Consider the following 57,671-nt stretch of genomic DNA (forward strand, 5'->3'; position numbering starts at 1 on the left):
ATGGTGCCGGCACACGGATTCGAACTGTGGACCTACTGATTACAAGTCAGTTGCTCTACCAACTGAGCTATGCCGGCTCTTCTTAGTGTTTCGTACGTTTCGTATCGGAACGGTGTGCAGTTTAGCAAAACTTCCAAACGATGCAAGCGGTTTTTTAAAAAAAACCGCTAAAAACTCATAAAATCAATCCGTTTGATGATAATTCAACCGCTTTGATCACTGCGCGAGCTTTTATTTGCGTTTCATTCCATTCAGATTCAGGATTTGAGTCTGCAACTAGGCCTGCTCCAGCCTGTACATAGACCTTTTTATCTCGAATAACACAAGTACGGATTGCAATCGACATATCCATTTCGCCGTGCCATCCCAAATATCCTACTGCCCCGCCAAACACGCCTCTTTTCACAGGCTCAACTTCATCAATAATTTCCATTGCACGAATTTTTGGTGCACCCGATAAAGTACCGGCTGGGAAAGTTGCTTTAAATACATCTAGCGCATCGATATCGTCACGAACTTCGCCTTGTACATTTGAGACAATGTGCATGACATGTGAATAGCGTTCAATCACCATTTGATCCGTTACTTGAACCTTTCCTATTTTTGATACGCGCCCCACATCATTTCGACCAAGGTCAATCAGCATTAAATGCTCAGCGATTTCTTTTTCATCAGAAAGTAAGTCTCTTTCTAAAGCAAGATCTTCTTCTTTAGTTTTTCCACGTGGTCTGGTACCTGCAAGAGGACGCACTGTCGCAATACCATTTTCTAAACGAGAAAGAATTTCTGGCGATGACCCTACAATATGGAATGGCTTTTTATCTGTAATCGTTTGCCCTTGTACCAGAAATAAATAAGGCGATGGGTTCAAATGACGTAAAGCACGATAAACTTGTAAAGCCTCTCCATCGAAATCAGAAACCATACGCTGCCCCGGAACAACCTGCATCACATCACCAGCACGTATATATTCTTTAACTTTTTCGACTGTTTCTAAGAATTTCGCTTTACCAGTAATTGATTCAAAATGTGGAGGTGTATGTGGCTTAGCTTGCAGACTTACTGGTATAGCTAACAATTGCTCTAATTGATCTAATTTTTGCTGAGCGTCTTCATAAGCATTACTCTGCTCTGTATCCGCATGAACAATTAAAAATAAAGTATCTTTAAGGTTGTCAAAAACAATGACTGTCTTTGAGAGCATCAACCACAAATCCGGCAATGTAATTGGGTCAGCTGCCGGAACATTTTTTAAACGTGGTTCTATGTAACGAACAGCATCATAGCCCAAATAACCCACTAATCCGCCCGTAAAACTCGGTAAGTTTGGCAAAAGCTCAGCAGATGGCACTTTAAATTGCTTCTGAAATTCACGAATATATTGAAATGGGTCTTGGCAATCTTGTTGTGTAATTGAGCCATCAGCATGTTGTATAGATAGAACACCTGCATTACACGAGAAAACCGTCGACTCTCCTAAACCAATCATAGAGTAGCGTGCCCAATTTTCACCACCTTCGACTGACTCAAATAAATAAGCTTGCGTGTGGTCTTTAAAACGAGCAAAAACAGATAAAGGTGTTTCTGTGTCTGCTAAGCGTTGGCGATAGACTGGAATTGTGTTGTAACCAGCAGCCTTAAGTTGCTCGAATTGCGCTAATGTTGTCATGAATTTTCTCTAATATGGTTTCGATTTAAAAGTGTGTTTTTCTAGATTCGGTTTAGACACGCCATCGAAAAACCATACGCTTATTCATTCTGATCTCCATTTCATTCATTAAATAATTAACTCAGCAAGACTATCAACAACTTGCTGAGGTTGGCAATCATAGATATTTTCTCCATGATTATAGCCATAGCTAACCACAATACAATCAATTCCAGCACGACGCGCAGCCTCAATATCATTACTTGAATCGCCAATCATTAATGATTGTGAAGCAGATATTTTTAGGCTTTGCATGCAATGCAATAATGGCAATGGATGAGGCTTTCTCTCAGGTAAGCTGTCCCCACCAAGTACGACTTGAAAATATGGAGAGAGCTGTAAAGCATCAAGCAATCCCTGGGCAAGTTGTACAGGCTTATTGGTAACGCATGCCATTTGTATGTTCAAAGTTTTACAATGTTTTAAAAACTCGGTTACACCAGGATAAATTTGAGTATTTACACAGAGTTCTACACTATATATATCAATAAATTTTTCTAATAAGACTTTATGTTGTTCAGGATCTAATTTTCCAAAAATATGGAGTAGAACACTTTCACAGAGTTTTGAAGCTCCCTTACCCACCCATTCTCGTATTTGGACTTCTGTTACCAATGGCCAACTTAGCGCCTCTAAACTTAAATTCATAGACCGATACAAATCAGCAGCAGAATCAACCAACGTCCCATCTAGATCAAATAAAATTAAATCGCGCTTACTTAGTTGTGCAACAGACATCTTTTTTCTACTCAAAATTGAAAAGGCATGCGTTTAGCATGCCTTGATTGTAAAAGCAGCAAAGGATTATTTAAAGAATAACCATGCCAATACCGCTAAAATTACTAAAATAATAATAGTGATTAAACCAACTGAGGCATTCTTCTGTTGCTCTCTTTCTTCAGCAACACGAGAAACTGGCTCATCAAAAGCGATAGGTGTTTGCTGTTGTGCATTAATATCTACACCCTCTGGAATAGGTGCAGGTTTTGGAATAGAAATATTCTGCGGCATACCATCGCGACGAACTTCCACTTCTGCAGCACGCTCTGCAAGGCTCGGCATTCCTTGATCGCTTAAATCTGGAGATGATGTTGTATTTACAGGCTCGGCTTCAATTTCAGGTAATTCCGTGATTTTCTGTGCAGGTGCCAATACAGAAAATTTAAAACTAGCAAACTGAACAATATCACCATCATGTAGCTGCTTTTCTTGCTCAATACGAATATCGTTTACAAATGTGCCATTCGATGAATTAAGGTCTTGCACCCATAGCACTTGATCTTTTAGAAGCAATGCAGCATGGCGACGTGAAATTTCAGCAGCTTGTAACAACACATCAGCATCTTGATGACGCCCTACCAACATATCGCGATCAACATTAATTTCTTGGCCAGTAATTTCACCAGTAATTGCTTGTAGTTTCCAAGTCATGCGTATGTCCTATTCATTTTTTATCAATCATAACATGCTACTACTGTGCTGTGCTTGGGCGCAGTGTCGTTGTTGTTACTGTATTTTTAGTACGATTAACTTCAGGATCAGGTAACTGTAAGGTTTGCTTTTGCACTGCCGGCTCTACCGCTACAGGTGTAGTTACCGTCGAGGTTTTTCCACCTGATGGAACCTGTTGATAATTCTTTGGCTGAGAGGCAATACTAGGTGGTGTCATCTTTTGATTATAGACATCATCAACTTGCTCAGGCAGTTTTGCAAAGTTGCCATTTTTATCCATAGCCAATTGCAAGCTATAAAGCTGGCTATAGCGCTGCTGAGACAAACGGCGCACATCATTTGCATCACCCACAATTGTTGGGTGGATAAAAACCAGAAGGTTACGTTTTACATTGCTTCTATTATCTGATCGGAATAAACGCCCAACATAGGGAATACTACTTAACCCAGGTATACCTTGTCTTGAAAGTGACGTGTCATCCGACACCAAACCACCAAGCACTACTGTCTGTCCATGTTCAGCCAAAACAGCAGTTTTAATGGCACGTTTACTTGTCACTAAGTCAGCTGCTTGTCCACGACTGTCTTGAACAGCAGAGACTTCTTGTTCTACTTCCAGACGAACTGTACCACCTTCACCGATATGTGGAACGACTTTTAATGTCACACCGACATCTTTACGCTCAACCGTAGTGTATGGGTTGATACCCGTACTGTTTGTAGTGACCGATCCTGTTACAAAGGGAACATTTTGACCGACAACAATATAAGCCTCTTCATTATCCATCGTCACAATGGATGGTGTCGAAAGCAAATTTGATTTGGTATTAGTTTTAAGCGCTTGAATTAATGCACCATAAGCCTTACGGGAATTCTCAAAATTACCCAGAGCCAAGGTTGCCCCATTACCTTTATTAGCACCACTAGCGATAGCTGATGCAGCCCCAGCCGAACCACCCGATAAATAACCAGCAGCAATAGAAGATAAACTAGCACCTACATTACTAAAGCTAAGCAAACCAATCCCACTAGATAAGTCACCAAGCGCCCATTGAATACCAAGTTGATCTGCATCATCTCCTGACACTTCGATAATTGCAGCTTCAATCAGAACTTGCTGACGGCGAACATCAAGCTGCTGAATAGCAGATTCAATTTCGCGCATTAATTGAGGATCTGCCTTAACCACTAACGAGTTTTGGGTATTATCCGCAATAATGCTCACACCATTTTGGCTAAAGCTAGAGATATTGTTCTGATTATTATTGTTCGAATTACCGTTTAAATTAATAGATGGTGTAGAAATTGAGCTACCATTTGAACCAGAGGTATTTGAACTAGAATTCTGGTTATTACCCATCAAATTATTGATCGGATTCGATGAATTAGAAGAACTGTTATTACTATTTGACGAAGAAACAGCTTGTCCTGTTACGAGGCCTTGCAAAATCTCAGATAAATTTTTTGCACTTGCATATTTCAATCGAAAAACTTTTAAACCACCTAAACGGTCGGCCGAAGGCACATCTAGCATTTCAATCATGTGTCGAATGCGCTTACGCGTTTCAGGATCGCCCTTAACTAAAATACGATTGGTTCGGTTGTCTGCAATAATACGGATACGTGCACCGTTAAAATCTTTAGATGCTCCCGTAGCACTCATCGCCTCAAGTTGAGTAATGATTTCTTCCGCTTGGCTCGATTGGAGGCCTATTGCCTCAATATCATTCTGGCCAGTACCATCTAGATTACGAATAATATTTTCAAGCTGGTAAATATTTGCTGCACGGTCCGAAACAATCAGTGCATTAGTCCCTGCAATCGCAGCCATATGCGCAAATTGTGGCATTAAAGGACGAAGTGCTGGAATTAAATCATTAGGATTGGTGTTTTCAAGCCAAATTACTCGGGTAACAATCTGATCACCACGCAATTTATTTCGCGAATCGTAAGGGATTCCCGAATTTTTGACATTACTATCTGGTACCAGTTTAATGGTGTTACCCGAAGGAATTGCCACCACTCCATTTACGTTTAAGACTCCAAGAAACAGGTCGTAAACTTCATTCTTATTCAGAGGCTTATTCGATATAACTGTGACGTTACCACGTACTCGTGGATCTACTGCAAAGTTTTTACCCGTAATATCTGCCACTTCATTAATAAATGCAGTTAAGTCAGCATCACGTAAATTGATCTTCCATGTTTGGGCATAGACACTGCTGCTCACTGTCGCAATCAATGGGGCTGCTGCAAGTAATGCCCAAAGTGGACGTTGATGATTCAATAAAGCCATAACTTGCGATAATTCCTAACTCTTATGGTGACGTGTTATCACTAAAAATTTTGTTGTATGGTCATCACTTGATCACCACGTTTTATTTCTATTTTCACTTGCCCAGCTCGTCGAGCCTGTTCAAGTAACTGCACATCCGTTTGTCCCTGCCCAACCGTTTGACCGTTTAATGAAACAATCCGATCACCCGGCCTTAAACCTAACTTATTTCGAAGCGCAGTGGGTGTACGTTCTGTAACTTCAAAACCCTCAGTGGCGTTCCCACTAACACCCATGTCACGCAGATATTGTTCACGGTTGCCTTGCATTTGCTGAATAGCCTGCCCTAACGCTTCTTGAGCAGTATTAACAGGTGCTGACGACTGAGGTGCAGTAGCAGTTGGTTGTGATGCATCTGGCGTCATAGGTTGATATAAACCGTTTGGCAAACCTTTAAATTGGAGTTCACGAGTACTTCCATTACCTTGACGTAATATCACGTGATCCCAATAAACTTCTGCCAACTGATAAGAGGTAGAACCTATTGTTTCTCCTACCCGATATCGGTCGGCAGTATTATCTAGCTTAATAACAGCTGAGGAAAAACGATTCGGATAACCCAGCATTACGCCTTGTAATTCTAGGTTGACATTTTCCTGTGCTGCATTGGCTGAAGGTTCATTAAAAAGTGAAAAAGTACTAATGTTAGGAATTTGTGGCTGCTGTGATCCTAACTCAACTCGATCAAATTGCATCATTTGAGGAGGCGCAATTACCCACCAAAATAATGAAGCTAATTTCCAACACAACCATAAAATTAAAAAGGCAAATACAACTACACTTAACCGATCTAATTTTTGCCACTGTAATTGCTGTAATTTCTCAATCCATACTTTCATTAGTTACCCCCTTGTATTAAGGGTTGACGAGAACTAATGACAAACGTATCCAAACCAGCTTTTCCATCATAAGATGGAATATTAAGTAATAATCTTTGGGTGAGCTGCACATCAAGCATCATGTTGGCATCTAATAAGAGATTCGCCATTTTTTGACTGCGTTGATCACGTATATCAACTTGTAATTGTCCATTTTGATCCGTTAATTGGCCATTTAAAGAAGGCATATTCATACGGTCTTGACGATCACCAATATTATAAATTAAAGCACCGCCACCCCAATGTAATTGACCATCAACTGCTGCGAAACCCTGCTCTTTCTTATAATTAAACTCAATATCTTTCAGTTGAATGCTGTTCGTAGGCCATTGCCAATTCACAATTTGTTTTAATGTTTCAGGCGCAATTTGACCATTCATAGCCTTTACAATTACTTTTTTCCCCACACCATAGCCCATTACCCCAGCCAATTGGGTATTACCACTATGGATATCTACATCAGCAGCGAACCTTAATAAAAACAGGTCAAGAGGTCTAGTTTTCCAATGAATCGAACCTCTCAAAGTACCACGCCGCCAATCTGCTTGGCCTTGCCAGATATTTCCACTTACATTGTGTAGAGTTTGATTATTCTTTGAAAATTTAGAAATAAGCCAAGTCGCTGGGATCTGTAAAATAATAAAAATTAAAAATGCAATGAGGGCAAAAAACCACCACTTCCATTGCTTAGACTTTTTCTTCATTCAGCCTTACCAACATGCAAATTATCGTCCTTATTTTGAGAGTAGCTCCCTAGTCTGACATTATGCATACTTTTTCAACATCGCCAATTCACTTCATATAAAAAAACCAAGCAATTGGGCTTGGCTTCGGTATTAAGACTATAAGTTGAACGTATGACAAAATCATGAAAACTTGGCACTCAATGAAGTAAATGCACATTTGATCTCAACAATTCATTTAAAGAGCAATTTAAACACTCAATTTTTTAAATAATATTTATAGCAAAATTTTGAGATATTTTTATCAATAAAAAAGCCAAGCAAATTTACTTGGCTTTTAAAAAAGACAATTTGATTAGATTAAGAAATCTTCAAGTTTTGCGCCTTTTTCAATTTCAGCAACTAACCAGCGTGGTTGTTTACCACGACCAGTCCAAGTCTCTTCAGCATTGTTTTTGTTGCGGTAACGAGGTTCAACAGATTTACGTGTTGTTTTCTTACGTTTTTGAGCACCAAACTCGAGAAGTTGTTCAACACTGAAACCAACATTTTCAGCAATCTCGATAATTTGATTATAAGCATCTTCGATTGCTTGATCTTTTTTACTTGCAATTAAAGCTTCTGCTTCTTCTTGTAAGCGTTTTAACTCTTCAACAGATAATTCACTGATATCCGGTTTCATTAATAAATACTCCAGTCTTACAGACAATTCAAAATAATACAGACAAAATTTAAAAACATAAAATCAAGACCAATATTATTTATAATCTATTCAATAAGCAATAGTTTGAAAGCCGTATTCATCAGAATAACCAAAAAAATTACCTTTTAATTACATTACCAATTATAAATGAAATATATTTTATTAATATTTATTTAAGATAAATGTATTAAGTTATGCCCAACTGATTTTTCTAGCTCAATAATTTTTTGTTTTATTTCCTGCGGTATTTCACATTTTCGTTCTGTTAATTTATCTACGCATACCATAACAGCTTCACCAGTAGCCACAATTTGCTGTTGGGTTTCACTCCACAATATATAAGCCATACGGAATGCACTATTACGAAGCTCTTCCACACGAACTCCTACTTTCAATACATCTGGATAAAAAACAGGCTTTAAATACTTACACTGACTCGAAGCTACAACGGTATATAAATGTGGGGTTAATATATTGATTGCTTCCATATATAAAATACGTGAGCTTTCAATATATCGATAATATTGTACATTATTGACATGGCCAAAAGCGTCCATATCTCCCCACGCTACTTTCTGTTCATATATTACTGGGTAGACAGACAGTTCTTTCATTTTTACCTCATATTTTAAACTTTAAAAAATTTGCATCATTTTCAAAGATTAGATTTAACTGCTTGATTAACACGTCATCTTCTTTAAGCGTGGACTTAATACGTAAATAGCTCATTAAAATATTATCTGGATATAATGATAATAATGTTTCAGCTTCTATTTGACGTCCAGTTGCCATATAGACATGCCATTTTGCAAAGGTTAAAACTGGCAAATTCATATATTGATTTTCAAATTGAATAATTTTTTCTTCAACATCGGCATAGTCTGGAACTTGTTTAAGCAACTGTTGCTGAAACCATAAATAGAATACTTCTGGGTCAAACTGCTCGTTTAACAAGTGTAGCGTTAAGGCCGCATGCTGCATGCTCATATCTGGCATACGTGCTAATAGTTTTAGCCATAACAACTTACTGCTATAAGGTCGAGTTTGAATCTCAGACTCTAAATCCAAATAACGTTGCTGTAAGGCATGTAAGTCATCAATAGAGGCTTGGTCAAATTGCTGAAGAAGTTGTTGCAACCATAAATCACGGTGCTCAGCATCTAGCAAACCATATTTCATGGAACGTAAATACACCCATGGATGTTGCAGCGCTAATTGCCCCCATAACGCAGTTAATTTTTGCTGGTAAGCAGTTTCTATTTCTTGTAACCAAGGCGATAACTGATGCTGGTATAAAAATTCAAGATGAGTTAATGCACGGTCGGCTTCATTTTCGGCCAAAAATATTTCAATTCGCTGTAACTCTGCCAATTCAAATGCCATAGGTGGTGATTGATCGAGAGCAGCCAATGCTTTTGGATAATCCCCACTTAAAACCAGAAATCTGGCATCAATAATATTTTTTAAAAGCCCTGATTGAGTAAAAACACGTTCAATAAATACACGTTGATCTTCGGCCGCTTCTAATAACCAAACAATACCTAATTGTTCATAAGGATGAAGGTTTTTAAACTGGAAGATGTTTTCACTTTTCCTTTGTTCACGAGAGGAATAACGTTTAATCCACAGCCATACGAGTTGAGCAATAAAACTCATCACTACAAAACTAAGAGTTAATCCCCAGACATTTGTTTGCAGTTGTAATTGCCGCCAGTAAATATAAACATATCCCATTCCATAGCCATAACTAAATAAAGCTAAGGCTGCAAAGAGTATTAAGCTGATGACGACATAAACCCACAGGAGGTGCTTCATATATCCTCCTTATGAGCCAATTAGCCCAAGTGTAGAGAGTTTAGGAACTGGCACGACTGATAAATGTGCCACTTTAGCAATACGTTTTTTTAACTGCTGACTTGTTGCATCAGGCATTTCATCTAACTTTTGCATCACAGATTGCAACTCATTTTGATACTCAGTCATTTTCCCTTGATTGAGTGCTTGTTCGGCAATTAACAATCTTAATTGCACTTCTTTAAGCACGACACTTCGACTCATTAAATTAATAGACGGCGTTTCTACTTTTTCTATTCGGAACCACTTTTTCCACCAAGACACAGTCTCGGATTGATCCATTTCAAGTTTAGGCTGGGCTAAGACTTGTTGAATATTCTTATCAATGGTCTGTAATAAATCATCGATTAGTTGATGGCGTTGATTTTGAGCCAAAGTAAACTGTTGAACTGCCTGTTTATCTTGCTCGAGCGATTGATTCAAGCTATGTTGCAATGCTGGAGCAATTTCATAGTGCACAAGCGATTGCTGTAACTGGTTTAATTGATCAACTGCATAAATCAACTGCTGCTGATCGATTGCAAATTGAATTAAATCTAATTTTTGTTTAATTAGAACTGTAGGAGTAATACCTGTCGGCGGTGCATCTTGTTGAGTGACTGAACTGGTTTTACTCCCTGTATTCACAGGTTGATTCTGCAACTGGCGCTGTAAAGCAACCAATTGATCATTTAAATTGGCGTAGTGCTGTTCGGATTGCAGCAGGCTTTGTTTAAGCTCGGGAACAGTACGAGAAATTTGCCACATATCGTAGCTGAGCTTAGCCAACCAAGCTATGCCCAGCAAAATGATGATAGAAACAAGTTTTCTCATATGAATCCTTATAATGCCTGAATGTGATGAATCATCCCCGAAGGCGATAAATTTTCAAGTTGAATAATGTGAAAATGAGCCTGTTGCTGATCGCGATACTCTTTAACAATTTGAAAAAGACGAGGTCCCAAAACCAGATATACACCATCAGGTTGTACATTATTTTTTAAGCAAAGCTCTAACCAATACTTCCAGCTCGCTTCACTGGTAATTAAGACGAGCCATTTATTTAAATTATAATTCGAATTCTGTGTCAGATGTTTGAATGTAGAATATGAAGCTTCTGGGCACTGCCGATGATATAGAACAAAATTTAAAATTTGAATTCCTTGTTGTTGCAAGGTCTCCATCATAAATTGACGTCCACCTTCTCCCCGCCAAAAAGCGACGCTACCAGCTTGCTTCATATTATGGAGAATAGGGAGATTTAACATCCCTTCAGAGGTTTCAACATCTGGAATATGTGCTTCTATTCCATATTCATTTAGACAATTGGCCGTTGACTGCCCAACAGCAATCCACTGAATATGTTTTAAATCACGGAGCTTTAAACCGCTTTGCAGTAAATACTTCATCCCCACATCAACAGCGGTTGGGCTCACTACAACGATAGCTTGTGCCTTAACTAATTGTTGGTAAAGCTGAAGTAAATGTTCGGAAAAGGGTTTAGCAACGAGTTCTAAAAGAGGTAAAGACTCAACCTGATAACCTTCATTTTGCAAAACTTCTGTTAATTCTGCAGCCCGAGAATCAGGTCGAGTATTAATAAACAACATGGTTTAGTAAAGAGCCTTTAATAGCTCACCAGCGCCTTGATCAAGTAAGTTTCGAGCAAGGTTTTCACCCAATTGCTGAGCATTATTGGCTTCATCGGTCAATTCAGCACGTAATAATGTTTGACCATCTGGGCTTCCAACACGACCTTCGATATGGATTTGACCATTTTGTAGTGTGGCATAACCTGCAATTGGGACCTGACAACCACCTTCAAGGTAGGCATTAAATGCACGTTCAGCACGTACACAAACATCTGTTTCTGCGTGTAATAAAGGTTGAATTAAAGCCAATACATCTTGGTCAGCTGCGCGGCACTCTAAACCCAATGCACCTTGTCCGACAGCAGGCAAACTAATATCTGGTGTTAAACAATGACGAATACGTTCTGACAAACCTAAACGCTTCAAACCGGCACTAGCTAGAATAATTGCATCGTATTGACCTTCATCTAGCTTCGCTAACCGTGTACCAACATTTCCACGCAAGTCAATAATTTGTAAATCAGGACGTTGTTTTAATATTTGAGATTTACGACGTAAGCTTGATGTACCAACTTTTGCGCTTTGTGGTAAATCAGCGAATGTTTCAAACCGATTTGAAACGAAAGCATCTAACGGATCTTCACGCTCACAAATGACTGCTAAAGTTAAACCTTCTGGCAAAGCCATTGGAACATCTTTCATTGAATGTACAGCTAAGTCTGCACGCCCATCTAAAAGTGCTGCTTCTAATTCTTTAACAAACAGCCCTTTGCCCCCAATTTTTGCTAAAGGCGTATCTAAAATTTTATCGCCCTGCGTGACAAATTTAACCAGTTCCACCGTTAAATCAGGGTGAAGCTCCTCTAAACGGGCACGAATATGTTCTGCCTGCCAAAGAGCAAGTGGGCTTTGTCGTGTAGCAATTTTCAAGGTTTTCATAAATTCAAGCATGGGCTGGTCAAACAATACACCCTAAACTTAACTTGATCCCTTAAAATTGCAAGTAAAATCTCGCAAGTCCCAGATAACTCTTTTAAATTTAAAGCTGATGAATTCGCTCTCTAAGCGTAGATAAATGCCGACGGCTCACCGAAAGTCTTTCATCAAGACCACGTAATCTAACCTGATATTGCCCCGAACTGACTAGCTCCAATCCATCTAGATATGCAACCGAAACCAACGCATTTCGATGAATACGAATAAACTGATCTGCGAATTCGGTTTCAAGCTCTTTTAATGTTTCATCTATTAATACACTGCCATTTTTATGTCTCACAGTGACATATTTCTGATCTGCTAAAAAGTAATAGATATTTTCAACAGGAATCAGTTCAACCCCGCGATAGGTTTTTGCGGCAATTTGATGACGCTGTGTTTTTAAATCTTGTAAAAGCTCAGAATTCGGTAATGCATTGAGCTGTGCTTTAGTAAGTTGAGTTAGCTGACTTAAAGCTTGCTCAAGTTCAACTGCATCAATCGGTTTAAGAAGATATGCTTGAGCCTGAGCTTTAAAAGCTTCCAATGCATGCTGATCGTAGGCGGTACAAAACACAATCGCAGGTCGGGGATTGAGTTGACTTAACTGTTCTGCACAGACAAGCCCATTCATACCTGGCATTTGAATATCAAGTAAGATTACATCCGGTTGATGAAGCCGTGCCTGTTCCAAGGCCTCCTGTCCATGATGAGCCGTTGATACAACCTCATGTCCCATCTTTGAAACTAAACGTGATAAACGCTCCACTGCAAGTGGTTCATCATCACAAATTAGCACCTTCATTCATCCTCCTTGTCACCGTTAACTTGGTCCATTTTTTTATGGTTAACTCTGACTGACTTATTATTTTGTTTGATATTGATAGCTCATAATAGTGGTATATAAAGCTTCACCTTTATAAACCTGAAATCTAACGGTGTTCCCATAATACGCTTTCAGGCGCTGCTTAACATTTTCAAGAGCGATTCCATGCCCTTTCCGTGAATTTATTGTATCGTCTGTATATGGGTTGGTAATGACTATACTGACCTGATTTTGCAATATTTCAACCAATACCCCTATGGTTGCTTTGCCCATCATTGGTTCTACCCCATGAAAAATACTATTCTCTAACAAAGGTTGTAATGTCAATAAAGGAATAGTGATCTGTTTTAATTGCACAGGTGAAAGCTCGATCTTCCAATCAACTTTTAAACGCTCACCTAGACGGACCTGCTCAATCATTAAATATTGTTTACTCAGCTCGATTTCTTCATGCAGACTCACCAATTTTAATTCTTGGAAACTCGCTCGAAATAAACGCGACAAACTAATGAGCATGCTTTCTGCTTTATCTGGATCTATCGCAATTAAACTCACCACATTATTTAAACTATTAAATAAGAAGTGAGGGTGAATTCGTGCTTGCATGGCCTGAATACGTGCATTTAATTCGGCATATTGCTGATGCAACCATTGTTCCCTGACATATAAATAACGTAAGCAGAAGGCCCCGAGTAATATTCCATAGCTTAGATATAAAGGTACATTGGTAAAATAAACACCCCAGCCCTGCGTTAATGACGCATGTTTATTTAAAAGACCAAACTGAAAAAAATTACTCATTAAAGTGGTCAAAACAACAATACTTTGCAGCATGACAAAACCAATAACCAAAGCAAATTCTTGACGTAAGCTGCTAAAAAAACCTTGAAAGCGTTCAACCAATGCAAAAAAGGACAATATTACCCAATTAATAAAAACGATGTATTGAAAAAGCCTTTCCCCGCTTAAGGCTTGCCAAGACTGCGCTTCAGCCAATGCCAGAACCAATGCCAAAACATTACTTGCGATAATTAATTCGAATAAGTGTTGCCAACGCCCACTTTTCGTAAAAAAATAGGAGGAATTTTGATTTCGGTATGCTGTAGAAAACAACTTTGTTTGTTGAGCTTCGGCAAGTGATATACTCTTTTTTATTTTACTGAGCCACCATGACCACATCTTCAAATCCCCCTAATTCAGTAACCCCAGACCAAACCTCAGGTATGTGGGGTGGTCGTTTTTCTGAAGCGACGGACGCTTTTGTAGCCGAATTTACCGCCTCTGTTCAGTTTGACCAACGTTTTTATAAGCAAGACATCGCTGGTTCGATTGCGCATGCTACCATGCTTGCGAAAGTTGGCGTACTCACAGAAGCAGAACGCGATGACATTATTGAAGGTTTAAGCACCATTCGCTCAGAAATTGAGGCTGGAAACTTTGAGTGGCGCATCGATCTTGAAGATGTTCACATGAACATTGAATCACGTTTGACTCAACGTATTGGCATTACAGGCAAAAAATTACATACAGGTCGTAGCCGTAACGATCAGGTTGCAACTGATATTCGTCTTTACCTACGCGACGAAATTGATGATATTTTAAAATTATTAGAACGTTTACAAAAAGGCTTGTTAGGCTTGGCTGCCAAAAATGTAAATACGATTATGCCAGGCTTTACACACCTACAAACCGCTCAACCAGTAACTTTTGGTCATCACTTGTTAGCGTGGTTTGAAATGTTGGTACGTGACACTGAACGTCTCCAAGACTGCCGTAAACGTGTTAACCGTATGCCGCTTGGATCTGCTGCTCTTGCGGGTACAACTTATCCAATTGACCGCGCATATACAGCAGAGCTTTTAGGGTTTGAAGCTGTATCTGAAAACTCTCTTGATGCTGTATCTGACCGTGACTTTGCCATCGAATTTAATGCAGCTGCTGCACTTATCATGATGCATTTATCACGTATGTCAGAAGAGCTCATTCTTTGGACTTCTGCACAGTTCAAATTTGTGAATATTCCTGATCGCTTCTGTACCGGTTCTTCAATCATGCCACAGAAGAAAAATCCGGATGTTCCAGAACTTATTCGCGGTAAATCTGGCCGTGTATTTGGTGACTTAATTAGCTTACTTACGCTCATGAAAGGTCAACCATTGGCATATAACAAAGATAACCAAGAAGATAAAGAACCTTTATTTGATGCAATCGATACAGTTCGTGGTTCACTCATGGCATTTGCAGACATGATTCCTGCATTGGTTCCAAATATTGAAATCATGCGTGAAGCTGCTCTTCGTGGATTCTCAACTGCAACTGATCTTGCCGACTACTTAGTGAAAAAAGGCGTAGCGTTCCGTGATGCGCATGAAATTGTAGGTAAAGCAGTAGCATTAGGTGTTGCGGAAGAAAAAGATTTATCTGAGCTCACACTTGAGCAGTTACAGCAATTCTCTGACTTAATTACAGCAGATGTATTTGATAAAGCCTTAACTCTAGAAGCTTCTGTAAATGCACGTGATCATATTGGCGGAACTTCACCAAAACAAGTAGAAGCTGCGATTGCTCGTGCCCATACACGTTTAGAACAGTTATACGCTTAAGGATAAATCATGAGTCGACAAGTATTTTGCCGTAAATATCAAAAGGAAATGGAAGGTTTAGACTTCGCTCCTTTCCCAGGTGCTAAAGGCCAAGATTTTTTTGAAAATGTTTCTAAGCAAGCATGGCAAGAATGGTTACAACACCAAACTACGCTAATTAATGAAAAGCGTTTAAACGTGTTTGAACCAGAAGCTAAAAAGTTTCTGGAAGAACAACGTGAGAAGTTCTTTAACAATGATGAAAGTGTAGAAAAAGCTGAAGGCTGGAAACCAGAATAATCGGTTTGTTTTAGCTTAATCATCATTAAAAAGGCGGGTCTATATACATAGATCCGCCTTTTTTTACGTGAAACTTACACAAACATAAAAAGCCTTACATAGAGCGCACAGGACTCTACATGACATCAAAAAGCGAAGAACTTAATATCACTCTATAGCAAGAAGAACACGATCCCTGTCGTGTTTATGCACTTGATTTTCTGTCCTGAACTTCCCCCCAAAGTTCGGGACATTTTTTTATCTATTATTTTTAAAAATAAAAAGGCCTTGCTTCAAACAAGGCCTTTAAATATTTCAGCTCAAGATTACTTTTGGTGGACTTTGGCTTCAATTTCTTCAATTTTGGTATGACGAGCATCAAAGCCTTTGGCCATATAAATCACTTGCTCAGCAATGTTACGAGCATGATCGCCAATACGCTCTAATGAACGTAAAACCCACATGACATTAATTACACGAGCAATATGACGCGGGTCTTCAATCATATAAGTCATTAATGTACGTGTTGCTGATTGATATTCACGGTCAATGTCAGCATCAGCTAAAAGTACACGCAAAGCTTGATCTGCATCTAAACGTGCAAAAGCATCAAGTGCATCATGAATCATGACACGAACTTGATTACCAATATGACGTGTTTCCATGTAGCCACGTGGTGATCCACCTTCTTCACACAGATTTTGTGCAATACGGGCAATTTTCGCTGCTTCATCACCAATGCGTTCAAGGTCAGTATTGGCTTTGCTCATGGCAATCACCATACGTAAGTCAATCGCTGCCGGATGACGACGCGCCAAAATCAACGTCAAGCCTTCATCAATATCACGTTCATATTGATTGACTGCATTATCTTTAAATTGAACATCAATCGCTAAATTTGCGTCGGTATCAAGTAAAGAATGAATTGCATTTGCTACCTGCTGTTCGACCAAGCCACCCATGGTCATAAACTTTGTGTTTACATCTTGCAAATCTTCATTAAATTGAGAAGAAATATGATGGCTTAACACCGGATTACTCGGACTCAAGGGAAGCCTCCAACATGATGGCGCGGGAATAAAATGATTGAGCATTAAAACACAGCAATCATTAAGTTTTTATGACAAAATTAAATTTCAGATAAAAGCATTTAATCACTGATAAGTTAACCAGCTATTAAGCTCGACTAGATCTTTTTCGCCTAACTGGCCTACCGCAGCTTTTAAACGAAGCACATTCAATAAATAGTCATACTGAGCATTAAGATAATCCTGTTTTGCAGAAAAAGCATTACGCTGCGCCAATAAAACATCAACCATACTTTTCAAGCCTTCGTTATAACTCGCTTTTGAAGCTTGAGAAACCAAAGAAGAGGAATCCATTGCAGCCTTTCTTGCTTCAAGTTTGGCTTGATCTGTGTCGACCTGCATAAACGCACTTTTCACATCGACATTGGCACGGCGAATGGCTGCATCAAGTTGTGCCTGCGCTTTACTGGCTTCTACAGTGGCTTTTTTAATTGATGTTCGGGTCCGTCCACCATTAAATAAATTCCAGTTCATTTCTACACCGACCTGATCAAATTTTCCGTCAGTCGAAATGAGTGTCTCTGGTGTTTGTTTAGTATAGCCATAGCTCGCCACAGCATCTATTTGAGGATAAAGTGCTGCCTTTTCGACACGGCGCTGGTCTTCACTATATTTTTGCTGTAAACGGGCTTGCTGGATCTTTAAGTTTTTTTGCTGTGCCAAAGAAAGCCAGTCATTAAGCTCTGCTGGATAAGGCTTTTGAAAATTAAAATCACTTCGCAGTACAGCGAGTTTATCTTGATAAGAACCGATATATTCAGAAAGCTGCTCTTGGGCTAAAAGTAATTGAACATTGGTTGAAATACGATTGGCTCTAGCATTTTGATATTGAGCATTTGCTTCACTCACATCACTACGTGCCACTAAACCTTCTTTGAGTTTGGCATTCATCATATTGAGTTGTTCAAGCAAAGCCTTTTCTTCTTGTAAGTATGCAACACTCAGAGCCTGCTGACGCAACACATTAAAATAGGCTTCTGCCACATTTAAAACATGATCTTGTTTTTGCAGCCTTAAAGTGATTTCACTAAGTGCAACCGAAGTTTTAACTTGTTTATAACCTTCCCAAGCATCCATTCGAAATAATGGCTGACGTGCAGTGAGAGTCGCTTGTCGAGTCGTTGACGTACTACTTACCAAAGCATCTGACAGGCCCTCTTGATCAACACCCGGAAAGTTTGAACGTTTTACAGTTTGTCGATTACGGGTAATGTTTCCAGACAATGTGACAGTAGGTAATAACGCCCCCGTTGCTAAGCCTAAGTTCAGTTGATCTGCCTCATATTGTTGTTGATTGGCTTGCCACGTTGGGTCATTTTGTTTTGCGCGCTCATAAGCTTCAACCAAATCTAGAGCAAAACTCGAAGATGCAAAACTCCAAAGGCCAACAGCGACCATTAATTTTATTTTCATTGTTCAAATCAACGATAAAACTTGCCTTTAAGACTAAGAAAAATTCAAATCAAACTCAAGCCATTAAAAGTTTTAGTTTTTTAAGCGTTCTTAGTTTTTGACAAGATTAAAATACAAATAAAAATCAGCAACATGCCTATCCAACCCAGCCATGAAACATGCTCACCCACCAAAACGATGGCAAAAATCGCAGCCACTAAAGGTTCAAATAAAGTTAAGGTCGTCGCTTTGCTGGCATTTACTGTTTTTAATCCAAAACCGAAAAGTAAATAACCCAAAAACATAGGAATCAGCATCATATAACCAGCCACAAGTAAATTGGTTGAGCTATGCAATAACCCTCCACCTGTAACCAACAAAGTAGGAAGCAAAATAACTGCCCCACCACCCATAATCATGCCCATTGCAGCTTTAGAGGCAACACCCCGATCTATTAATCTTTTTGCGGCCCATGAATAAAGTGAATAAGTTGTAGCTGCGACAAGCCCAAGAAAAATACCGAAGAATTTATTCCATTGATTTGTACTCTCTTGGATCGCATGACTTTCCCCCATCGATAACATACTTACACCAAGCACACCGCACACAAAACTTAGAAACCATATAGCCGATAAAGCTTTGCGGTCAAAAAATCGCTCTAAAATTGCTGCTATTAATGGAGCGGTACCAATTGAAACAACGGTGCCAATCGTAATGCCCGCATAATGCATTGAGGAATAAAAAGCCAAAGGATAAACACCAACCGCCGCTACCCCTAAAAGCAGTATTGAAAGATTTTCCCTTATAAACTGACGGTTTTCGCGTATTGCTCGTGATGCAACCAAAGCTTGTAAAAGTCCTCCACCGCCCATCGCTACGGCACCAATAGCGAGTGGGCCAAGTGTCGGTGCAAATGCTGCCGCCGTACCTGTTGTTCCCCACAAAACAGAAGCAACCAAAATCGCAATTGTGCCCCCATAGCTACTATTTTTAATGAGGCTAATCATGTAGGCATTCTCTATTTAAAATATCTTCTGCCATTTGTTTTGCTAATAGAAGTTGACGACTGTTTCCTTCTAAGCCTGCTCGTGCCATAGAACCCTCTAAAAGAAAAGAAAGCTGCGTAGCTACATAGTTAACGCGCTGTGAGTCTGGTATTAATTTTTTTAAATGCTCAGCAACAATACCTTCCACTTCTTCTTTATGCTGCCTTACAGAACTACGCCCTGCACTATTCGCTGGAAACTCTGCGGCAGCATTCAATAACCCACAGCCTCGAAACCCTTTTTCGTAGGCAAATTCTGCATGGTCCTGATAGGCATCAAACACAGCCAAAATGGCTTCTTTAGCTGTGTTTGTTTTTGCTAAACGCTTTTGATAGAGATCGAGCCACTCTTGATGGCGTGCAGCAATATAGGCATCAACAAGATCGCCTTTTGAAGAAAAATTATTATAAAGCGACATCTTAGCGACATCGGCTTTAGCCGTAACTGAATTGATTCCTGTTGCAGTAATGCCATCGTTATAAAACAAGGTTGCTGCTGCATCGAGAATTTTCTGTCTTGCTGTTTTATCATTCATAGCTTTAATTTAAGTAGACCGACCTACCTAATAATAAAGATTTCTAACAATGATGCAATCTTTTTCCGAGTTATAATTTGAGCAATATTCACTTTGATAAAAAAACAATGATGAAAAAAGTTCTAATGATGAGTGTATGCAGCGCACTACTTTTAGCTGGATGTAATAAAACATCAGAGCAAGATCAGGCTGTATCTAAAGAGCAAAAACCAACTGAACAAAAGGCTACTCAAAAACAAGACAGCAGTTGCTTACAAATTATGGCTGCTACGCAGAAAATCAACCAAAACAGCAAAATAGAAGATTTAAATCAAATTAATGAAAAGCTTAAAAGCTGTGTTCCCTCTTTAAAAAATGATGAGCAGCTTAAGCTTATTGATGCTTCAACTGCGATGTATCAACGTTTTCTTAAACAAGACTACACTGAAAAAACAGGGAGAGCTTTTGAAGCATTTGGCTATGCCGTTTTAGAACAGAAACAAGACCTTAAAAAGGTCATCCAAACCCAGAAAAAACTCTTCGACCAACTTAGCCCGCGTGATCAATATTTACTTCAACATGAAGGCCAAGCCTACATTGAACTTCTCTATCAAGGTGAGGGTATGTTTACCTATCGACGTCAGCCAAACTATTTAGTTGAGGTTTTTTCTACGTCCTTACCAGCAGACCAAAAAGAGTTCTTAACTCGTATGGCCAAAGATAATCAGGATATTTTCTATAACGATGGTGCGTTGGCTGTTTCATGGAAAGAACTTACTGAACGAGCACTTTTTTGGGAAAAATTTATTCAGAAATATCCAAAAAGCCACTTTATTAGTGATGCAAAACGACTATTTAATGAATATCGCTATTTTATTTTCTTTGGTTTAGATAACACGCCAGTGTCAGATGAATATGCACCGAATACGTGGTTTGATAAAGATGCTCTTCAACAAATTCGGTTTTTGTCTACACAAAATCAGTCGAGTTTAGCGAAATCCGCTCAACTGTTTCTTAAGTTTATTGCCACTCCTGTAGAGGAGCGTAATAAGCAATTTAAAATAGATTTAACTGATAAAAATGGTGATAAAAAATCAAATTATCAGATTACTCATGAACAGCTTGAGCAGCTATTAAAATTTGATTCGCCATGGAACACGGAAGTCTATCGTGACTGCCATATGGATGCAGTTTGTATAGATACAAATTGACAATGCCAGCCAACCTAAAACATGTTAGTCTGTAAATCGCTTGACGGAGCGCGAGTAATAGCTCGCTGAGATTGTGTAAATTCTGTGTTATCGCGACACAAGTTTGATCACAAGTACCGTTGAACCTGATCAGGTTAAGACCTGCGTAGGAATCAAGCCATCTGAAAACTTAAAGCCTTAAATTTATCTAATAAAGATAAATCCGCCATCGTTTTTGGTCGTGCTTGATTCGTTGATGTTATTCATAAGGATCATGTGATGAACCAGTTAACGAATCTTTCTTCTGCTGAAATTTCAGCACAACATGAACAAGATGCAAAAGATTTAACTCGCATCTTACCCGCTTCTAAAAAAGTTTATATTGAAGGCTCTCGCCCTGACATTCAGGTTCCAATGCGGGAAATTTCTTTAACCGACACCCCAACTGGCCTTGGTGGTGAACATAACCCTCCTGTTATGGTATATGACACTTCAGGTGTTTATACCGACCCAAATGTTCAAATTGATTTAGACAAAGGTTTACCTTCAGTTCGCCAAAACTGGATTGAAGAGCGTAACGATACTGACGTACTTTCTGGTTTAACTTCAAAGTTTGGTCAAGAACGTTTAAAAGACATTCGTACCGCTGATATTCGTTTTGCGCACATTCAAAATCCGCGCCGTGCCAAAGCAGGCAAAAATGTCACTCAAATGCACTATGCCAAGCAAGGTATTATCACACCTGAAATGGAATATATTGCAATTCGTGAAAATCAACGCCAGCGTGAAGGTGTTGATATGCGTCAACATGCTGGACAAAATTTCGGTGCAAAAAACTTAAAAGAAATTACACCTGAATTTGTTCGCCAAGAAGTTGCTGAAGGTCGTGCGATCATTCCTGCAAACATTAATCACCCAGAACTTGAACCAATGATTATTGGTCGTAACTTCTTGGTTAAAATTAATGCCAACATTGGTAACTCAGCGCTTGGCTCTTCAATTGATGAAGAAGTTGCGAAAATGACTTGGGCAACGCGTTGGGGTGCCGACACCATTATGGATTTGTCGACAGGTAAAAACATTCATGAAACACGTGAATGGATTATTCGTAACTCACCTGTTCCAATCGGTACCGTGCCAATCTATCAAGCACTTGAAAAAGTTGATGGCGTCGCAGAGGACTTAACTTGGGAAATCTTCAAAGACACACTAATTGAACAAGCCGAGCAAGGTGTTGACTACTTCACAATTCACGCTGGTGTATTACTTCGCTATGTACCACTTACAGCAAACCGTTTAACAGGTATTGTATCTCGTGGTGGTTCAATCATGGCGCAGTGGTGTCTAGCACATCATGAAGAAAACTTCCTATACACACATTTCGATGAAATCTGTGAAATCATGAAGGCTTATGACGTTTCATTTAGCTTAGGTGATGGCTTACGTCCTGGCTGTATCCAAGATGCAAATGACGAAGCACAGTTCAGCGAACTCAAAACATTAGGTGAACTGACTCACCGTGCATGGGAACACGATGTTCAAGTCATGATTGAAGGCCCTGGTCATGTACCAATGCACATGATTAAAGAAAACATGGACCTTCAGTTAGAAGTGTGTAAAGAAGCACCATTCTATACGCTTGGACCATTAACAACAGATATCGCTCCGGGTTATGACCACATTACTTCTGCAATTGGTGCAGCCATGATTGGTTGGTACGGCACAGCGATGCTTTGTTATGTGACACCAAAAGAACACTTAGGTTTACCAAACAAAAAAGATGTTAAAGACGGAATTATTACCTACAAGCTTGCAGCACATGCTGCCGATCTTGCGAAAGGGCATCCGGGTGCTCAAGTTCGCGATAATGCCTTATCAAAAGCTCGTTTTGAATTCCGTTGGGATGATCAGTTCAACCTAAGTCTAGACCCTGATACAGCACGTAGTATGCACGATGAAACCTTACCAAAAGAGGCTCATAAATCTGCACACTTCTGCTCAATGTGTGGTCCAAAATTCTGTTCAATGAAAATCACTCAGAATGTACGCGACTATGCCAACAACCTCACCAATAACGATTCAGAGGTTGAAGAAGGCCTCAAAGCGATGAAAGAGGTTTATCAGGAGCAAGGTCAAAAACTGTATCATAAAGTGTAAATATTCAAAAAAAACACTTGCCTAGCCCTGATTCTCGGTTAGGATGAAATAAATAGATTTCGTCCTGATCGAATCATGAGTATTGTTGAACGTCCAAGTTATACATCTAAAGATGTCGAAGTAACATCACGTGAATCTCTATTCCGTGGTTTTATTCAAGTTGAAAAAGTCAGCCTTCGACATCGTCTATTTAATCAATCTGAATATACTCATGTATTGCAGCGTGAACTCGTTCATCGGCCTGAAGCAGCTGGCGTACTACTCTACAACGATCAAAAACAACAGTTTGCTCTGATTGAACAGTTCCGTGTTGGGGCTTTAGATGATGCTCAATCACCGTGGCAGTTAGAAATAATTGCAGGCGTGCTAGATGGTGATGAATCACCAGAAAGTTGTATTCGACGAGAGAGCCTTGAAGAATCAGGTTGCGAAGTTCAAAATTTAGAGCATCTATTTAGCTTTTACCCGTCAGCTGGTGCTTGCTCAGAGTTATTTCATCTCTATGTTGCCGAAACTGAATTACCCGCTGAAGGGGGTGTTTTTGGCGTAGATGATGAGGGGGAAAATATTCAATTGCACTTATTTAATTATAGTGAAATCCAGACTCTACTCGACAGCGGACGTTTAAGAAATGCTCCTGTCATTATGGCATTACAATGGCTGGCCCAACACAGCAAAACGATAATAAACCCGAAGAGGTAGGACGGTGACTTTTCAAGTCTCAACACTTTCACAAAAAGACCATGTCATTATACAAATTACCGATACCCACCTATTGGAGTATCCGCATTTAGAATTTGTGGGTATGAATCCTGAAGAAAGCTTTCACGCCATTATTCAACAGATACTTAATAAACATCCTGAAACTGATGCAATTATCCATACCGGGGACCTAGCTCAGGCACCAACGCCTATTACCTACAAACGTTATATTCAATATATGCAAACGCTTGGTCTGCCCTTTTTTCAGACCTTAGGTAATCATGACAATGTTGACCATTTTCCATTGCATAAAGAGAATCATCAGGAACCTGTGGTCATTTGCTTAGGGAACTGGCGGATTATTCTATTAAATAGTGCGGTAAAAGGTCATATTGATGGACATCTATCAGCAGAACAGCTAGAGAACTTAACGGCTTTACTTGAAGAGTATGCAGATAACCCGATTTTGCTGGCTTGTCATCACCACCCTTTTGCCATGAAGTCAAAATGGATTGATCATCACAAGTTACAAAATTCTAATGCTTTACTTACAGCATTAACGCCGTTTAAAAATGTAAAAGCTTTGGTCTGCGGGCATGTTCATCAAGACTCAATCAACATTTGGCAAGGGGTCGAATTTTTCTCTACACCTTCGACAAGTGTTCAGTTTAAACCCTTTAGTAATGATTTTGCACTCGATCAAAATGCTCCCGGCTACCGTTACATTCGTCTAAAAAACGATGGTAGTTTTGAAACAGAAGTCTTCCGTCTTGAAAATTTTCATGGCCATATAAACACTGATATTTCAGGCTATTAGCCCTATTTCTTATATGCTTATATATAATTATGACTGGGGCAAACACGTTTTGAAAATATTTACGGGGCGGAATGACTATCATCTTGCAGGAAAAATCTATATGATGACGACCCGATGGGAAAATCCCATCGATGGTTTTCTATAAAAACACTTGCATATCACCATATTTTTTGCGTATAGATAATACGTGTATGATGAGGAATGCCCTATTATGGCGAATGACAACCACAACCAAGTTTTGGATGAACATACAGAAGTTGTAGTGGAAGGTGACAAAGCTTCTGCAAAACGTGCACGTAAAGTGAAACCTAAAACTTCTGACATAGGCACAACTGCAAGTTTATTTGGTATTGCACCTTATCAACCTAAGAAAAATGAAGAGTACATGTCTGAAGGACAGCTCGAGCATTTCCGACAAATTCTGCAAGCATGGAAAGCTGAATTAATGTCTGAAGTTGATCGTACTTTAAATACGATGCAAGACGAATCAACTGCACTGCCAGATGTAAACGACCGTGCGACCCAAGAAGAAGAATTTGCAATTGAATTACGTACACGTGACCGTGAACGTAAGTTAATTCGTAAAATCGAACAATCTATGGAAGCTATTAAGAATGAAGACTACGGTTTCTGTGAAACTTGTGGTATTGAAATCGGCTTACGTCGTTTAGAAGCGCGTCCAACTGCAACGTTATGTATTGACTGCAAAACTTTGGCAGAAATTAAAGAGAAGCAAAATAACGGTTAATATGACCGCTGTAGCTACTCAAGAAAAGCCTAGCTTTTCATACTCAGGTCGGTTTGCGCCATCGCCAACCGGCCCTTTGCATTTTGGATCACTCATTACTGCTGTTGCCAGCTATTGCGATGCAAAAGCCCATCAAGGCAAATGGCTCGTTCGTGTCGAAGATACAGATATTCCTCGTATTTATCCCGGCAGCGAAGAGCATATTCTCACATCACTTGAAGCCTTCCAGTTCGAACCCGATACAGACATCATCTTTCAAAAAAATCGTTTAGACATTTATGAAAGCGTATTAGACCAACTCAAAAAAGAAGGTCTTATCTATGCATGTCAATGTACCCGCAAAATGCTTGGTTCAAATGCAATCTATGCAGGTACTTGCCGCGATCTCAATCTTGATTTTCAAGGTCAAGCGATTCGGGTAAAAGTTCAAGATCAGCAGATCTGTTTTGATGATCGATTGCAAGGACGTCATTGCTCCAATCTACAATATGATCTTGGAGATTTTGTTCTTAAGCGCCGTGATGGAATTATTAACTATCAACTTGCGGTCGTTGTGGATGATTATCTACAAGGTATTACCCATGTCGTTCGAGGCGCGGACTTATTAGATAACACCGAACGTCAGATTTGGTTAGGCCAGCTTCTGGGTTACCCTAAATTGAGCTATATGCACCTTCCCCTTGCCATGAATGACCAAGGGCAAAAGCTCTCTAAACAAAATCTAGCCCAAGCACTCGATTTATCAAAAGCGCCTGAATTACTTCAAAAAGCAATACTGGCCTTGGGACAACCCAACGTTGATTTAGATCAGCCTAGAGCGATGCTCAAACAGGCTGTAGCGCAGTGGAATGTTGATTTGATTCCCCATGGGCAAGAGCTCAGCGGAACATATCTATAAATAATAAAAAAGCCCGATATCAAATCAGGCTTTTTAAACTTCTAAATACTCAATTAGAAGTTTGACTCTTCTCGTTCTGGGTTGACTTCTTGTGTTGATGCATCAATCTTTAAGATTAAGCTAATCATCGCAGCACACATCATTAAAGACGTACCACCATAACTAATGAATGGCAAAGTCAAACCTTTCGTCGGCATTAAACCCATATTCATGCCCGCATTTACCAAAATCTGAAGCAAGAAAATAATGCTAATACCGTAAGCTAAATAGCCTGCACGAAGGTAATGATGTTTCAAAGCACGGTGACCAATTTTGATACAACATGCTAGCATCAAGAAAGACAAGCCAATAACAATAGAAATACCCACGAAACCAAATTCTTCACCTAGCACTGCCAACATAAAGTCAGTATGCGCTTCAGGTAAATAAGATAGTTTTTGTACACTGTGACCTAAGCCTGTACCAAACCATTCACCACGACCAAAAGCCATTAGTGCATTTGATAACTGATAACCTACACCTAATGGATCTGCCCATGGGTCAGTAAACGAGATCAAACGCTGGAAACGGTATGGTTCAAATAAGATCAAAAACACGATACCCGTGACAATCGCGCCAAGCATGATTAAGAACTGAGTTGGCGGCGCACCCGCTAAAAAGAACACCCCAACCATCATCATGACAATAACGACAGTTGCTCCCAAGTCAGGCTCAGCAATAATTAAACCAACCGTGATTGCCATAACCCCACTTAAACGCAATAAGCCTTTCCAATGAGTACGAACCTCTTTGGCACGGCGTACAACGTAGTCTGCGGTAAAGATCGCCATCATGACTTTGGCAACCTCGGTTGGCTGCAAGGTAAAGCCACCGATCTTAATCCAACGTGTAGAACCGTTGACTTCCGAACCCACTACCAAAGCAGCAAGCAACAGAACCATGGTTAATAACCACAGCGGGAAGGTATTTTTAAACCACGTATTTAGTGATATTCGATAGGTCAAATAAGCCACTACACCCGCAGCGACAATCGAAATACCATGACGAATCACATAGTGAAACGGGTTTTCATGCATATATTCAGCATAGGGCATCGAAGCAGATGCAACCATCACGGAACCGATACACAATAATGCAACGACACAGAAAATCAGGACATTACGTGGCGTCACTTCCGCTGGCCATTTAGGCAATATCCGTTCATACCAATGATTGATTTTCTGGATTGTGGTCTGAGCTAAGCCTGCCATACTACATTCCTAATCATGTTTTCTTTAAACCAACGAATTGACGCAGGCAACAAACTGCTGACCACGGTCATTATAACTTTTAAACATATCAAAACTTGCACATGCTGGTGATAACAACACCACATCTTCGGCCTGAGTCTCACGTTGAGACAGCTCTACAGCTTCTTTAAGCGTTGCTGCATGTAAAATTTTGGTTGCACCTTGAATTGCTTGTTCAATAACCGGAGCATCCTCACCAATCAATACCACAACTTTGGCATATTTTTCGATAGAAGAACGTAATGGTCCAAAATCCTGACCTTTACCTTGCCCGCCTAAAATCAAGGCAACTTTACCTTTTTTAACCTCAATTGCAGCGCCTAAACCATCAATCGCTGCAAGCGTAGCACCAACGTTGGTGCCTTTAGAGTCATTGTAATAACGTACATCATGCACAGTCTTTACATATTCACAGCGATGCTCTAATCCTTTAAATTGTTTTAAGGTTTCAAGCATGGATTCCATAGGCAGGCCTATTGCCTCACCTAATGCGAGACAAGCCAAAGCATTTGCTACGTTATGCATGCCTTGAATATATAAATCTGAGCTTTTAATTAAACGCTGCAAACCACGTGCAAGCCAAAGCGTGCCATCGCCATCTCTTAAAACACCATATTGATTTAAGTCTGGAGCATTTAGACCAAAGCTTTGCATTGGTGTTGTATCTGGAACAAGAGGACGACTTAAAGCATCATCACGGTTAAATACTACTTTTTTAACACCTTGGAAAATACGGTGTTTTGCTTGATGGTAACCCAACATATTGCCGTGACGATCTAAGTGATCTTCACTCATATTGAGAACCACAGCAACTTCAGCATTCAAATGAGACGTGGTTTCTAGCTGAAAACTTGATAGCTCAAGTACAATTAATTCAGGTTGATCTTTTAATAAATCTAGAGCTGGACGTCCAAGATTGCCACCCACGGCAACTTTCTTACCCGCATCTTTAGCCATTAAGCCAATTAAAGTCGTTACTGTACTTTTCGCATTAGAGCCAGTAATTGCAACAATAGGCACATCGGTTGCACGGCGTAATAATTGAATATCCCCTACCACAGAAATACCTTTAGCAATAGCTGCCTGAATTTCTGGTAATTGTGGTGCAAGGCCTGGGCTTAAAATAATTTCTTCTGCTTGTAATAATAATTCTTGGTCAAGTTGACCGAAACTAGTTTTAACGCCAGCTGGAATCTGATCATGTCCTGGCGGCGTGGGGCGAGAGTCTGTTACTGCAACTTGGTAGCCTTGTTGATGCAAGAAATTTACAGCAGAAACGCCTGAGATTCCCAAGCCTGCTACAACTTTTAACCCACCACGTTGTATTAACATTTTTGCCCCACAATTTATCAATCGACAGAATGGCAAAAATGTTAGCACTTTGCTGTTTTGAATGCTTTTTCAGTTTGAACTTTATTCATCTTTTTTTGTGTCAGTGCGTAAAAAAGCCATCAATATGATGGCTTTTTAAACGAAACAAGAAATACTGAATCTACTGCCATTTAATCGGCTTAATTTCTTGAACTGTATTGGTAGGTTTATCTTCGCTTGAACAACCACAACCGCCAGCACAACCAAAGGTCATTTTCGGTTTAAGCCACTTTGCCAAAGTTACCCAACCCTGCTTTTCGCAAAATGTAGAGAGTGATGAAAAGACTGAATTTGCTGTTTTTGGAAATACTTTCTTAAAAACAACTACAGCACTCCAAATCACTAAAACCGCAATAATCAGATATTGAACCATATACAACCTCCTTTATTGCCTTAACCCCAATAGTGGGAAGCAATTTGATAGGTAACAAACGATGCAAAATAAGCTAAACCAAACAGATATGCAGTCATAGCTGCAACATGTTTCCATGAACCTGTTTCACGGCGTACCGTTGCCAATGTTGCCAAACAATGTGGAGCATAAATGAACCACACTAAAAGCGATAAACCTGTTGCCAAAGACCAACCTGTTCCATCCGAACTAATCAGATGTGACAAACCTTGTGCCACAGCATCATCATCTGTTGCAGACAAGGCATAAACTGTACCTAATGCCGCGACTACCACTTCACGAGCTGCCATAGCTGGAATTAAAGCAATACAGATTTGCCAGTTAAAACCAATTGGAGCAAATAAAGGTTGTATAAGATGCCCGAGCATACCTGCAAAACTATAATCTATGGCAGGTAATGTCGCCCCTTCTGGTGGCTGCGGAAAAGTACACAAGAACCAAAGCAAAATAGAGAGCGCAAAAATGATTCCACCGACGCGTTTCAAGAAGATCTTTGCACGATCCAATAAACCGATTCCCACACTTTTTAAATCAGGGAAACGATAACTTGGCAGCTCTAGCAGTAAAGCATGCTGTGATTTATCTTTTTGCAAAAACTTCATTAAAAATGAAACGCAAAGAGCACTCACAATACCAGCCATATACAGACCGAAAAGCACTAAACCTTGTAAGTTGAAAATACCCCAGACCATTTTCTCTGGAATAAAGGCAGCAATCAGCAAGGCATATACAGGTAAGCGTGCCGAACAGGTCATTAAAGGTGCAACCATAATGGTCGTAAAACGATCACGAGGGTCACTAATACTACGCGTTGCCATAATTCCCGGTACTGCACAAGCAAAGCTCGAAAGTAAAGGAATGAAAGCACGACCACTTAAGCCAGCTTGGAACATTAATTTATCAAGCAAGAATGCTGCACGCGGTAAATAGCCCGATTCTTCTAATACCAAAATGAAGAAGAACAAGATTAAAATTTGTGGCAAGAACACAACTACGCCACCTGCACCCGCAATAATTCCGTCGACAACCAGACTATGCAGTAGTGGCTGCGTAATCACACTTCCTATTACTTCACCCAGCCAGCCGAAGAAGCCCTCAATACCGTCCATAAAAGGAGCTGCCCATGCAAAAACTGCTTGGAACACAATAAACATCATGATGGCAAGGCTAAGTAGGCCTAAAACTGGATGTAAGAAAATCCGATCTAGAAAATCAGTCCGCTTATCACCCTGATCAACATAATGAACAACATCTTTAAAAATCATATCGATTTTCTGATGATGAGTCCCAGTTAAACCGCTCAGTTCGGTTTGTGGCACACTGTATTTTTCTTGATCAAGAGCGTGTAATAAATTTTCAATACCCGCATTTCGAACAGCAACTGTTTCAACAACGGGTACGCCCAAACGCTGGGACAGCTTTTGAGTATTAATTTGGATACCACGACGGCGCGCTTCATCCATCATATTCAGTACAAGTAAAATCGGGCGACCTAGCTCGATCATTTCGAGCACTAGCCCTAAATGCAATTTTAAGTTAGTTGCATCAACCACACATAAAAAGGCATCTTGCTGCCCCTCTTCTTCAATTTTACCCAAGCAGACATCACGGGTAATCACTTCATCAGGACTGGTTGCATTAAGACTATATGTACCCGGTAAATCGAGTACACGCACAGCTCGACCTGAAGGCAACTGAAAATGACCAACCTTACGCTCGACCGTTACACCCGCATAGTTGGCGACTTTTTGTCGAGTTCCAGTTAAATGGTTAAAAAGAGAGGTTTTACCACAGTTAGGGTTTCCCACAAGGGCAATACGTAACGCATCACTCATGCGGGTACTCCTTCTTCTACTTGAATTTCAATTTTTTCCGCTTCTGCTTTACGTAAAGCGAAACGAGTAAAGCCTATTTGGATCAAGATCGGATCACCACCAAAAACACCTTTGGTAATCACTTCCACTCGTGTGCCCGGTACAAAGCCCAGACTTTCCAAACGAATTGCGACCAAATCTTGTTGCTCGGACTCTAGTTCTATCCGATTCACTTTGGTGATGGTCGCCGCTTGCTTCACTTTTAAAGCTGATAAACGCACCGCATCCGATCCTAAACCTTTTTTAATAGTATACATATAAATGAGAATAATTACCAAATAAGGTTAAATTTCACTTCTTATTCAGTTTAATCGACAAACCTTAAAGTTTCTTTTAAAGTACAGAGGTTTAGAGGATGTAGTGTATGTTGAATAAAAAACCGCGTATTCCAAGCCCTGTTCAAATACCTGAACATTTAAGCTTTTTACAAGGTTTTCGTGACTACCTCGTTGCTCAGACGGTAAGTCCACATACACGTAATGCTTATTTATCCGACCTCATTCAATGCAGTGAACTTCATAAAAAATCAGCTCTCCCAGAGTGGACTAGTGATGATATCGCTGATGTTTTGATTGAGTTGACTAAAGTTGGAAAAAGCCCGCGCTCGATTGCCCGCTGCTTATCTACTCTACGCCAGTTTTACAAATTTTTACGTGAACAGAAATTACGAAGCGATAATCCTGTAGCAACCCATCATTCTCCCAAAATTGGCAGAGCCTTACCCAAAGATTTATCAGAAGAAGATGTCGAAGCACTGATTCAGGCTCCTGATATTGATACGGCACTGGGTTTGCGTGATCGGGCAATGTTTGAAGTTCTTTACGCATGTGGTTTACGTGTTTCAGAACTGCTGAACTTACGCCTAGAACTTATTAACCTAAAACAAGGCTATTTAAGAATTACTGGTAAAGGTAATAAAGAGCGTTTGGTCCCGCTAGGCCAATTTGCTTGTGAATGGGTAGAACGCTACTTACAGGATGCTCGGCCTCAACTTTATAAAAGTTCAACCGACTACCTATTTTTAACTCAGCATGGCGGGATTATGAGCCGTCAGAACTTCTGGTATGCCATTAAGCGTTACGCGCTTCAAGCCAATATTCAAGCTGAACTATCACCTCACACCTTACGTCACGCCTTTGCAACACACCTGCTTAATCACGGCGCCGATTTACGCGTAGTACAAATGTTACTGGGCCATAGTGACTTATCAACGACTCAAATTTATACACATGTAGCACAAGTAAGAATGCAACAATTGCATGAAAAACATCATCCTAGAGGTTAAAAAATTTAAAACTTATTATTTGAAATACACCCAACAATCAATTGATTTCGTTCACAAAGGTTAAGAAAGTTTTAACAATACAAACTAGATTTTTTGTTATGCTTAGCAGCTTCTGACTATAAATACTGATGAAATAAGGGTTATCTATGTCTTTTACCCGATCTCAACTTTTTCTTGCCTGTGCGTTGGCTTCTAGCCTGTTATTCAGTGCTTGTTCTAAAGAAAACAAACCACAAAAAGAAGATGCGCTCACTGCGACCGCACCTGCTACTGGGGAAGCTTCAACCATCATTGAACGCAATGAGAAACAGCGGTTAATTGAAACTTTGCAAAAACAATTTAAGAATGCAAACATCAACGCCAAAATTCTAGATATCAAGCCTACTGAAGTGCCTAACTTATATTGGGTAAATCTCGAAGGAATGACGTCGATTTATACAACCAGTGATGGCAAATACCTGATTCAAGGTGATGTCATTCGTTTAGGCGGTAAAGAACTGCATAATATTGGCGATAATCTTCAAGCTTCAGAAAACAAGAAGCATCTTGCTGCTTTAAAAAATGAAGATTTGATTGTCTACCCAGCTAAAGGTGGTAAGGCTAAACATGTGATTTATGTGTTTACCGATGCAAGCTGTCCTTATTGCCATAAATTACATGAGCATTTACCTGAAATTAATGAAAAAGGTATTGAGGTACGTTATATCGCTTGGCCACGCGGTGAACAGTTTATGCCGACTATGGAGGCTGTATGGTGTAGTGCAGACCGTAAAGCTGCCTTTAACCAAGCAGTACAAGGTATCAATATCCCACCTGCTCAATGTAAAAACCCTGTTCGAGAACAATATCAACTTGGCTTAAACATGGGTGTAAATGGAACACCAGCTATTTACAATGTTGATGGCGAGTACCTAGGTGGATACCTAACACCGGATGAATTAATTAAACGTCTGGATAAATAACATCCTTTAAGCTGGTGAATGATTAATCATCTATCTCTTTTAAAAAGCGCTGCTCTGATTGCAGCGCTTTGTTTTTTCAATAATTAATATTTAAACAACCTCTGTTTAAAGACTGATCTACTCTTCTTTTCCAAACATCGCACTCTAATTCATTGAACAAGCACTAAAAGCGCTAGAGTCTGGCGTTTTTTTTAGCTATGATCTAGCTTCAACTAAATGATTAAATGATGAATGGAGTGTGACGTGAAACCAGTTCGCCTGGCAATACTCGGTCTAGGAACCGTAGGTGGAGGAGCCCTTAAACTACTACAAGAAAATGCCGCTGAAATTAAACGTCGCACCGGTCGAGAAATTCAAATTACCCACGTTGGAACACGCCGCCCTCGTCCAGATCTTGAATTGGAAGGGATTAAACAAAGCGCCGATTTACTTGACATCGTTCGTCAACCAGACGTTGATGTAGTTGTAGAAGTTATGGGTGGGATCCACCCTGCTTACGAAGTTATCATGGAAGCGATCAAACATGGCAAACAAGTCGTGACTGCAAACAAAGCGTTACTCGCTGAACATGGCAATGAATTATTTAAAGCAGCAGAAGACAATGCTGTGCAAATTGCTTATGAAGCAGCAGTTGCTGGCGGTATTCCAATTATTAAAGTGATCCGTGAAGGTCTTGCTGCAAACCATATCGAATGGTTGGCAGGTATTATTAATGGTACAGGTAACTTTATTCTGACTGAAATGCGTGAGAAAGGTCGTGCATTTGATGATGTATTAAAAGAAGCTCAAGAACTCGGTTATGCAGAAGCAGACCCAACTTTTGACGTTGAGGGTATTGATGCTGCGCATAAACTTACCATTTTAGCGTCTTGTGCTTTTGGTATTCCTCTTCAATTTGATAAGGTTTATACCGAAGGTATCAGCAAAATCACCGCACAAGATGTGAAATATGCAGAAGATCTTGGTTTCCGCATTAAACATCTCGGTATTGCACGTCGTGCTGAAAAAGGTATTGAATTACGTGTTCATCCAACACTCATTCCAGATGAACAGCTTATTGCGAATGTAAACGGCGTTAAAAATGCTGTTTTAGTTCAGGCAAATGCCGTAGGTCCAACACTCTATTACGGCGCGGGTGCAGGCGCAGGTCCTACAGCTTCTGCGGTTGTTGCTGATGTTATTGATATTGTCCGTGACATCTCTTATACCGAAGACGGTGCAGGCACAATTCCTCAGTTGGCTTTTGAAGCATTAACCAATGTGCCAATTTTAAGCCGTGAAGAAATGACCACAGGTTATTACATCCGCTTAAATGCAGAAGACCAAACTGGCGTACTTGCAGATGTAACTACCATCTTAAGTCGCGCTGGAATTAGTATTGATGCGATCATGCAACAATCTCGTTTAAAAGACCTTATTCCAATCGTGATTCTGACCGATCCAATCGTTGAATCAAAAATGGATGATGCTCTTGCACAAATTCAAGCATTACCTGCAATTCGTGGCGAAATCGTAAGAATTCGTTTAGAATCGCTCGATAGTTAATCAGGTTGAGGGAAAGATTCCCTCTCCCGCTTCACCTCTAATTGGAACACCATCATGTCTAATGCCAATCGTTATACTGGTCTTGTAGATCGTTATCGTGACCGTTTGCCAGTTTCGGCAACTACTCGTGCTATCTCTTTGGGTGAAGGCAACACCCCACTCATTAAACTTGAGAATATTCCACGTATTATTGGCAAAGATGTTGAAATTTATGTGAAATACGAGGGTTTAAACCCAACTGGTTCATTTAAAGACCGTGGTATGACCATGGCTGTAACCAAAGCGGTTGAAGAAGGCTCTAAAGCGATTATCTGTGCATCTACTGGTAACACTTCTGCTGCTGCTGCTGCCTATGCTGCACGTGCAGGTATCAAAGCATTTGTTTTGATTCCAGAAGGCAAAATTGCGATGGGTAAAATGGCACAAGCGATGATGTATGGTGCGATCACTATGCAAATTCGTGGTAACTTTGATGATGGTATGCGTCTTGTAAAAGAAGTCGCTGATCAAGCGCCTGTAACGATTGTAAACTCAATCAACCCTTACCGTTTGCAAGGTCAAAAGACTATTGCTTATGAAATCGTTGAAGCTTTAGGCCGTGCACCTGATTACCACTGCTTACCTGTAGGTAACGCAGGTAACATCACAGCTCACTGGATGGGTTATACCGAAGCTGTAGCAAACCAGCCTGCTGATCAGTTTGAACAAGTGATTTATGATGCTGCTACTGATCAATTCACTGGTCCAAAACCAGAAGGTTTACCAACTATGGTAGGTTACCAAGCTTCTGGCGCAGCTCCATTCTTACGTGGCGCTCCAGTTGAAAGCCCTGAAACTGTTGCAACTGCAATCCGTATTGGTAATCCACAGAGCTGGAACCATGCAAAAGCTGTAGTACGTGACTCTAAAGGCTGGTTTGATGAACTTCAAGACAGCGAAATTTTAGAAGCTCAACGCTTACTTTCTATGTATGAAGGTGTATTTGTTGAGCCAGCGTCTGCTGCTTCTATCGGTGGTGCGATCCGTGATATTAAAGCGGGTAAAATTGCTGAAGGTTCTGTAATTGTATGTACAGTAACTGGTAATGGCTTGAAAGATCCTGACACTGCAATCAAACAATGTGCTGATGCAGTTATGTTGTCAATTGATGCAACAATGGACCAAGTAAAAGATTCGATTTTATCTAATATGTAAGATCTGATTTTTCAAAAAACGGCTGTATTAAACAGCCGTTTTTTTTATGTCTTTTTATAGCCATAAAAAAACGCTTCTTGATAGAAGCGTTTTTAGAATATTGAACTTAAATACGTTTTGGTAAATTACTTAACCAACCCAATAAGTTAGTTGCATCATTATTACGTGCCTGTGTACTTGGTTCACCCAGTAATACAATGACTGCTGGACGTGAGTTTACAGTCGTGTGCATCACAACACAGCGACCTGCTTCATTAATATATCCAGTTTTAGACAAGTTAATATTCCAACCACCATTACGAACTAGAGCATTTGTGTTGTTAGATTTCAACACGCGATACCCCAAGTTAAAGTCATAAGTCGGTGTAGTTGAGAATTGACGAATCAAGCCATATTGAGATGCTGTACTTACCAAAATACCTAAATCACGTGCTGAAGATACATTTTGCGGATGTAAACCCGTAGATTCAATATAATGGGTAGCCGTCATACCTAGTGCACGTGCTTTAGCATTCATTGCAGCTACGAATGCAGGACGACCACCTGGATAAGTACGCGCTAAAGCAGCCGCTGCAGGGTTCTCAGACTTCATTAAAGCAAATAGAAGAACTTCTGCACGGTTCATCTTGTCGCCAACACGGAGTGTTGAACTTGAGTTTTTCCCACCAGCACCAGCAAAATCAATTTGCTCAAGTGTAATTTCTTCTGACATGTTCAAACGTGCATCTGCGGTTACAACTGCTGTCATCAATTTGGTAATAGATGCAATAGGTACCGATGCATTGGTATTTTTACTGTAGAGCACTTCACCAGTTTGCGCATCCATCACAAGTGCCGCACGTGCACTGACACTCGGCTGGGCGTTATAACCCACGGTATCACGGATTGGAGCAACTCTAGGTGTAGAGCTAATAACTTTTGGCGCATTACTGCCACGCAAAGTTGTAGTTACAGATGTTGAACCTTGCGGAGTTGGTTCATCATCTTCATCATTTAAAAATTGACTAGCATCCGCTGCTGACCAATTTAAGCTTGCAGTACCACTATTCCCTGAGGACGGGTTATTGACGAGTTCTGCAAAGCTTGTTGAACTCAAACTAAGCAAAATAGACATGCTTAGCACATGCATTAAAGACTTTTTAGAATTTTTCACGGCACAATACTCGACTCAGGGTGATACACATTTGCGCTTACTATCATTATGCCTTACATTTGAGGGATAAGGTATAACGCTTTTACCGACACAATTGTGCACAACTATTCGCTCACTATATGAGAATAGGATTGCTAATTTTGTCATTCCATTGCAAGCTAATTTTGCTTTATGTAACAAAAAACTTGTTTTTTGAAAGAAAGGAGGTCTTCTTGATTACAGTTTTAGTTGTGGATGACCATGAACTTGTACGTACAGGTATCTGCCGTATGTTAGAAGATCATGCCGATGTAGAGGTCATTGGACAAGCCGAATCGGGTGAAGAAGCAATTGCTATTGTTCGTCAGAAACATCCTCAAGTTGTGCTACTTGATGTCAACATGCCTGGCATCGGTGGCGTAGAAACAACCCGCCGTTTACTACAAACCGCACCAGATACAAAAGTGATTGCAGTCAGTGGCTTAGCAGAAGAACCTTACCCATCTCTGTTGCTTAAAGCAGGAGCTAAAGGTTACATTACCAAAGGTGCTCCAATTACAGAAATGGTTCGCGCAATTAATAAAGTGATGCAAGGTGGCAAATACTTCAGCGCCGATATTGCCGAGCAATTAGCGAGCTCATATTTATCCGATACACAACAATCGCCTTTTGACTCACTATCTGAACGAGAAATGCAAGTTGCAATGATGGTTGTAAATTGTATTAGCGCTCAAGAAATTGCAGACAAACTTTTTGTAAGTGTCAAAACAGTGAATACTTACCGCTACCGTATTTTTGAAAAGCTAGCCATTGATAGTGATGTTAAACTAACTCATCTCGCGATTCGTTACGGTCTGATCAAACCTTAATCAGACTTACATGCAATTTCCCTTAAACTCATCCTTGTCCCATACGATATTTCGTTTGGGCACGTGGTATGGTTTATATCGCCTTATTATTGCGGTTAGTCTGAATATTATTTTGGTTTTAACCGATGCTCAAATCGACAATAGCCTACAACAACCCGCTTTATATTCTTATACACTACTCGGCTATTCGCTCTTAAGCCTACTTCAACTTTTATGCTTTAAGTTTATTGCCACTCAGGCAACAAGGCAGCTCATTTTATTTTTTGTAGTTGATATTATCTGTCTGAGTTTACTTACATTTTCTGTAGGTGAACCAAATCTTCAACTCAGCTTGCTCTATGTTATTGCCATATTTACTTCGGCGATTTTACTTAGCGCAAGAATGTCTTTACTCATTACATTACTTGCAGTCATTGCGGTTATTTACCAACGCTTCGTTGGCAGTTTATTTGACTACAATAATTTAAATACGATTGGTAATAGCGCCTTATTGGCCTTCTTATTTTTTGTAGTACACGGAATCGGACAAATTGCAGTCCAGCGCTTTAAACTACTTGAAGCACTAACTTTCCATCAATCAATAGAACTCTATCAACTACAAAATATTAACCGCTATATCTTGGAACAAATTGAAGAGGGCTATTTAGTTCTAGATGAAAACTACGACATTGTTTTAAGTAATCCAGCCGCCTGCTCTCTTTTAGGAATTCCACCTCAATTTGCCAGTGAAAAATATCCCTTAGCAAAATGGCATGCTGACTTATTTGAAATTCTTAAGTTTGATCATTTAAAAGAAGGTGATCGATTTATTTTTGAATCTCAACTGTCGGCTTATTCTATTAATATTAAAGTGCAACACCTTTTGGTACCACAGCAAGCATTAACACTCCTCATTTTACAAGATGCACAGCAGATTAATCAGCAAGCTCAACAACTCAAACTTGCCGCTTTAGGGCAACTCTCAGCAAGTATTGCACATGAGATCCGTAATCCTCTTGCAGCCATTGTTCAAGCGAATGAATTACTCAAAGATAGTGACGCGGAACAGCAAAACACTTTGCGCAATATGATTAGCAAGCAAACGAAACGCATTGATAGTATTGTTCAAGACACGTTAGGACTTGCCCGCAGTGAAAGAACGTATCCAATCCAGATTGAACTAAACGACTTCATAAAAACGTTATTAGATGAAGATTTATCTGATGTTAAACATGCGATCCAGTTTAAAAGTTCTGATTTATCCTTAAAACTATTGTTTGATGAAAAGCAACTCAGACAAGTACTCATTAATCTTGTTAGAAATGCTCTACGCCACAATGCACCCGACTCTCCCTATGTTCTGATCAATATCCATTCACAAACAAATAAAATTTATATTGATGTGATCGATTACGGTGAAGGTGTTTCAAAACGTGATATATCTCAATTATTTAAACCATTTTTTAGTACCGAAATTAATGGAACTGGTTTAGGATTATATTTGTCTCATAGTTTTTGTGAGGCAAACCATGCAAAGCTCACTTATGTAGAGCAAAAACAAGGGGCATGCTTCAGAATAGAATGCTCAATAATATATTGATTTTTTATTAGGTTTTTGGGGAAATGGCAGAACAGCAACCACTCGTTTTGCTTGTAGACGATGAAGAAGATTTGTGCCTTTTAATGCAAATGACTCTTGCACGAATGGGGATTAAGACACATCTTGCTTATCGGGTTGAACAGGCCAAACAACTCTTTACTCAATTTCATTACGATGCGTGCTTGACCGATTTAAACTTACCCGATGGTAGTGGTTTGGAATTGGTTAAACATGTTTCTCAAACTTACCCTCACACACCCATTGCTGTTTTAACCGCATACGGCAATATGGATATTGCAATTGCAGCATTAAAAGCTGGAGCTTTTGATTTTGTCAGCAAACCTATTAATCAAATTCATTTAGATCAGCTATTAAAAAAAGCGCTTAACCAGCCAAAACCAGAACATGAGTTCGGTGAAACAACTCTAGAGAATGACTTATTAATTGGGCGCTCACCACCTATACAAAACTTACGGACAGCTATTAAAAAAATAGCCCGCTCCCAAGCACCTGTGTTTGTTACCGGTGAGTCTGGTACTGGTAAAGAAGTTGTTGCTAATCTTATGCACCGCTTAAGTAACCGCAGTGAAGGGCCATTTATTGCAATTAACTGCGGAGCAATCCCAACTGAGCTCATGGAAAGTGAACTTTTTGGACATAAAAAAGGGAGCTTTACTGGAGCAACCCAAGACAAACAAGGCCTGATTTTATCAGCTCATGGCGGCAGTTTATTTTTAGATGAAATTGCCGAATTGCCTTTAAGTATGCAGGTTAAATTGCTTCGGGCGGTACAAGAGAAGAAAATTCGCCCTGTCGGTTCAGATCAGGAAATTGATGTAGATTTTCGAGTAATTAGTGCGAGTCACCAAGATTTAGATTTGTTAGTCCAACAAGGTAAATTCCGTCAGGACTTATTCTTCCGTATCCATGTTATGGATATCATGTTGCCACCACTGCGTGAACGTGGTGGAGATATTTTGCTCTTAGCCAATCATTTTATTCAAAAGGTTTGTACGGAATGGGGAATTTCAAGCAAACAATTAACAGCGAGCGCTGAAACTTACTTATTGCAGCAAGATTTTCCGGGTAATGTTCGTGAATTAAGAAATATGATTGAACGAGCTATTACTTTAAGTGATGATGAATATATTGATTTGAAACACTTGGCACCTCCTGTTAGATGCAATAGTGTTAGTCCGCAAATCGCAACTAAACAGGTAAATCAAACGCTAACTGCTCAAACTCATCCAAAATTTCCAATAGAAGGTTTAGAACGCTACTTAGAAAATATCGAAAAAGACATTTTACTAAATGCACTAAACATGACGCATTGGAATCGAACTTTGGCAGCTAAAAAGCTAGGAATGACATTTCGTTCTTTGCGCTATCGACTTAAAAAATTTGGTTTAGATACCGAAATGGGAGAGGAAGTATAAAAGTTACTTCCTCTTTAGGAGTAAATCTGCAACGCGGTCTAAATATACGTCCTCTTTCATTTCTGCTGGCAATGGATAAGCCTGATTAGGTTGAATACCCTGCCCTTCAATCATATTGCCATTTGGCGTGTAGTAATGTGAGACCGTCATCTGTAGAGCTGCTCCACTTGGCAAAGGAAATAGCTTTTGCACTACACCTTTTCCATAACTTTTTTCACCCATCACCCAAGCACGCTGGTGTTCTTTCATGGCCGCAGTAAAAACTTCTGCCGCAGAAGCAGAACGGTGATTAATTAATATACCTAATTTTGTATTCTGAAATTCATTACCAGGCAGTGCCTGAAACTGCTGGTTACCTTCCGAACGGCTTTTGGTTGAAACAATAATTCCGTTATTTAAAAACAAATCTGCTGACTCTACCGCTGCCGATAACAATCCACCCGGATTATTTCGCAAATCGATTAAAACAGCCTTTAAACGTGGGGAACTATTTTCTTCAATTAATCTTTTAATTTCATTAGCAGTGTCTTGTTGGAACACTCTAATTTTGAGTACAAGCACCTGATTATGCAACATTACAGGTTCTATATCGGTTTCTATTTTTTTATTACGGACTAAGTTAATGTTTCCGTTTAGCTCTTCCGCTTGTACTTGAAGTGTACTTCCTATAGAACCGTAAAGTAGCCCGAGTACCTGATCTTGGTTTAAATTTTTTAAATCTTGATTATCAATCTTTAGAATCGTCTGACCATTTCTCAAACCTAATTTATAGGAGTCTGAACCCGTTTTAAGATCACGAATCATCCACTTATGGGCATGTGCTTCAGTGCTTAATGCGAAATCAACTGACGCAAGATCACCTTCAGTATATTGAATCAGTTGGCGATATTCTTCTGCCGATAAATAACGTGAATAACGATCTAGCCCACTCACCAACCCTTTTATAGCTTGTTGAAACAACGCATCGTCCGACTTCACGTCTACATAGTTATCTCGAACAATTCCATAGATTTGCACAAACTGTTGAATAGACTCAATCGGCACTTCTGCATAGCTATGTTCCGGTTCTTCCGAATCAGAGTGCAAAGGTGACAATTTTTCTTTTACAACTGGCGCTGCAAAAGCAAATTGGCTGCAACACAGCAACATACTTACAATAAGTTTTTTATATTTAATGTGTTGCAGCATCCAATCACCTTTAACTTATGCAGATAGTGTAATCAGATTACGCCCTTGCATTTCGGCAGGAACAGGAATCTGCATTAAATTGAGAATTGTCGGTGCTACATCTGCAAGCACACCACCTTCTGCAATTGTTGCTTGTGTTGGGCCAACATAGATAAACGGCACAAGCTCGGTTGTATGTTGAGTATGCACTTGCCCACTTTCGTAGTCTTGCATTTGTTCAACGTTACCATGGTCAGCAGTAATGAGCATATGGCCTTTTTTTGCCATAACTGCTTCATAGACACGACCTAAACAAGTATCAACCGCTTCAACTGCTTTAACCGCAGCATCAAACACACCCGTATGACCGACCATATCACCATTTGCGTAGTTCACAACCAATAAGTCGTATTCACCTGAATTAATTGCTTTAACCAACTCATCAGTGACTTCATAAGCACTCATTTCTGGCTTAAGGTCATATGTCGCAACGTTTGGAGATGGAATTAAAATACGCTTTTCACCCGGATATTCATCTTCACGACCACCACTAAAGAAGAATGTTACATGCGCATACTTTTCAGTTTCAGCAATACGTAACTGGGTTTTACCTAAAGAAGATAAATACTCACCCAATGAGTTTTTGAGGGCTTCTGGCATATATGCAACTGGTGCGTCAATGCTTGCCTGATAACGCGTTAACATCACAAACTTAGAAAGATTCGGTACAACTTTACGTTCAAAACCAGCAAAGTCTTTCTCTACAAATGCGCGAGTAATTTCACGAGCTCGGTCAGCACGGAAATTCATAAATACAACGCTATCACCATCTTGAACTTTAGCGATATCACCAATACGAGTCGCTTTTACAAACTCATCATTTTCATTGGCTGCATAAGCTAACTCCAACCCTTCAACTGCTGTTTGCGCAGTACGCAGTGCCTCGCCTTCAGTTAACAAGCGATAAGCTTGCTCAACGCGATCCCAACGGTTGTCACGGTCCATTGCAAAGTAGCGACCAATCATGGTTGCGATACGGCCTTGACCCGGATATTGAGCAAATAATGCATCTAATTTTTCTAAAGATGGTTGAGCACTGCGTGGAGGTGTATCACGACCATCAAGGAAAGCGTGTAAATAAACTTTTGCACCGCGTTTTAATGCAAGCTCACACATCGCCACAATATGATCTTCATGTGAATGGACGCCACCTTCTGAAAGTAGCCCCATAATATGGACAGCACCACCAGCAGCTTTGGCTTTTTCAACAGCGTCGATCAACACTTCATGTTTGAAAAAGTCACCAGTACGGATATCTTTAGTAATACGGGTAAAGTCTTGATATAGCACACGGCCAGCGCCAAGATTCATATGGCCGACTTCAGAGTTCCCCATTTGTCCATCAGGTAATCCAACATCTTCACCTGAACCAGAAATTAGACTATTTGGATGCTTGGCTTTCATTGCCGCCAAATTTGGTGTTTTTGCTGCAAGAAAAGCATTATCTTCAATCGCTTCACGGTGTCCAACACCATCCATAATGACCAGAACGTGAGGGATCTTGCCAGCAGTTGCATCCGTCATAATCAATTTCTCTTTTGTCTACAATTTCGTCACAATATCTTACCGAATTTTCGGTCAAGACTCTATTTATTCCTATGGCTTTCACCAATATCTGCGATTGATGAAAACCATAAATATCAATTATTACTAGCGAGCGCGGTAAAGCAAATAACTACCAGCGCCAAACATTAGCAAGATAGGTACGAGTACAAACCATGCTGGAGATGGAGAATAAACCAAGCTCGCATAGCCCAAGAAATCCTGCAAATAATAGAAACTCAAACCAATGAACAATGCGATCACCAAACGGAAGCCCATCGATTGTTGGCGTAACGGTCCAAAAATAAAAGAACACGCCACTAGAACTAATGCAATGAGTGAAAATGGCGAAGCAACTTTTTGCCAGAAAGCCAATTGATACGTCTTTGGTACCTGACTATATTCATCCATATAACGCATAAAGCTAATCAGTTGGCTTGGTGATAAATCTTCAGGATCTAAAGTCACCATATGCACATATTTAGGCTGTAATGCTAAAGCAAGCGATTGTTCTTCATGATCAGTTTTGATGGCATTTCCTGCCGCCAAAATGTCCATTTGTTCAGCCTTTTTCAAAGCCCATTGACCATTTTTAATAAACTGTCCTTGCTGAGCATTAATTAATGATTGCAAGTAATAGTTTTGGTCAAAATCGACCACTTGAATGTCTCTTAAATTGCCTTGAGAGTTAGCGTAGTCGATATAGATAAATCGCTGCCCTTCACGTGACCAATAGCCTTTAACTTCACCTAAAGCAGCTACAGAACGATGGCTTTTAACACTTTGGGCTTTTTCATTCGTGTAAGGAATAACCCATTCACTTAAAGCAAACGACAAAATAATAAGCAGTAAAGCTGAGCGCATAACCCAACCAACAATACGCCATAAGCTAACACCGACTGAACGCATAACAATGAGTTCACTACTCGTTGCCAATGAGCCCAGTCCAATCACAGCACCAATCAAGGCAGAGATAGGTAAAATTTCATAGAGATAGCGAGGAGCTCCCCACAAGACATAGACGAGAGCTTGCCATGCGTTATAGTCTGGTTTGAGCTCACCCAACTCACCAAGATATGTAAATAAGACCTGAAGAATGGACAAAACAACTGTGGTGCCAAACATCGCAAGCGCAGTGGTTTTCGTCACATATTTGGCGACTATTCGACGTGCTAACATTATAATTTCACTCGCTTGATCTGTTTCTTGATTTTTGGTCCTAACTTCTGCTTACGTGAGAATAAGGCGGCAGCAACGCCATACACAACTAACACAGCAGGATAAGCCCAAATATCGAGTTCTTCTTTACTAATACGAGTCTTGATTGCAATCATTAATACGATCAGACTGGAAAAAATAAAAATCGCCGGAATAAGACGGTAATAACGGCCTTGTCGTGGGCTCACTTCAGACAATGCCACTGATAGCATTAACGCAATAACAATGGTGAATGGCCCAAATAAACGCCATCCCAACTCACTTCTAATAACTGGATCATTCGTTTTTGAAAAGAGTTTTGTTGTTGATAGTGCTTCTACATCGCCACTCTCAAATTTAAGATCTTTGTCATTTTCTAAACGTAGACGATAAGACTGGAACTCGGCTTGTGTATATTTTGGTTGTCCCGGGAATATTTCATAACGACGACCTTGTACCAGATCAACAACATTGGCAGTGTCATTTGCAACTTCTACACGAGTCGCTTCTTTTGCCAAAATCATAACATCTGGCTTATCTTCTTTAGCAGCGCGCTGATAAAAGAAAATATCCTTCAAATTCTTTCGGTCTTCCGACAATGACCCCGCATAGATCGTATATGGCCCAGAAGAAATAAACTCTCTTGGTCGAACCAAATCGAAACCTGTCCGAACAGCTTGTGTGGTTGTCAGTTTTTCAAACTCACGTAGTCCCCACGGCGTCATCCACAGCATAAGTACCGACTGAAATACCATATAAACCAGTGTCATTGGAATGAGTAATCGTGCTAATTGATGACGGCTTACACCACTACCATTCAATACAGCCATTTCATGGTCAACATATAAACGACCAAACACCAACATTAAACCAATGAAAAAACCCAATGGTAAAATGAGTGTTAGAAATTCAGGTAAACGATATCCAATGATGCTAAACAAGATACTGGCATCTAAACGCCCCTGCGCCGCCACACCAAAGTATTTGATCAGACGACCACCCATCATGATTAGGGTCAGTAAAGAAATGACCACCAATGAGGTAGAGACAACTTGCTTGACGAGATAACGCCGAATAATCAAAGTAATACTTCCAAAAGGCTAATCGGGACGTGTGCTAGTTTACCCGAATGTTAAAAATATAAAACCGCACATTGCAACGCTATGCTTGAAAGTGTTTCAATGTTTTAATCCATCATAACTTTCTATAGGCAATCACGGCAGCCATGAAATTTACAACTTATACAACTTTTCCCGAACAGACATCTAATGAATCTTTGTGGGTTTTAGTTGATTCAGAACAGCTACAAAGCAACATCAACACATATCAAATCAATAACCTAGAAAGCGTTCTTACTGCCACCCAATTCAAAGGCAACTTCAATGAAACTCTGCCTTTATTCGGTCAGGTTTCAAATCAACCTCATAGCCAATTACTTGGCTTAGGAAAAACAGCCGAACTTCAGGCGGTTAAGCTCGCTAAACTTGCCCAAACCATTATCAAATCGACACAAAATAAATTTAAGCATATCGCAATTGATATTGCTGCGTTACCTGTCGAATACCATTATTTATTCGCTTTAAGCTTAACTCAAGCAGCTTATGGTTATGATGAGTTTAAATCGAAAAAAAATGAATTTATGTTACAACAGGTTGATTTAATTAGTTCAACGACGAGCCTTGATGAAAAACAACTGGCTTTAGTGCATGCCGTACAGTCTGGTCAATCGTATGCACGTGACCTTGGAAATCGTCCGGGTAACATTTGCTTCCCTGAATATTTGGCAGAACAAGCATTAGCTTTAGCCGCAGAATTCCCTGATTTACTCAAAGTGACTGTCTTAAATGAACAGCAAATGGCTGATTTAGGCATGTATGCTTTTCTTGCAGTCAGCAAAGGATCTGAACGTCCGGGTCGTATCGTAACACTTGAATACCAAGCTGGAATCGATGAAGCACCTGTTGTACTTGTCGGTAAAGGCGTTACTTTTGATACAGGCGGTATTTCTTTAAAACCAGGCCTAGGCATGGATGAAATGAAGTTCGATATGTGCGGTGCAGCCTCTGTATTAGGTACTATTCGTGCGCTATGTGAAGCGAAACTCCCTATTCATGTCGTTGGAGCAATTGCAGCTGCAGAAAACATGCCTTCAGGTAAAGCAACTCGCCCAGGTGATATTGTGACAACCATGAGCGGACAAACTGTTGAAATTTTAAACACGGATGCTGAAGGTCGTCTTGTACTGTGTGACACATTGACCTATATCAAACGCTTCAATCCAGCTGTCGTGGTTGATATCGCAACATTAACAGGTGCATGTGTAGTCGCTTTAGGTAAAGTACTGAGTGGTTTGTTCTCACCAGATGATGCTTTAGCAGCTGAACTCCAACAAGCGGGTGAGCAATCATTTGACCGTGTATGGCGTATGCCAGTCATTGAAGATTATCAAGAATTACTTGATTCACCATTTGCGGATATTGCAAACATCGGCGGTCCATACGGCGGTGCAATTACGGCAGCTTGTTTCCTTGAGCGCTTTACACGTGAGTATCGTTGGGCTCATTTAGATGTAGCAGGAACAGCATGGTTATCTGGTCCAGCTAAAGGTGCAACAGGCCGTCCAGTGCCATTACTCATGCAATTTTTAGCGAATCGTGTAAATACGAATGGCTAAAATTAGTTTTTATCTGTTTGAAACCAGTGAAGAACGGCAAGTCGATAGTGCTTGCCGTTTATGCCGAAAGATTTTACAGAAGCATCCTAAAATCTGGTGGTATTGCCCAGATGTGCAGCTACAACAAACTCTTGATGAAAGATTATGGGATTTCGACCCTGTCAGCTTCATTGCACATGGAGTTGATCAAGCTGAGGCTGCTGTATGTATTTCGGCTAAACAACCGCTTGAACAAGGCCTGTTAGTATTTAATTTTAACAATCATGCACTTGAACAAGTTGATCATTTTAGCCACATTATAGAAATTGTTGAAAATAATGAAACAGCCAAGCAAATTGGTCGAGAAAAATTTAAAATGTATCGCCGTTTGGGTATAGAACCGCGGACCTTTAAATTATAACGCGATAAAATGTTGAAACTGTTGAGTAAAGGAGAACTGTGGTGGCATTAAATGTCGGGCAAGATTTTAAAAAAAGATGGTTAAATGCGCCTGAAGCTGTCCGTCATGCTTATCAACAGGATCTGGCACGTATTTGTGACTTATTAGAACCCCAAACTCCTATTCAGCTTTGGGTTTTAAATGACGAAAAAGCGCAGTTAGAATCACAGCAAAAAATTGAACAAGCTTATGCGGACCTTAAGGCAGAGCTTATTGAGCAAGCACGTATCCGTCGTCAGCTCGCTTTAGAAAAAGCGCTTGCTGACAAACGTGCATCAGAAGCTGCTTATGCTGCGGCATTGCAAGCGGACGAAATTCGCAAGTTTAATGAACAGACTGAAACATTACAGGCATTACGTAGCCATTTAGAACAAGAAGTTGCAGAACAAACTGCACGTTATCAGAAAAATCCAGAAACACCAGCAGTCAATTACTCTGCTGGCGTAAAACTTAGTATTACCGATGATCAAATCTTATCTGAGCTTGAAAGTTTACGCATTCGTTTAGAACTTGAAGCTGAGAACTTAATTGAAGAGTCTGTAACGGCTTTCCGAGCCAAACTACATGTGGCAGCTCAAGAAGAAATTGAATACATTTTAAAGAATTCTAAGTTTTCTGATGAAAAAATAGAAAAGTAAAGTTTTAAAAACTTCTTCTGTCATAAAACTGACACCTATATGTCACAAAATAGACACAAATATTATTCTTGTAGATCAATTGATTATGAGAATAGAAAGTAGTGATTTAAGATAATTAATGAGGGTAAGAAATGGACATTCCGCATCAGATTTCAAAGCAACTTGAGCAGCTTAATCAGGGTGAACAATGGACATTTTCAGCACAAGAACTTTATATGAGTCATAACGACTTTAATTCACTTTCAATCTTGCTGACACGAGCATCGGAAAAAGGTGAATTTTCAATTACACGCACTCAGCATAATAAACCATGGGTTGGCACGCATTCGGTTACTCTCACCAAGCATTAATTTTTAAAAATAAAAAACCGGAACATATGTCCGGTTTTTTATTTTTGATGATCAGGATTTTATTTTAAAAAACCATTCTCAGCTAAAAAAGCCATACTAATATTTGACTCAGTTTTTTGTTCAGCTGCTTTATCACCGAGCAATAAACGCTCGATATAACGCGCCAACACATCGACTTCAAGGTTGACCTTACTGCCTACTTGCCACGTTCCAATATTGGTACGTTCTGCGGTGTGCGGAATCAAATTCAAGCTTAAAATATTTCCACGTAAGTGGTTAATCGTTAAGCTAATTCCGTCAACGGTTACCGAACCTTTTTCCGCCAAATATTTAGCAAGTTCTGCCGGTGCTGTAACTTCATAATAGATTGAACGAGCATCTTCACGCACTACGGTAATTTCACCTACGCCATCAACGTGACCACTTACAATATGCCCACCAAAGCGCGTTGTCGGTAACATTGCCTTTTCAACATTGACACGTTGCCCAACTTTCCAGTTACCCAAAGTCGTTCGATTTAAACTTTCACGAGAAACATCTGCTGCGTACCAGTTATCACCCCATTCAATGACTGTGAGGCAAATACCATTGGTTGCAATTGAGTCACCCAAATGTACGTCTGACATATCCAGATCAGTCTGAATACGTAGACGCACATCACCACCTACACTTTGCAGGCTTTCTACTTTACCTAAACTTTCAATAATGCCTGTAAACATGGCTCAATCTCCAAATCTTTTTACACTGCTTAAATTGCAGCGCTTACCAAAGTGCGAGCTGTGTACTATTACCTGAGGTATCTACACCACCTAGCTCGGCGAAGTGGTAAAGCTGGCCTAATAACTGACGCAATGGTGGCCCTGACTTGGCATGAGTATCAGTAATCACAATAAACTCAAGCACGCGTGCACGTTCAGACTGTCGTTGTTTACTTACGCGATAACGCGGCACATCTTGTGTTAACAAGGTTACTTTGCCCCGCTCAAGATTAGCCATAAGCAAATCTTTTGGCTCGATATTACCATCAGTTGAATAGCTGGTCAGAATATAGCGTGCATTGATCGTTGAAAGTAATTTCTCATACGCATCTTTTGCATGTTTAGAAGAGTTATATGGACTTGGACGCTCTTTACGCCACGCTCTATCAATTCCACTCTTATAACCTTTGGTATCCGGTGAAGGTAAATCCACCTGATCCCATAAAGTTAATGCATTTAAAACATGGTAATTACTACTATATGCGTGTTGGTTATATGGTGGATCGAGATAGGCAACATCGACTTCAAAACCACTCATTTGATTTGCTAGATGCTGGGAGTCTACACACCACATTTCAGCAGCAGGTCGTTTACGATCACCAATCTCACAAAAACGGCTCGGTGTTAACCAAAGTAATGACTCAATTCGTTCTAGCGCAGTTTGAGTACGTCCGCCCCACCCTTGGTGAAAACTTTTAAATACGCCACTCGTGTTACTGACAAAACTAGCTGAATAGAGCAATGGTGCAAGCAAAGCACTCATCTCTACATCATTAATTGCACCTTGTGCCTGCCATGTTGCAATCTGCTGGCGAATCGCATCGATACGCATACCATTACGGCGTTTAAAGAATAAACGATCACGAGTTGGATCGTATATATCATCATTACGCGGGCAAAGGTTATGCGTTACCCAACCTTTAACTTCAGGTAAGCGATTTAAATAGTCGATAGCCTTTTGATAACCGCCCAGTTCTTTAAAAGCAGGCGCATCAACACAGGCTAAAATTGCATGATTTAAAGCATGGCTATAAGGTTCCCAGTCATTCGCAATCACGCGGTAACCATTTTGACGTGCTAAACGAGACACGACGCCACTGCCAGCAAAGAAATCGGCAAAAATCGGTGGATTCTTTTTCTTACTATTCAGTGTCCCTGTAATTTCAAGGGCTTCTAAAATTAGATGGAGCAATCGGCGCTTGTTACCCAAGTACGGCACAAGCTGATGGAAAAGATATTCGTCTGTTGTACGGGCTGCATGACGACGTTTGTGATAAACCGAAGGCTCTGAATTCATACTTTCTCTTGCGTAGGGATTAACCTTAAGCGTATATCTTGATCAATTTGTGTCACATCAAGAAGTGTAAAACGAAGTTGCTCTGCCATATATTCAAATTCTGCATTGAACATGGCCCTTGCACTTTTCCCCAATAAGGTCGGGGCAATATAACTGATCAATTCATCCACCAAACCTTCTTGCAAAAAGGCAGTAGACAATGTTGCGCCAGCTTCAACCAACACATCATAAATTTGATGTTGCTTAGATAGGGTCTGTAACAGCATTTTTAAAGGCTGAGTTTCTAATTGTATCACGCCTAAATCAGCAAGTTCTTGACGATACGGCCCCATCACCATCACAGTTTCAGGATTCTCTAAGATCTTAGCGTTAAGTGGTAAACGTCCTTGGCGATCTAAAACAACACGTTTTGGCTGAGCAACTGTCTTGATATCAAAATTATTGAGTGAACGCACGTTAAGCTGACAATCATCTGCAATCACAGTTTCAATACCTGTAATCACTGCTCCAGAAATGGCACGCCAATGTTGTACATCTTGACGGGCCGAAGAACCTGTAATCCACTTCGACTCACCTGATGCCATTGCAGTACGCCCATCTAAACTTGAGGCTACCTTTAAACGTACATAAGGCATGCCTGTAGACATTGCCTTTAAAAAACCTTGATTAAGTTTTGATGCTAAATCTTTACAAATGCCAACTTCTACTTCAATTCCGGCATTTTCTAAAATCTGAACACCTTTGCCCGCAACCAATGGATTGGGGTCAGGGCAAGCGACCACTACTTTTTTAACTTGGGCTTTCACCAATGCTTCGGCACAAGGAGGAGTCCGGCCATAATGCGCACATGGTTCAAGCGTGACATAAGCCGTTGCACCTTGTGCATGTTCACCCGCCTCGCGTAAGGCAAAGACCTCTGCGTGTGGCTGACCTGCTTTAGGATGAAAACCTTGGCCAATTAACTGATCATCTTTGACAATCACACAACCAACATTTGGATTAGGCTTGGTCGAATATAGTCCTCGTTTGGCAAGTTCAATAGCTTGCTGCATCCAATACTGATCTTGTTTCAACTCAGACATAAATATCTCAAATGATTAGTGTTCACGTTGTTGCATTTGCTCAATTTGACGGCGAAACGCTTCAACATCCTGAAAATCTTGATAGACAGAAGCAAATCGGACGTAAGCAACATGGTCAAGGGCAAATAAAGATTGCATGACGATTTCGCCAATTGTTCTAGATTTCACGTCACGCTCACCTAAACGGCGAATCTGCAACTGAATATCACTTAAAACTGTTTCGATCTGCTCTTGTGTGACCGGACGTTTTTGCAAAGCATGCATTAACGAACGACGTAATTTGGCCTCATCGAAAGGTTCATTTTTTCCATTCGATTTGATCACACGGGGCATTACCACTTCATAGCTTTCAAAAGTGGTAAAACGTTCACCGCAAATTACACACTCACGACGTCGACGAATCTGACAGCCTTCGGCGGCTAAACGTGAATCGATGACTTTACTATCTGCGGCGTTGCAAAATGGACAATGCATAGCGGATTTATAGGGTCGATTACTTTGACCTAGTGTAGCAAAATTTCCACACTTACAGAACCAGCATTCTATGAGACAAAAAAACAGTCCTGAGCAAGATCAAAGCATCGCTTTGATCACAGCGCAAGACTGTTCTTTTAAGACAGATATATTAATGATTATTCAATACGTTCGCCATGTTGGCTTAAATCCAGACCCATGCGCTCATCATCAGAGTTAACACGGATACCAATCACAAGATCAATCACTTTAAGAATAATGAAAGTCGCGATACCACTGTAAACCATGGTTGCCAATACGCCTTCAACTTGGACCCATAATTGACCAGCGAATGTTGGCGCTAATGCAACGTTGGCTGCTTTAATAATTTCGTCACTGTAGAATACGCCAGTTAAAATCGCACCGACAATACCACCTACCGCATGCAAACCAAACGCATCCAAAGCATCATCGGCTTTAAGTAAGCGTTTAAGTGCTGTAATACCCCAGAAGCACACTACGCCACCAATAAGGCCCATCACTAAAGCACCGCCTACACCGACAAAACCAGCGGCTGGTGTAATCACAACCAAACCAGCTACCGCACCAGAAGCACCACCTAATACAGATGCTTTACCACGGATCATACGTTCAACAACCAACCAAGAGAATGCAGCAGCGGCAGCAGCAACTTGAGTCACTAAAATTGCCATACTTGCGCGAGCGCCAGCGCCTAGAGCACTACCACCGTTAAAGCCGAACCAACCCACCCAAAGTAAGCTTGCACCCACTACAGTTAAAGTCAGGTTATGCGGAGCCATAGATTCGCGGCCAAGGCCAATACGTTTTCCAAGCATGTAAGCAGCAACTAGACCTGCAACACCTGAGTTGATATGTACAACTGTACCACCAGCAAAATCTAATGCGCCTGCTTTAAATAACCAGCCATCTGCAGCCCACACCCAGTGGGTAATTGGTGCGTAAACAACGAGCACCCAAACTGCAATAAACACCATGAAAGCTGAATACTTCATACGGTCTGCAATAGAACCGCTAAGGATCGCAACTGTAATAATGGCAAAAGTCATTTGGAAAATAACAAAGAGACTTTCAGGAATTGTCCCACTTAATGCATCAAACGCCACCCCGTTTAGCATTGCTTTAGACAAATCACCAAAAAATGCACCTGTGCCAGAGAACGCGATTGAGTAACCAGCAATCACCCACAGCAAACTTACCAAGATTGCAGCTGAAAGGCTGAACATCATCGTACTGAGTACATTTTTTTTACGTACCATACCGCCATAGAATAATGCCAATCCCGGAATGGTCATTAATAGAACCAATGCGGTTGAAACTAAAATCCAAGAGGTATCACCCGTATCAAGAGTAGGTGTCGGTGCTGGAGCTGCTGGAGTTTCAGCAACTGGTGCTTCTGCAGTAGTTGCAGTAGCTGAAGATGTTGATACAGCCGCAACTTCCGATGTTGGCGTTGTTACAGCTTCTTCTGCCCAAACGGCAGTACCACCCAAAAGAGCGCCTGATAGACTGAGCGCCATAAGCATTTTTTTCATTCGTGTCCCCCAACCTCATTTGCGAGTTATTTTCTACTCAGCAAGCTTTGTGCCAATTTAGACAGCATCCGGTCCAGTTTCACCCGTACGAATACGGATTACTTGTTCCAGGTTAGTCACAAAAATCTTACCATCGCCGATTTTTCCAGTGCTTGCTACACGCGTAATTGATTCAATTACTGCGTCGACCATTTCATCACTAATCGCAATCTCGATTTTTACTTTAGGTAAGAAATCAACCACATACTCTGCACCACGGTAGAGTTCTGTATGCCCTTTTTGACGACCAAAACCTTTAACTTCAGTTACGGTAATCCCTTGTACACCAATGTCAGAGAGTGCTTCACGCACGTCATCCAATTTAAACGGTTTTACAATTGCAGTTACAAGCTTCATGTTTGTTTCCTTCGGCTTCTTTTCACCAGTAAGGTTTTATGTTCAATTTTCATGCCAATATTTCAAAGGTTGAGGGAAATGAATCTTTTGCATGAACTTTCTTTATAACCTATTTAGTGAGCAAGATGTAGATGAGCTATCAAAAATAAAATGAATTTTCAGTAGTGTTATATGCTGATTTAATGATCTATTTGCACTAAAAGAATTGAAACCTATATCCAGCGCTTAAGCAGTGTTAAACTGTAAACCATAAAGTAATACAACACTTTGGATATTTCATGCTAGAAACTTTGCTACAGGCCATTCTGGAACAAATTGATGAGCCTAAAAAAGATTTGGAAAAAAATTTACGTGCATTATTAAATGAAGCGGTCGAAAAGTTAGAGCTTGTTTCCAAACAAGAGATCGACCGTCAAAAGACTGCACTTCAATCAGCCAATCAACGTTTAGAAGAGCTACAAAGACAAGTAAGTTTGTTAGAAGAAACTTTAAAGAATAAAAAATAAGCACCAACGTAGCGCATTTATACTTTACAACGATTAAAAATGAAGCACCATAATGGAACAATAAGATGTCTTTTTCTAAAATTTATACACGGGGACTTTTAGGTTTACATGCGCCTCTGATTGAAGTTGAGGTACATGTGAGTCAAGGCTTACCTTCTCTTACTATTGTCGGCCTAGCAGAGGCGGCGGTAAGAGAAAGTAAAGACCGGGTTCGCTCAGCCATTATTAATAGTGGATTTCAATTTCCAACAAAACGGCTGACCATTAATCTTGCACCAGCAGATTTGCCCAAAGATGGTTCACGTCTAGATTTACCTATTGCTGTAGGTATTTTAATTGCATCTGGCCAGCTCCCAGAAAACTGTGCCGAAGATTTTGAATTAATTGGTGAATTAGCTTTAGATGGCCATGTAAGACCAGTGTCAGGTACTTTAACTTTGGCAATGGCGTGTCAACAGGCCAAGCATAAAATGCTTTTACCTCTCGATAATAGTCAGGATATTAGCCATTTACCGAATCTTGAATGTTATCCAGTGAGCCATTTAAAAGAAGTCTGTGATCATTTTCTGGGCATGAAATCGCTATCTTCGATTGAACCTGCAACGACCTCAAACCAAATGCCTTATAAATTTGATCTGGCAGATGTAAAAGGTCAGCTACGTCCACGTCGCGCACTAGAAATAGCAGCCGCAGGCGGGCACTCGCTGCTCTTTAAAGGACCACCAGGAACAGGTAAGACTTTACTCGCTTCACGTCTTCCTTCAATTTTGCCACCGCTTTCTAATCAGGAAACGCTTGAAGTCGCGAGTATTTATTCTATTTCAAATACACCGCATACCTTTGGTCAGCGTCCATTTCGTGCGCCCCACCATACAGCATCAGCCATTGCACTAGTTGGGGGCGGCTCACATCCTAAACCGGGTGAAATTACTTTATCTCATTTAGGGGTTTTGTTTTTAGATGAACTCCCCGAGTTTGACAGAAAAGTGCTAGAAGTCTTACGTCAGCCACTTGAATCAAAAGAAATCATTATTTCACGTGCAGCTCGGCAAATTACCTATCCTGCAAACTTTCAGCTCATTGCAGCAATGAATCCTTGTCCATGTGGTTATGCGTTTAATCAAGACAGCCGTTGCCAATGTTCACCAGAAAGTATTAAGCGCTATCAAAACCGTATATCAGGGCCATTACTTGACCGTATCGATTTACATATTGATGTACCTCCTTTAAAAGCTCAGGAACTGCAAGATCCAACACCTGCTGAAGACTCTACAACTGTACGGCATCGTGTGATTTATGCTTATGAACAACAAATGCAAAGACAAGATTGTTTAAATCAAGCACTCTCACCAAAACAACTCGAGCAATATGCCGTTCTCGATAGTACTTCACAGCGAATGATGGAAATGGCTCAGCAACGTTTAAATTTATCTGCTCGTGCTTATCATCGTGTTTTACGGGTTGCTCGTACTATTGCCGATTTGGCCCAAAGTGAGGTCATTCAAAGTCCTCATCTTACAGAAGCACTCTCTTATCGAGGTAATCACTCTTAAAATTAAACAGCGGATTATGAGTCCGCTGTTCTTTTATTAAGAGCTTCATTTAAGGTCTCAATTAAGGAAGTAATTTCTTTCTCTGATAGAGCAGCGAAACCAAAGCGAATACAACAATTAGAAGACTCGATTTGTTTAAACTTATGCTCTGTATCAATGTTGAGTTCTTTTAATTTTATAAGCTGATCTTGAGTAAATGGTTTCTGGAACTTCACCCACAAAGCCATTCCACCTGCAGGTGGCTGTATTTGCACACTCTCTGCAAAAACTCGATGGAACTCATTTAATGCATGGTCACGGCGTAGCTGATATATCTTTTTCATTTTGCGGATGTGTCGTTTTATTTCACCTCGCTGCATTAAATCTGCTAACGCAAGTTCCGTAATATTATTTCCTTGGCGATCAATCACTAAAATATCTTCAGTAATGGATTGAATGATTATTGGAGACGCTACCATATATCCCAATCGGACGCCGGGTGCAAAGACCTTAGACAATGAGCCAATATGAATGACCAGTTCAGAATGAGGCAAACTTGCTAAGGGTGGCATAGGCCGACTGGCATAGTGGAATTCGTGGTCATAGTCGTCTTCAATAATATAAAAGCCCCATTTTTTTGAAAGCTCCAAGAGTTGAAGA

At 40.2% G+C, this 57,671-nt stretch carries 56 protein-coding genes, 1 tRNA gene and 1 riboswitch (1 of these 58 running past the window's edge); of the genes, 21 read left to right on the plus strand and 36 right to left on the minus strand.

Annotation, left to right across the window (positions count from 1 at the left end; translation table 11 throughout):
• Position 1: 1 nt before the first annotated feature.
• From HJG58_RS14695 to HJG58_RS14765, 15 genes are all read right to left on the minus strand, one after another.
• Positions 2-77, minus strand: a tRNA-Thr gene (locus HJG58_RS14695).
• A gap of 98 nt (positions 78-175) precedes the next feature.
• On the minus strand, positions 176-1,669 hold the full coding sequence (trpE, locus tag HJG58_RS14700; RefSeq protein ID WP_170249491.1) for an anthranilate synthase component I: 1,494 nt from the start codon (positions 1,667-1,669) through the stop codon (positions 176-178).
• Positions 1,670-1,777: 108 nt separating this feature from the next.
• Positions 1,778-2,446, minus strand: coding sequence for a phosphoglycolate phosphatase (locus tag HJG58_RS14705; protein ID WP_086265338.1), 669 nt, complete (start codon positions 2,444-2,446; stop codon positions 1,778-1,780).
• A 66-nt stretch (positions 2,447-2,512) separates the two neighbouring features.
• Positions 2,513-3,139 (minus strand): FHA domain-containing protein, encoded by a 627-nt coding sequence (locus HJG58_RS14710; protein ID WP_170249492.1) that lies wholly within the window; start codon positions 3,137-3,139, stop codon positions 2,513-2,515.
• A gap of 40 nt (positions 3,140-3,179) precedes the next feature.
• Positions 3,180-5,456: a type II secretion system secretin GspD gene (gene gspD, locus HJG58_RS14715; RefSeq protein ID WP_170249493.1), complete on the minus strand. Its 2,277-nt coding sequence runs from the start codon at positions 5,454-5,456 to the stop codon at positions 3,180-3,182.
• Between the two features lie 41 nt (positions 5,457-5,497).
• Entirely contained in the window at positions 5,498-6,334 is an 837-nt protein-coding gene (locus tag HJG58_RS14720; RefSeq protein WP_170249494.1) for a type II secretion system protein N, read from the minus strand.
• Positions 6,334-7,077 carry a type II secretion system protein N gene (gene gspN, locus HJG58_RS14725; protein WP_032005861.1) on the minus strand — a complete coding sequence of 248 codons (744 nt, stop codon included), beginning with the start codon at positions 7,075-7,077 and terminating at the stop codon, positions 6,334-6,336. Before gspN ends, HJG58_RS14720 begins: the two co-directional genes overlap by 1 nt.
• A gap of 334 nt (positions 7,078-7,411) precedes the next feature.
• A complete protein-coding gene (locus HJG58_RS14730; RefSeq protein WP_000801427.1) occupies positions 7,412-7,738 on the minus strand; it encodes an H-NS histone family protein in 327 nt (108 codons plus the stop codon).
• Positions 7,739-7,932: 194 nt separating this feature from the next.
• Positions 7,933-8,373 (minus strand): acyl-CoA thioesterase, encoded by a 441-nt coding sequence (locus HJG58_RS14735; RefSeq protein ID WP_216076585.1) that lies wholly within the window; start codon positions 8,371-8,373, stop codon positions 7,933-7,935.
• Between the two features lie 7 nt (positions 8,374-8,380).
• Positions 8,381-9,574 carry a heme biosynthesis protein HemY gene (locus HJG58_RS14740; protein ID WP_216076586.1) on the minus strand — a complete coding sequence of 398 codons (1,194 nt, stop codon included), beginning with the start codon at positions 9,572-9,574 and terminating at the stop codon, positions 8,381-8,383.
• 9 nt (positions 9,575-9,583) lie between these two features.
• Positions 9,584-10,426, minus strand: a complete 843-nt coding sequence (locus tag HJG58_RS14745) for a hypothetical protein (RefSeq protein WP_170249495.1) — start codon at positions 10,424-10,426, stop codon at positions 9,584-9,586.
• Between the two features lie 8 nt (positions 10,427-10,434).
• The gene (locus HJG58_RS14750) at positions 10,435-11,202 is read right to left on the minus strand and encodes a uroporphyrinogen-III synthase (RefSeq protein ID WP_170249496.1); all 768 of its coding nucleotides are present in this window, start codon (positions 11,200-11,202) and stop codon (positions 10,435-10,437) included.
• Positions 11,203-11,205: 3 nt separating this feature from the next.
• Positions 11,206-12,123 (minus strand): hydroxymethylbilane synthase, encoded by a 918-nt coding sequence (hemC, locus tag HJG58_RS14755; protein ID WP_216076587.1) that lies wholly within the window; start codon positions 12,121-12,123, stop codon positions 11,206-11,208.
• Positions 12,124-12,223: 100 nt separating this feature from the next.
• On the minus strand, positions 12,224-12,964 hold the full coding sequence (locus HJG58_RS14760; protein WP_171545308.1) for a LytR/AlgR family response regulator transcription factor: 741 nt from the start codon (positions 12,962-12,964) through the stop codon (positions 12,224-12,226).
• Positions 12,965-13,024: 60 nt separating this feature from the next.
• Complete coding sequence (locus HJG58_RS14765) at positions 13,025-14,164, minus strand: sensor histidine kinase (protein ID WP_170249498.1); 1,140 nt, start codon at positions 14,162-14,164, stop codon at positions 13,025-13,027.
• Here HJG58_RS14765 and argH point away from each other — a divergent pair.
• Together argH and HJG58_RS14775 are read left to right on the plus strand one after the other, a co-directional pair.
• On the plus strand, positions 14,155-15,588 hold the full coding sequence (gene argH / locus HJG58_RS14770) for an argininosuccinate lyase (protein WP_002121138.1): 1,434 nt from the start codon (positions 14,155-14,157) through the stop codon (positions 15,586-15,588). The two genes, HJG58_RS14765 and argH, sit on opposite strands and share 10 nt — an antisense overlap.
• 9 nt (positions 15,589-15,597) lie before the next feature.
• Complete coding sequence (locus HJG58_RS14775; RefSeq protein WP_000089995.1) at positions 15,598-15,867, plus strand: oxidative damage protection protein; 270 nt, start codon at positions 15,598-15,600, stop codon at positions 15,865-15,867.
• 305 nt (positions 15,868-16,172) lie between these two features.
• Here the strand turns inward: HJG58_RS14775 and phoU are convergent, their stop codons facing one another.
• From phoU to HJG58_RS14800, 4 genes are all read right to left on the minus strand, one after another.
• Positions 16,173-16,895, minus strand: a complete 723-nt coding sequence (gene phoU / locus HJG58_RS14780; protein ID WP_171545309.1) for a phosphate signaling complex protein PhoU — start codon at positions 16,893-16,895, stop codon at positions 16,173-16,175.
• Between the two features lie 105 nt (positions 16,896-17,000).
• Entirely contained in the window at positions 17,001-18,347 is a 1,347-nt protein-coding gene (gene abuO, locus HJG58_RS14785) for a multidrug efflux outer membrane protein AbuO (RefSeq protein WP_005804090.1), read from the minus strand.
• A gap of 80 nt (positions 18,348-18,427) precedes the next feature.
• Positions 18,428-19,333 (minus strand): DMT family transporter, encoded by a 906-nt coding sequence (locus HJG58_RS14795; protein WP_126645281.1) that lies wholly within the window; start codon positions 19,331-19,333, stop codon positions 18,428-18,430.
• A complete protein-coding gene (locus HJG58_RS14800) occupies positions 19,326-19,907 on the minus strand; it encodes a TetR/AcrR family transcriptional regulator (RefSeq protein WP_005804086.1) in 582 nt (193 codons plus the stop codon). The genes HJG58_RS14795 and HJG58_RS14800 overlap by 8 nt, the downstream gene beginning before the upstream one ends.
• A gap of 107 nt (positions 19,908-20,014) precedes the next feature.
• Between HJG58_RS14800 and HJG58_RS14805 the strand changes: the two genes are divergently transcribed.
• The 6 genes from HJG58_RS14805 (at position 20,015) to gluQRS (ending at position 26,398) form a co-directional block, all read left to right on the plus strand.
• Positions 20,015-21,097: a hypothetical protein gene (locus HJG58_RS14805; RefSeq protein ID WP_216076588.1), complete on the plus strand. Its 1,083-nt coding sequence runs from the start codon at positions 20,015-20,017 to the stop codon at positions 21,095-21,097.
• Positions 21,098-21,131: 34 nt separating this feature from the next.
• Positions 21,132-21,266: riboswitch (TPP riboswitch) on the plus strand.
• An 89-nt stretch (positions 21,267-21,355) separates the two neighbouring features.
• Positions 21,356-23,233, plus strand: a complete 1,878-nt coding sequence (gene thiC, locus HJG58_RS14810; protein ID WP_002121180.1) for a phosphomethylpyrimidine synthase ThiC — start codon at positions 21,356-21,358, stop codon at positions 23,231-23,233.
• 75 nt (positions 23,234-23,308) lie between these two features.
• Positions 23,309-23,935 carry an NUDIX domain-containing protein gene (locus HJG58_RS14815; protein ID WP_170249499.1) on the plus strand — a complete coding sequence of 209 codons (627 nt, stop codon included), beginning with the start codon at positions 23,309-23,311 and terminating at the stop codon, positions 23,933-23,935.
• Positions 23,936-23,939: 4 nt separating this feature from the next.
• Entirely contained in the window at positions 23,940-24,752 is an 813-nt protein-coding gene (gene cpdA / locus HJG58_RS14820; protein ID WP_170249500.1) for a 3',5'-cyclic-AMP phosphodiesterase, read from the plus strand.
• Positions 24,753-24,963: 211 nt separating this feature from the next.
• Positions 24,964-25,500 (plus strand): RNA polymerase-binding protein DksA, encoded by a 537-nt coding sequence (gene dksA, locus HJG58_RS14825; protein ID WP_002121205.1) that lies wholly within the window; start codon positions 24,964-24,966, stop codon positions 25,498-25,500.
• A gap of 1 nt (position 25,501) precedes the next feature.
• The gene (gluQRS, locus tag HJG58_RS14830; RefSeq protein WP_170249501.1) at positions 25,502-26,398 is read left to right on the plus strand and encodes a tRNA glutamyl-Q(34) synthetase GluQRS; all 897 of its coding nucleotides are present in this window, start codon (positions 25,502-25,504) and stop codon (positions 26,396-26,398) included.
• A 53-nt stretch (positions 26,399-26,451) separates the two neighbouring features.
• Here gluQRS and ftsW read toward each other — a convergent pair whose 3' ends face one another.
• From ftsW to HJG58_RS14855, 5 genes are all read right to left on the minus strand, one after another.
• Complete coding sequence (gene ftsW, locus HJG58_RS14835; RefSeq protein ID WP_005079447.1) at positions 26,452-27,648, minus strand: putative lipid II flippase FtsW; 1,197 nt, start codon at positions 27,646-27,648, stop codon at positions 26,452-26,454.
• A gap of 24 nt (positions 27,649-27,672) precedes the next feature.
• On the minus strand, positions 27,673-29,019 hold the full coding sequence (murD, locus tag HJG58_RS14840) for a UDP-N-acetylmuramoyl-L-alanine--D-glutamate ligase (RefSeq protein WP_170249502.1): 1,347 nt from the start codon (positions 29,017-29,019) through the stop codon (positions 27,673-27,675).
• Between the two features lie 160 nt (positions 29,020-29,179).
• Entirely contained in the window at positions 29,180-29,431 is a 252-nt protein-coding gene (locus HJG58_RS14845; RefSeq protein WP_170249503.1) for a DUF6587 family protein, read from the minus strand.
• A gap of 20 nt (positions 29,432-29,451) precedes the next feature.
• Positions 29,452-31,305 (minus strand): ferrous iron transporter B, encoded by a 1,854-nt coding sequence (gene feoB, locus HJG58_RS14850; RefSeq protein ID WP_170249504.1) that lies wholly within the window; start codon positions 31,303-31,305, stop codon positions 29,452-29,454.
• Positions 31,302-31,565: a FeoA family protein gene (locus tag HJG58_RS14855; protein WP_081032098.1), complete on the minus strand. Its 264-nt coding sequence runs from the start codon at positions 31,563-31,565 to the stop codon at positions 31,302-31,304. Before HJG58_RS14855 ends, feoB begins: the two co-directional genes overlap by 4 nt.
• 143 nt (positions 31,566-31,708) lie before the next feature.
• Between HJG58_RS14855 and xerD the strand changes: the two genes are divergently transcribed.
• The 4 genes from xerD (at position 31,709) to thrC (ending at position 36,330) form a co-directional block, all read left to right on the plus strand.
• On the plus strand, positions 31,709-32,629 hold the full coding sequence (gene xerD, locus HJG58_RS14860; RefSeq protein WP_170249505.1) for a site-specific tyrosine recombinase XerD: 921 nt from the start codon (positions 31,709-31,711) through the stop codon (positions 32,627-32,629).
• Between the two features lie 146 nt (positions 32,630-32,775).
• The gene (locus HJG58_RS14865) at positions 32,776-33,591 is read left to right on the plus strand and encodes a DsbC family protein (RefSeq protein ID WP_032006847.1); all 816 of its coding nucleotides are present in this window, start codon (positions 32,776-32,778) and stop codon (positions 33,589-33,591) included.
• Positions 33,592-33,834: 243 nt separating this feature from the next.
• The gene (locus HJG58_RS14870) at positions 33,835-35,136 is read left to right on the plus strand and encodes a homoserine dehydrogenase (protein WP_002121263.1); all 1,302 of its coding nucleotides are present in this window, start codon (positions 33,835-33,837) and stop codon (positions 35,134-35,136) included.
• Between the two features lie 54 nt (positions 35,137-35,190).
• Entirely contained in the window at positions 35,191-36,330 is a 1,140-nt protein-coding gene (thrC, locus tag HJG58_RS14875; protein WP_002048893.1) for a threonine synthase, read from the plus strand.
• Positions 36,331-36,436: 106 nt separating this feature from the next.
• Here the strand turns inward: thrC and pbpG are convergent, their stop codons facing one another.
• On the minus strand, positions 36,437-37,483 hold the full coding sequence (gene pbpG, locus HJG58_RS14880) for a D-alanyl-D-alanine endopeptidase PBP7/8 (RefSeq protein WP_170249506.1): 1,047 nt from the start codon (positions 37,481-37,483) through the stop codon (positions 36,437-36,439).
• A 212-nt stretch (positions 37,484-37,695) separates the two neighbouring features.
• Here pbpG and gacA point away from each other — a divergent pair, with 212 nt between their 5' ends.
• Genes gacA through HJG58_RS14895 form a run of 3 tightly spaced genes read left to right on the plus strand, consistent with a single transcriptional unit; the run spans position 37,696 to position 41,346 of the window.
• The gene (gene gacA, locus HJG58_RS14885) at positions 37,696-38,331 is read left to right on the plus strand and encodes a response regulator transcription factor GacA (RefSeq protein ID WP_002121174.1); all 636 of its coding nucleotides are present in this window, start codon (positions 37,696-37,698) and stop codon (positions 38,329-38,331) included.
• A 10-nt stretch (positions 38,332-38,341) separates the two neighbouring features.
• Entirely contained in the window at positions 38,342-39,910 is a 1,569-nt protein-coding gene (locus tag HJG58_RS14890) for a sensor histidine kinase (RefSeq protein WP_216076589.1), read from the plus strand.
• A gap of 23 nt (positions 39,911-39,933) precedes the next feature.
• Positions 39,934-41,346, plus strand: a complete 1,413-nt coding sequence (locus HJG58_RS14895; protein WP_170249507.1) for a sigma-54-dependent transcriptional regulator — start codon at positions 39,934-39,936, stop codon at positions 41,344-41,346.
• 3 nt (positions 41,347-41,349) lie between these two features.
• Here the strand turns inward: HJG58_RS14895 and HJG58_RS14900 are convergent, their stop codons facing one another.
• The 4 genes from HJG58_RS14900 to lptF all read right to left on the minus strand — a co-directional run bounded on the left by HJG58_RS14900 (position 41,350) and on the right by lptF (position 46,394).
• Positions 41,350-42,534, minus strand: a complete 1,185-nt coding sequence (locus HJG58_RS14900; protein WP_068564746.1) for a S41 family peptidase — start codon at positions 42,532-42,534, stop codon at positions 41,350-41,352.
• 15 nt (positions 42,535-42,549) lie between these two features.
• The gene (gene gpmI / locus HJG58_RS14905; RefSeq protein WP_017400161.1) at positions 42,550-44,097 is read right to left on the minus strand and encodes a 2,3-bisphosphoglycerate-independent phosphoglycerate mutase; all 1,548 of its coding nucleotides are present in this window, start codon (positions 44,095-44,097) and stop codon (positions 42,550-42,552) included.
• Positions 44,098-44,223: 126 nt separating this feature from the next.
• Positions 44,224-45,294 carry an LPS export ABC transporter permease LptG gene (gene lptG / locus HJG58_RS14910; RefSeq protein ID WP_002121203.1) on the minus strand — a complete coding sequence of 357 codons (1,071 nt, stop codon included), beginning with the start codon at positions 45,292-45,294 and terminating at the stop codon, positions 44,224-44,226.
• A complete protein-coding gene (gene lptF, locus HJG58_RS14915; protein WP_170249508.1) occupies positions 45,294-46,394 on the minus strand; it encodes an LPS export ABC transporter permease LptF in 1,101 nt (366 codons plus the stop codon). Before lptF ends, lptG begins: the two co-directional genes overlap by 1 nt.
• Positions 46,395-46,537: 143 nt before the next feature.
• Here lptF and HJG58_RS14920 point away from each other — a divergent pair, with 143 nt between their 5' ends.
• The 4 genes from HJG58_RS14920 (at position 46,538) to HJG58_RS14935 (ending at position 49,413) form a co-directional block, all read left to right on the plus strand.
• Positions 46,538-47,986: a leucyl aminopeptidase gene (locus HJG58_RS14920; RefSeq protein ID WP_170249509.1), complete on the plus strand. Its 1,449-nt coding sequence runs from the start codon at positions 46,538-46,540 to the stop codon at positions 47,984-47,986.
• The gene (locus tag HJG58_RS14925; protein ID WP_170249510.1) at positions 47,979-48,386 is read left to right on the plus strand and encodes a DNA polymerase III subunit chi; all 408 of its coding nucleotides are present in this window, start codon (positions 47,979-47,981) and stop codon (positions 48,384-48,386) included. The genes HJG58_RS14920 and HJG58_RS14925 overlap by 8 nt, the downstream gene beginning before the upstream one ends.
• A 38-nt stretch (positions 48,387-48,424) precedes the next feature.
• Positions 48,425-49,063 carry a cell division protein BlhA gene (blhA, locus tag HJG58_RS14930; RefSeq protein WP_170249511.1) on the plus strand — a complete coding sequence of 213 codons (639 nt, stop codon included), beginning with the start codon at positions 48,425-48,427 and terminating at the stop codon, positions 49,061-49,063.
• A 131-nt stretch (positions 49,064-49,194) separates the two neighbouring features.
• Entirely contained in the window at positions 49,195-49,413 is a 219-nt protein-coding gene (locus HJG58_RS14935; protein ID WP_170249512.1) for a hypothetical protein, read from the plus strand.
• Between the two features lie 59 nt (positions 49,414-49,472).
• On the opposite strand, the gene HJG58_RS14940 is transcribed toward HJG58_RS14935, so the two are convergent.
• From HJG58_RS14940 to glnK, 6 genes are all read right to left on the minus strand, one after another.
• Positions 49,473-50,132, minus strand: coding sequence for a riboflavin synthase (locus HJG58_RS14940; RefSeq protein ID WP_005301612.1), 660 nt, complete (start codon positions 50,130-50,132; stop codon positions 49,473-49,475).
• Positions 50,133-50,175: 43 nt separating this feature from the next.
• Positions 50,176-51,468 (minus strand): DNA adenine methylase, encoded by a 1,293-nt coding sequence (locus HJG58_RS14945; protein WP_017481906.1) that lies wholly within the window; start codon positions 51,466-51,468, stop codon positions 50,176-50,178.
• On the minus strand, positions 51,465-52,550 hold the full coding sequence (gene ribD / locus HJG58_RS14950; protein WP_170249513.1) for a bifunctional diaminohydroxyphosphoribosylaminopyrimidine deaminase/5-amino-6-(5-phosphoribosylamino)uracil reductase RibD: 1,086 nt from the start codon (positions 52,548-52,550) through the stop codon (positions 51,465-51,467). Before ribD ends, HJG58_RS14945 begins: the two co-directional genes overlap by 4 nt.
• Positions 52,551-52,565: 15 nt before the next feature.
• Positions 52,566-53,024, minus strand: a complete 459-nt coding sequence (gene nrdR, locus HJG58_RS14955; RefSeq protein WP_086265360.1) for a transcriptional regulator NrdR — start codon at positions 53,022-53,024, stop codon at positions 52,566-52,568.
• A gap of 158 nt (positions 53,025-53,182) precedes the next feature.
• Positions 53,183-54,577 carry an ammonium transporter gene (locus HJG58_RS14960; protein ID WP_170249514.1) on the minus strand — a complete coding sequence of 465 codons (1,395 nt, stop codon included), beginning with the start codon at positions 54,575-54,577 and terminating at the stop codon, positions 53,183-53,185.
• Positions 54,578-54,634: 57 nt separating this feature from the next.
• Entirely contained in the window at positions 54,635-54,973 is a 339-nt protein-coding gene (gene glnK / locus HJG58_RS14965; RefSeq protein WP_000780326.1) for a P-II family nitrogen regulator, read from the minus strand.
• 278 nt (positions 54,974-55,251) lie between these two features.
• On the opposite strand from glnK, the gene HJG58_RS14970 reads away from it, so the two are divergent.
• Both HJG58_RS14970 and HJG58_RS14975 read left to right on the plus strand, forming a co-directional pair.
• Positions 55,252-55,479 (plus strand): accessory factor UbiK family protein, encoded by a 228-nt coding sequence (locus HJG58_RS14970; RefSeq protein WP_170249515.1) that lies wholly within the window; start codon positions 55,252-55,254, stop codon positions 55,477-55,479.
• 65 nt (positions 55,480-55,544) lie between these two features.
• Positions 55,545-57,032: a YifB family Mg chelatase-like AAA ATPase gene (locus tag HJG58_RS14975; protein ID WP_170249516.1), complete on the plus strand. Its 1,488-nt coding sequence runs from the start codon at positions 55,545-55,547 to the stop codon at positions 57,030-57,032.
• Positions 57,033-57,046: 14 nt separating this feature from the next.
• On the opposite strand, the gene pdxR is transcribed toward HJG58_RS14975, so the two are convergent.
• On the minus strand, positions 57,047-57,671 hold the 3' portion of the coding sequence (gene pdxR / locus HJG58_RS14980) for a MocR-like pyridoxine biosynthesis transcription factor PdxR (protein ID WP_170249517.1). It continues 809 nt past the right edge of the window; the window shows 625 of its 1,434 coding nt (coding positions 810-1,434); its start codon lies beyond the right edge, outside the window; it ends in the stop codon at positions 57,047-57,049.

This window comes from Acinetobacter geminorum (assembly GCF_013009345.1).
GTDB classification, from domain to species: Bacteria; Pseudomonadota; Gammaproteobacteria; order Pseudomonadales; family Moraxellaceae; genus Acinetobacter; species Acinetobacter geminorum.

Bases quoted from the DNA above. Each gene is read 5' to 3' on its own strand.
- trpE (WP_170249491.1), bottom strand. From the start codon at position 1,669: ATGACAACATTAGCGCAATTCGAGCAACTTAAGGCTGCTGGTTACAAC.
- HJG58_RS14705 (WP_086265338.1), bottom strand. From the start codon at position 2,446: ATGTCTGTTGCACAACTAAGTAAGCGCGATTTAATTTTATTTGATCTA.
- HJG58_RS14710 (WP_170249492.1), bottom strand. From the start codon at position 3,139: ATGACTTGGAAACTACAAGCAATTACTGGTGAAATTACTGGCCAAGAA.
- gspD (WP_170249493.1), bottom strand. From the start codon at position 5,456: ATGGCTTTATTGAATCATCAACGTCCACTTTGGGCATTACTTGCAGCA.
- HJG58_RS14720 (WP_170249494.1), bottom strand. From the start codon at position 6,334: ATGAAAGTATGGATTGAGAAATTACAGCAATTACAGTGGCAAAAATTA.
- gspN (WP_032005861.1), bottom strand. From the start codon at position 7,077: ATGAAGAAAAAGTCTAAGCAATGGAAGTGGTGGTTTTTTGCCCTCATT.
- HJG58_RS14730 (WP_000801427.1), bottom strand. From the start codon at position 7,738: ATGAAACCGGATATCAGTGAATTATCTGTTGAAGAGTTAAAACGCTTA.
- HJG58_RS14735 (WP_216076585.1), bottom strand. From the start codon at position 8,373: ATGAAAGAACTGTCTGTCTACCCAGTAATATATGAACAGAAAGTAGCG.
- HJG58_RS14740 (WP_216076586.1), bottom strand. From the start codon at position 9,574: ATGAAGCACCTCCTGTGGGTTTATGTCGTCATCAGCTTAATACTCTTT.
- HJG58_RS14745 (WP_170249495.1), bottom strand. From the start codon at position 10,426: ATGAGAAAACTTGTTTCTATCATCATTTTGCTGGGCATAGCTTGGTTG.
- HJG58_RS14750 (WP_170249496.1), bottom strand. From the start codon at position 11,202: ATGTTGTTTATTAATACTCGACCTGATTCTCGGGCTGCAGAATTAACA.
- hemC (WP_216076587.1), bottom strand. From the start codon at position 12,123: ATGAAAACCTTGAAAATTGCTACACGACAAAGCCCACTTGCTCTTTGG.
- HJG58_RS14760 (WP_171545308.1), bottom strand. From the start codon at position 12,964: ATGAAGGTGCTAATTTGTGATGATGAACCACTTGCAGTGGAGCGTTTA.
- argH (WP_002121138.1), top strand. From the start codon at position 14,155: ATGACCACATCTTCAAATCCCCCTAATTCAGTAACCCCAGACCAAACC.
- HJG58_RS14765 (WP_170249498.1), bottom strand. From the start codon at position 14,164: ATGTGGTCATGGTGGCTCAGTAAAATAAAAAAGAGTATATCACTTGCC.
- HJG58_RS14775 (WP_000089995.1), top strand. From the start codon at position 15,598: ATGAGTCGACAAGTATTTTGCCGTAAATATCAAAAGGAAATGGAAGGT.
- abuO (WP_005804090.1), bottom strand. From the start codon at position 18,347: ATGAAAATAAAATTAATGGTCGCTGTTGGCCTTTGGAGTTTTGCATCT.
- HJG58_RS14795 (WP_126645281.1), bottom strand. From the start codon at position 19,333: ATGATTAGCCTCATTAAAAATAGTAGCTATGGGGGCACAATTGCGATT.
- HJG58_RS14800 (WP_005804086.1), bottom strand. From the start codon at position 19,907: ATGAATGATAAAACAGCAAGACAGAAAATTCTCGATGCAGCAGCAACC.
- HJG58_RS14805 (WP_216076588.1), top strand. From the start codon at position 20,015: ATGATGAAAAAAGTTCTAATGATGAGTGTATGCAGCGCACTACTTTTA.
- thiC (WP_002121180.1), top strand. From the start codon at position 21,356: ATGAACCAGTTAACGAATCTTTCTTCTGCTGAAATTTCAGCACAACAT.
- HJG58_RS14815 (WP_170249499.1), top strand. From the start codon at position 23,309: ATGAGTATTGTTGAACGTCCAAGTTATACATCTAAAGATGTCGAAGTA.
- dksA (WP_002121205.1), top strand. From the start codon at position 24,964: ATGGCGAATGACAACCACAACCAAGTTTTGGATGAACATACAGAAGTT.
- gluQRS (WP_170249501.1), top strand. From the start codon at position 25,502: ATGACCGCTGTAGCTACTCAAGAAAAGCCTAGCTTTTCATACTCAGGT.
- ftsW (WP_005079447.1), bottom strand. From the start codon at position 27,648: ATGGCAGGCTTAGCTCAGACCACAATCCAGAAAATCAATCATTGGTAT.
- murD (WP_170249502.1), bottom strand. From the start codon at position 29,019: ATGTTAATACAACGTGGTGGGTTAAAAGTTGTAGCAGGCTTGGGAATC.
- HJG58_RS14845 (WP_170249503.1), bottom strand. From the start codon at position 29,431: ATGGTTCAATATCTGATTATTGCGGTTTTAGTGATTTGGAGTGCTGTA.
- feoB (WP_170249504.1), bottom strand. From the start codon at position 31,305: ATGAGTGATGCGTTACGTATTGCCCTTGTGGGAAACCCTAACTGTGGT.
- xerD (WP_170249505.1), top strand. From the start codon at position 31,709: ATGTTGAATAAAAAACCGCGTATTCCAAGCCCTGTTCAAATACCTGAA.
- HJG58_RS14865 (WP_032006847.1), top strand. From the start codon at position 32,776: ATGTCTTTTACCCGATCTCAACTTTTTCTTGCCTGTGCGTTGGCTTCT.
- thrC (WP_002048893.1), top strand. From the start codon at position 35,191: ATGTCTAATGCCAATCGTTATACTGGTCTTGTAGATCGTTATCGTGAC.
- HJG58_RS14890 (WP_216076589.1), top strand. From the start codon at position 38,342: ATGCAATTTCCCTTAAACTCATCCTTGTCCCATACGATATTTCGTTTG.
- HJG58_RS14895 (WP_170249507.1), top strand. From the start codon at position 39,934: ATGGCAGAACAGCAACCACTCGTTTTGCTTGTAGACGATGAAGAAGAT.
- HJG58_RS14900 (WP_068564746.1), bottom strand. From the start codon at position 42,534: ATGCTGCAACACATTAAATATAAAAAACTTATTGTAAGTATGTTGCTG.
- gpmI (WP_017400161.1), bottom strand. From the start codon at position 44,097: ATGACGGATGCAACTGCTGGCAAGATCCCTCACGTTCTGGTCATTATG.
- lptG (WP_002121203.1), bottom strand. From the start codon at position 45,294: ATGTTAGCACGTCGAATAGTCGCCAAATATGTGACGAAAACCACTGCG.
- HJG58_RS14920 (WP_170249509.1), top strand. From the start codon at position 46,538: ATGAAATTTACAACTTATACAACTTTTCCCGAACAGACATCTAATGAA.
- HJG58_RS14925 (WP_170249510.1), top strand. From the start codon at position 47,979: ATGGCTAAAATTAGTTTTTATCTGTTTGAAACCAGTGAAGAACGGCAA.
- HJG58_RS14935 (WP_170249512.1), top strand. From the start codon at position 49,195: ATGGACATTCCGCATCAGATTTCAAAGCAACTTGAGCAGCTTAATCAG.
- HJG58_RS14940 (WP_005301612.1), bottom strand. From the start codon at position 50,132: ATGTTTACAGGCATTATTGAAAGTTTAGGTAAAGTAGAAAGCCTGCAA.
- HJG58_RS14945 (WP_017481906.1), bottom strand. From the start codon at position 51,468: ATGAATTCAGAGCCTTCGGTTTATCACAAACGTCGTCATGCAGCCCGT.
- ribD (WP_170249513.1), bottom strand. From the start codon at position 52,550: ATGTCTGAGTTGAAACAAGATCAGTATTGGATGCAGCAAGCTATTGAA.
- nrdR (WP_086265360.1), bottom strand. From the start codon at position 53,024: ATGCATTGTCCATTTTGCAACGCCGCAGATAGTAAAGTCATCGATTCA.
- HJG58_RS14960 (WP_170249514.1), bottom strand. From the start codon at position 54,577: ATGAAAAAAATGCTTATGGCGCTCAGTCTATCAGGCGCTCTTTTGGGT.
- glnK (WP_000780326.1), bottom strand. From the start codon at position 54,973: ATGAAGCTTGTAACTGCAATTGTAAAACCGTTTAAATTGGATGACGTG.
- HJG58_RS14970 (WP_170249515.1), top strand. From the start codon at position 55,252: ATGCTAGAAACTTTGCTACAGGCCATTCTGGAACAAATTGATGAGCCT.
- HJG58_RS14975 (WP_170249516.1), top strand. From the start codon at position 55,545: ATGTCTTTTTCTAAAATTTATACACGGGGACTTTTAGGTTTACATGCG.